Source organism: Sphingobacteriales bacterium (assembly GCA_016699615.1).
Lineage (GTDB): Bacteria > Bacteroidota > Bacteroidia > Chitinophagales > JADIYW01 > JADJSS01.
In genome coordinates, this window is sequence record CP064984.1 from 403,700 (window position 1) to 461,370 (window position 57,671).

At 30.8% G+C, this 57,671-nt stretch carries 54 protein-coding genes and 5 pseudogenes (2 of these 59 running past the window's edge); 26 read left to right on the plus strand and 33 right to left on the minus strand.

Annotated elements, in window-relative coordinates; all coding sequences use genetic code 11:
- The 3 genes in view from IPK18_01990 to IPK18_02000 are tightly spaced (at most 39 nt apart) and all read right to left on the minus strand, a layout consistent with a single transcriptional unit that may run on beyond the window.
- On the minus strand, positions 1-244 hold the 5' portion of the coding sequence (locus IPK18_01990) for a cyclic nucleotide-binding domain-containing protein (GenBank protein ID QQR98327.1). It extends 155 nt beyond the left edge of the window; only the first 244 of its 399 coding nucleotides appear in the window; the start codon lies at positions 242-244; its stop codon lies off the left edge, out of view.
- Positions 245-283: 39 nt separating this feature from the next.
- A complete protein-coding gene (gene hemF, locus IPK18_01995; GenBank protein ID QQR98328.1) occupies positions 284-1,189 on the minus strand; it encodes an oxygen-dependent coproporphyrinogen oxidase in 906 nt (301 codons plus the stop codon).
- A 4-nt stretch (positions 1,190-1,193) separates the two neighbouring features.
- The gene (locus IPK18_02000) at positions 1,194-2,777 is read right to left on the minus strand and encodes a DEAD/DEAH box helicase (protein ID QQR98329.1); all 1,584 of its coding nucleotides are present in this window, start codon (positions 2,775-2,777) and stop codon (positions 1,194-1,196) included.
- 215 nt (positions 2,778-2,992) lie between these two features.
- On the opposite strand from IPK18_02000, the gene IPK18_02005 reads away from it, so the two are divergent.
- Positions 2,993-3,775 carry a UDP-2,3-diacylglucosamine diphosphatase gene (locus tag IPK18_02005; GenBank protein QQR98330.1) on the plus strand — a complete coding sequence of 261 codons (783 nt, stop codon included), beginning with the start codon at positions 2,993-2,995 and terminating at the stop codon, positions 3,773-3,775.
- Between the two features lie 17 nt (positions 3,776-3,792).
- Here the strand turns inward: IPK18_02005 and IPK18_02010 are convergent, their stop codons facing one another.
- On the minus strand, positions 3,793-5,040 hold the full coding sequence (locus IPK18_02010) for a spore maturation protein (protein ID QQR98331.1): 1,248 nt from the start codon (positions 5,038-5,040) through the stop codon (positions 3,793-3,795).
- A gap of 83 nt (positions 5,041-5,123) precedes the next feature.
- Between IPK18_02010 and IPK18_02015 the strand changes: the two genes are divergently transcribed.
- Positions 5,124-5,786 carry a deoxynucleoside kinase gene (locus tag IPK18_02015; GenBank protein ID QQR98332.1) on the plus strand — a complete coding sequence of 221 codons (663 nt, stop codon included), beginning with the start codon at positions 5,124-5,126 and terminating at the stop codon, positions 5,784-5,786.
- Positions 5,787-5,806: 20 nt separating this feature from the next.
- Here the strand turns inward: IPK18_02015 and IPK18_02020 are convergent, their stop codons facing one another.
- From IPK18_02020 to IPK18_02045, 6 genes are all read right to left on the minus strand, one after another.
- Positions 5,807-5,989: a hypothetical protein gene (locus tag IPK18_02020; protein QQR98333.1), complete on the minus strand. Its 183-nt coding sequence runs from the start codon at positions 5,987-5,989 to the stop codon at positions 5,807-5,809.
- A 38-nt stretch (positions 5,990-6,027) separates the two neighbouring features.
- Complete coding sequence (locus IPK18_02025) at positions 6,028-6,315, minus strand: hypothetical protein (protein ID QQR98334.1); 288 nt, start codon at positions 6,313-6,315, stop codon at positions 6,028-6,030.
- A 15-nt stretch (positions 6,316-6,330) separates the two neighbouring features.
- Positions 6,331-6,837 carry a hypothetical protein gene (locus IPK18_02030; GenBank protein QQR98335.1) on the minus strand — a complete coding sequence of 169 codons (507 nt, stop codon included), beginning with the start codon at positions 6,835-6,837 and terminating at the stop codon, positions 6,331-6,333.
- Positions 6,838-6,918: 81 nt separating this feature from the next.
- On the minus strand, positions 6,919-10,041 hold the full coding sequence (locus IPK18_02035; GenBank protein ID QQR98336.1) for a gliding motility-associated C-terminal domain-containing protein: 3,123 nt from the start codon (positions 10,039-10,041) through the stop codon (positions 6,919-6,921).
- A gap of 141 nt (positions 10,042-10,182) precedes the next feature.
- Entirely contained in the window at positions 10,183-10,623 is a 441-nt protein-coding gene (locus IPK18_02040; protein QQR98337.1) for a DMT family transporter, read from the minus strand.
- Positions 10,593-11,030 carry an EamA family transporter gene (locus tag IPK18_02045; GenBank protein ID QQR98338.1) on the minus strand — a complete coding sequence of 146 codons (438 nt, stop codon included), beginning with the start codon at positions 11,028-11,030 and terminating at the stop codon, positions 10,593-10,595. The genes IPK18_02040 and IPK18_02045 overlap by 31 nt, the downstream gene beginning before the upstream one ends.
- 87 nt (positions 11,031-11,117) lie before the next feature.
- On the opposite strand from IPK18_02045, the gene IPK18_02050 reads away from it, so the two are divergent.
- The 6 genes from IPK18_02050 (at position 11,118) to IPK18_02075 (ending at position 17,556) form a co-directional block, all read left to right on the plus strand.
- Entirely contained in the window at positions 11,118-11,462 is a 345-nt protein-coding gene (locus tag IPK18_02050; GenBank protein ID QQR98339.1) for a DUF962 domain-containing protein, read from the plus strand.
- 136 nt (positions 11,463-11,598) lie between these two features.
- Positions 11,599-13,008: a Glu/Leu/Phe/Val dehydrogenase gene (locus IPK18_02055; GenBank protein ID QQR98340.1), complete on the plus strand. Its 1,410-nt coding sequence runs from the start codon at positions 11,599-11,601 to the stop codon at positions 13,006-13,008.
- Between the two features lie 98 nt (positions 13,009-13,106).
- On the plus strand, positions 13,107-14,435 hold the full coding sequence (nhaA, locus tag IPK18_02060; protein ID QQR98341.1) for a Na+/H+ antiporter NhaA: 1,329 nt from the start codon (positions 13,107-13,109) through the stop codon (positions 14,433-14,435).
- A gap of 91 nt (positions 14,436-14,526) precedes the next feature.
- A complete protein-coding gene (locus IPK18_02065; protein ID QQR98342.1) occupies positions 14,527-15,588 on the plus strand; it encodes a branched-chain amino acid aminotransferase in 1,062 nt (353 codons plus the stop codon).
- 12 nt (positions 15,589-15,600) lie between these two features.
- The gene (locus tag IPK18_02070) at positions 15,601-15,933 is read left to right on the plus strand and encodes a HopJ type III effector protein (protein QQR98343.1); all 333 of its coding nucleotides are present in this window, start codon (positions 15,601-15,603) and stop codon (positions 15,931-15,933) included.
- Between the two features lie 87 nt (positions 15,934-16,020).
- The gene (locus IPK18_02075; protein QQR98344.1) at positions 16,021-17,556 is read left to right on the plus strand and encodes a YifB family Mg chelatase-like AAA ATPase; all 1,536 of its coding nucleotides are present in this window, start codon (positions 16,021-16,023) and stop codon (positions 17,554-17,556) included.
- A gap of 146 nt (positions 17,557-17,702) precedes the next feature.
- On the opposite strand, the gene IPK18_02080 is transcribed toward IPK18_02075, so the two are convergent.
- Entirely contained in the window at positions 17,703-18,008 is a 306-nt protein-coding gene (locus tag IPK18_02080) for a type II toxin-antitoxin system RelE/ParE family toxin (protein QQR98345.1), read from the minus strand.
- Positions 18,002-18,229: a hypothetical protein gene (locus IPK18_02085; protein ID QQR98346.1), complete on the minus strand. Its 228-nt coding sequence runs from the start codon at positions 18,227-18,229 to the stop codon at positions 18,002-18,004. The genes IPK18_02080 and IPK18_02085 overlap by 7 nt, the downstream gene beginning before the upstream one ends.
- Before the next feature lie 549 nt (positions 18,230-18,778).
- Here IPK18_02085 and IPK18_02090 point away from each other — a divergent pair.
- Together IPK18_02090 and IPK18_02095 are read left to right on the plus strand one after the other, a co-directional pair.
- Positions 18,779-19,453 carry a hypothetical protein gene (locus IPK18_02090; GenBank protein ID QQR98347.1) on the plus strand — a complete coding sequence of 225 codons (675 nt, stop codon included), beginning with the start codon at positions 18,779-18,781 and terminating at the stop codon, positions 19,451-19,453.
- A 40-nt stretch (positions 19,454-19,493) separates the two neighbouring features.
- Positions 19,494-20,189 (plus strand): hypothetical protein, encoded by a 696-nt coding sequence (locus IPK18_02095; protein QQR98348.1) that lies wholly within the window; start codon positions 19,494-19,496, stop codon positions 20,187-20,189.
- 52 nt (positions 20,190-20,241) lie between these two features.
- On the opposite strand, the gene fumC is transcribed toward IPK18_02095, so the two are convergent.
- The 17 genes and pseudogenes from fumC to IPK18_02180 all read right to left on the minus strand — a co-directional run bounded on the left by fumC (position 20,242) and on the right by IPK18_02180 (position 36,660).
- On the minus strand, positions 20,242-21,642 hold the full coding sequence (gene fumC, locus IPK18_02100) for a class II fumarate hydratase (GenBank protein ID QQR98349.1): 1,401 nt from the start codon (positions 21,640-21,642) through the stop codon (positions 20,242-20,244).
- A gap of 43 nt (positions 21,643-21,685) precedes the next feature.
- Entirely contained in the window at positions 21,686-22,300 is a 615-nt protein-coding gene (locus IPK18_02105; protein ID QQR98350.1) for a hypothetical protein, read from the minus strand.
- Position 22,301: 1 nt separating this feature from the next.
- Positions 22,302-23,081 carry an enoyl-CoA hydratase/isomerase family protein gene (locus IPK18_02110; GenBank protein ID QQR98351.1) on the minus strand — a complete coding sequence of 260 codons (780 nt, stop codon included), beginning with the start codon at positions 23,079-23,081 and terminating at the stop codon, positions 22,302-22,304.
- A gap of 1 nt (position 23,082) precedes the next feature.
- A complete protein-coding gene (locus IPK18_02115) occupies positions 23,083-24,459 on the minus strand; it encodes an NADH-quinone oxidoreductase subunit N (GenBank protein ID QQR98352.1) in 1,377 nt (458 codons plus the stop codon).
- 6 nt (positions 24,460-24,465) lie between these two features.
- Positions 24,466-25,932: an NADH-quinone oxidoreductase subunit M gene (locus IPK18_02120; protein ID QQR98353.1), complete on the minus strand. Its 1,467-nt coding sequence runs from the start codon at positions 25,930-25,932 to the stop codon at positions 24,466-24,468.
- Positions 25,933-25,937: 5 nt separating this feature from the next.
- A complete protein-coding gene (gene nuoL / locus IPK18_02125; protein QQR98354.1) occupies positions 25,938-27,854 on the minus strand; it encodes an NADH-quinone oxidoreductase subunit L in 1,917 nt (638 codons plus the stop codon).
- 18 nt (positions 27,855-27,872) lie between these two features.
- Positions 27,873-28,346, minus strand: coding sequence for an OmpA family protein (locus IPK18_02130; protein ID QQR99282.1), 474 nt, complete (start codon positions 28,344-28,346; stop codon positions 27,873-27,875).
- A gap of 74 nt (positions 28,347-28,420) precedes the next feature.
- Positions 28,421-28,768 (minus strand): hypothetical protein, encoded by a 348-nt coding sequence (locus tag IPK18_02135; GenBank protein QQR98355.1) that lies wholly within the window; start codon positions 28,766-28,768, stop codon positions 28,421-28,423.
- Between the two features lie 4 nt (positions 28,769-28,772).
- Positions 28,773-29,093 (minus strand): NADH-quinone oxidoreductase subunit NuoK, encoded by a 321-nt coding sequence (nuoK, locus tag IPK18_02140; GenBank protein QQR98356.1) that lies wholly within the window; start codon positions 29,091-29,093, stop codon positions 28,773-28,775.
- 1 nt (position 29,094) lies between these two features.
- A pseudogene (locus IPK18_02145) lies at positions 29,095-29,594 on the minus strand (NADH-quinone oxidoreductase subunit J).
- 36 nt (positions 29,595-29,630) lie between these two features.
- Complete coding sequence (locus IPK18_02150; GenBank protein QQR98357.1) at positions 29,631-30,239, minus strand: NADH-quinone oxidoreductase subunit I; 609 nt, start codon at positions 30,237-30,239, stop codon at positions 29,631-29,633.
- Between the two features lie 10 nt (positions 30,240-30,249).
- Positions 30,250-31,277, minus strand: a pseudogene (gene nuoH / locus IPK18_02155) (NADH-quinone oxidoreductase subunit NuoH).
- Positions 31,277-32,299: a (2Fe-2S)-binding protein gene (locus tag IPK18_02160; protein ID QQR98358.1), complete on the minus strand. Its 1,023-nt coding sequence runs from the start codon at positions 32,297-32,299 to the stop codon at positions 31,277-31,279. The pseudogene nuoH and the gene IPK18_02160 overlap by 1 nt, the downstream one beginning before the upstream one ends.
- Positions 32,300-32,409: 110 nt before the next feature.
- On the minus strand, positions 32,410-33,642 hold the full coding sequence (lysA, locus tag IPK18_02165; protein ID QQR98359.1) for a diaminopimelate decarboxylase: 1,233 nt from the start codon (positions 33,640-33,642) through the stop codon (positions 32,410-32,412).
- 83 nt (positions 33,643-33,725) lie between these two features.
- Positions 33,726-34,076, minus strand: a complete 351-nt coding sequence (locus tag IPK18_02170; GenBank protein QQR98360.1) for a hypothetical protein — start codon at positions 34,074-34,076, stop codon at positions 33,726-33,728.
- A 63-nt stretch (positions 34,077-34,139) separates the two neighbouring features.
- Positions 34,140-35,684 carry a peptide MFS transporter gene (locus tag IPK18_02175; protein QQR98361.1) on the minus strand — a complete coding sequence of 515 codons (1,545 nt, stop codon included), beginning with the start codon at positions 35,682-35,684 and terminating at the stop codon, positions 34,140-34,142.
- A gap of 7 nt (positions 35,685-35,691) precedes the next feature.
- On the minus strand, positions 35,692-36,660 hold the full coding sequence (locus tag IPK18_02180; protein ID QQR98362.1) for a flippase-like domain-containing protein: 969 nt from the start codon (positions 36,658-36,660) through the stop codon (positions 35,692-35,694).
- A gap of 60 nt (positions 36,661-36,720) precedes the next feature.
- On the opposite strand from IPK18_02180, the gene ruvC reads away from it, so the two are divergent.
- The 9 genes and pseudogenes from ruvC (at position 36,721) to IPK18_02225 (ending at position 46,449) form a co-directional block, all read left to right on the plus strand.
- A complete protein-coding gene (gene ruvC, locus IPK18_02185) occupies positions 36,721-37,284 on the plus strand; it encodes a crossover junction endodeoxyribonuclease RuvC (protein ID QQR98363.1) in 564 nt (187 codons plus the stop codon).
- Between the two features lie 11 nt (positions 37,285-37,295).
- Entirely contained in the window at positions 37,296-38,534 is a 1,239-nt protein-coding gene (locus IPK18_02190) for a right-handed parallel beta-helix repeat-containing protein (protein QQR98364.1), read from the plus strand.
- A gap of 1,234 nt (positions 38,535-39,768) precedes the next feature.
- Positions 39,769-40,719, plus strand: a complete 951-nt coding sequence (locus tag IPK18_02195) for an isopenicillin N synthase family oxygenase (protein ID QQR98365.1) — start codon at positions 39,769-39,771, stop codon at positions 40,717-40,719.
- Positions 40,720-40,885: 166 nt separating this feature from the next.
- Positions 40,886-41,044, plus strand: a complete 159-nt coding sequence (locus IPK18_02200) for a hypothetical protein (GenBank protein QQR98366.1) — start codon at positions 40,886-40,888, stop codon at positions 41,042-41,044.
- A 116-nt stretch (positions 41,045-41,160) separates the two neighbouring features.
- The gene (locus tag IPK18_02205) at positions 41,161-41,736 is read left to right on the plus strand and encodes a hypothetical protein (protein ID QQR98367.1); all 576 of its coding nucleotides are present in this window, start codon (positions 41,161-41,163) and stop codon (positions 41,734-41,736) included.
- A gap of 95 nt (positions 41,737-41,831) precedes the next feature.
- On the plus strand, positions 41,832-42,410 hold the full coding sequence (locus IPK18_02210; GenBank protein ID QQR98368.1) for a TetR/AcrR family transcriptional regulator: 579 nt from the start codon (positions 41,832-41,834) through the stop codon (positions 42,408-42,410).
- Positions 42,411-42,502: 92 nt separating this feature from the next.
- Positions 42,503-44,832 (plus strand): annotated as a pseudogene (locus IPK18_02215) (3-hydroxyacyl-CoA dehydrogenase/enoyl-CoA hydratase family protein).
- A gap of 21 nt (positions 44,833-44,853) precedes the next feature.
- Complete coding sequence (locus tag IPK18_02220) at positions 44,854-45,222, plus strand: four helix bundle protein (GenBank protein ID QQR98369.1); 369 nt, start codon at positions 44,854-44,856, stop codon at positions 45,220-45,222.
- Positions 45,223-45,267: 45 nt separating this feature from the next.
- Complete coding sequence (locus IPK18_02225) at positions 45,268-46,449, plus strand: acetyl-CoA C-acyltransferase (GenBank protein ID QQR98370.1); 1,182 nt, start codon at positions 45,268-45,270, stop codon at positions 46,447-46,449.
- A 1,314-nt stretch (positions 46,450-47,763) separates the two neighbouring features.
- On the opposite strand, the gene IPK18_02230 is transcribed toward IPK18_02225, so the two are convergent.
- A complete protein-coding gene (locus IPK18_02230) occupies positions 47,764-48,258 on the minus strand; it encodes a hypothetical protein (protein ID QQR98371.1) in 495 nt (164 codons plus the stop codon).
- A 354-nt stretch (positions 48,259-48,612) separates the two neighbouring features.
- On the opposite strand from IPK18_02230, the pseudogene IPK18_02235 reads away from it, so the two are divergent.
- A pseudogene (locus tag IPK18_02235) lies at positions 48,613-49,336 on the plus strand (hypothetical protein).
- Between the two features lie 170 nt (positions 49,337-49,506).
- A complete protein-coding gene (locus tag IPK18_02240) occupies positions 49,507-50,076 on the plus strand; it encodes a hypothetical protein (GenBank protein ID QQR98372.1) in 570 nt (189 codons plus the stop codon).
- A 164-nt stretch (positions 50,077-50,240) separates the two neighbouring features.
- Here IPK18_02240 and IPK18_02245 read toward each other — a convergent pair.
- A pseudogene (locus IPK18_02245) lies at positions 50,241-51,750 on the minus strand (IS1182 family transposase).
- 332 nt (positions 51,751-52,082) lie between these two features.
- On the opposite strand from IPK18_02245, the gene IPK18_02250 reads away from it, so the two are divergent.
- The 3 genes from IPK18_02250 to IPK18_02260 are packed head-to-tail and all read left to right on the plus strand — an operon-like array spanning position 52,083 to position 53,356.
- The gene (locus IPK18_02250; GenBank protein QQR98373.1) at positions 52,083-52,667 is read left to right on the plus strand and encodes a hypothetical protein; all 585 of its coding nucleotides are present in this window, start codon (positions 52,083-52,085) and stop codon (positions 52,665-52,667) included.
- A gap of 37 nt (positions 52,668-52,704) precedes the next feature.
- Positions 52,705-53,052 carry a type II toxin-antitoxin system RelE/ParE family toxin gene (locus IPK18_02255; GenBank protein QQR98374.1) on the plus strand — a complete coding sequence of 116 codons (348 nt, stop codon included), beginning with the start codon at positions 52,705-52,707 and terminating at the stop codon, positions 53,050-53,052.
- A gap of 1 nt (position 53,053) precedes the next feature.
- Complete coding sequence (locus tag IPK18_02260) at positions 53,054-53,356, plus strand: helix-turn-helix transcriptional regulator (GenBank protein ID QQR98375.1); 303 nt, start codon at positions 53,054-53,056, stop codon at positions 53,354-53,356.
- A gap of 160 nt (positions 53,357-53,516) precedes the next feature.
- On the opposite strand, the gene IPK18_02265 is transcribed toward IPK18_02260, so the two are convergent.
- Positions 53,517-55,466, minus strand: a complete 1,950-nt coding sequence (locus IPK18_02265; GenBank protein QQR98376.1) for a tetratricopeptide repeat-containing sensor histidine kinase — start codon at positions 55,464-55,466, stop codon at positions 53,517-53,519.
- A gap of 235 nt (positions 55,467-55,701) precedes the next feature.
- The gene (locus tag IPK18_02270) at positions 55,702-56,952 is read right to left on the minus strand and encodes a M48 family metallopeptidase (GenBank protein QQR98377.1); all 1,251 of its coding nucleotides are present in this window, start codon (positions 56,950-56,952) and stop codon (positions 55,702-55,704) included.
- Between the two features lie 107 nt (positions 56,953-57,059).
- Here IPK18_02270 and IPK18_02275 point away from each other — a divergent pair, with 107 nt between their 5' ends.
- Positions 57,060-57,170, plus strand: coding sequence for a 30S ribosomal protein THX (locus IPK18_02275; protein QQR98378.1), 111 nt, complete (start codon positions 57,060-57,062; stop codon positions 57,168-57,170).
- A gap of 33 nt (positions 57,171-57,203) precedes the next feature.
- Positions 57,204-57,671, plus strand: the 5' portion of a protein-coding gene (locus tag IPK18_02280; GenBank protein ID QQR98379.1) for a glycosyltransferase. It continues 195 nt past the right edge of the window; 468 of the gene's 663 nt are visible here — the first part of the coding sequence; the start codon lies at positions 57,204-57,206; its stop codon lies off the right edge, out of view.

Genomic DNA, 57,671 nt, shown 5'->3' on the forward strand with positions numbered 1-57,671 from the left:
CCAAACGTACTATTTGTTCTTTGCCTTCATCACCAACCATAGATATTTTTATCTTTCCACCATTAATGCAAAAAACACCTGATGCATAAGAACCTTCTTTGAATATATATTCGTTCTTTTTGTAAGTAGAACATATTTTATGTTTATTGATTTCAGCCATTTTATCAAACTCAGTTTTGCAAAAAACAGAGTTAAATCTATTAGAGCAATGCTTACAATCAACATGTTCAAATCCTTTATTCATACTATTCAATATTGGTAAATATAATCAATTTTTTAAATATTAAAACCAATTTTTAGGTTGAAAATATTTTAGTGCCGCTGCTTCTTCTGTGCCAACCTCAGGTTGATAGTTATATTTCCATGTTGCATATGGTGGCAAACTCATCAAAATAGATTCTATTCTTCCATTTGTTTTTAAGCCAAAATGTGTGCCTCTATCGTACACCAAATTAAACTCAGCATACAATCCACGTCTTATATACTGCCATTCTTTCTGTACATCAGTATATGTTTTGTCTTTATTATTATTGACTAATGTTGTATAAATTGGGACAAAGCTATTGCCTACATTTTGCATAAACTGAAATAAAAATGCTCTATGTTGTGCATCTTTTGGTCTTAAATGGTCATAAAATATTCCACCAATGCCACGCATTTGTTTTCTATGTTTTATTGTAAAATAATCATCGCAGTATGCTTTGAAACTTGGATAGAATGTAACATCTGATTTATCGCATTCAGTTTTAAGATATTGATGAAAATATTTTATATCACTATCATTTGGGTATGCTGGCGACACGTCAATGCCTCCACCAAACCACTCATCTACAATATTACCATGTTCTTCATCCAACATACAAAAGTATCTTACATTCATGTGTATGATAGGCACATATGGATTTTGTGTATGTATTACGATAGACACACCAGTTGCGTGAAAATAAGTTGCACCTTTTGTTTCTGTATTTAGAAATAATGGCAATGCACCATAAACATGTGAAAAATTCACTCCACCTTTTTCAAAGATATTACCATCAGCAATTACTCGAGTATCTCCGCCGCCACCTTCTTCTCTATCCCATTTATCTGAAATAAATTTTGATTTACCATCTAATTTTTCTAATGCACTGCATATGTTATTCTGTAAATCAATTAAATATAATTTTATTTCATTCAGATGGTTCATATCATTAGTTTCTATCTCTTGCTTTTGCTACTAGTGGTTTTCTATTGTTCATTTTTTTATATACAGTAAGAATGATGTCGCCATCTTCGCCATTTGTATTAAAGAATGAGAAATTATTAAGTATTCTAATATCGTTTATTTTTCTGCTATCTACGCCAGTATCTTTTTTAAGCATATCTAGAAGATATTTTGGTGTAATGCCTTCGTCTTTTCCTTTAGCAAAAAACAAACGCATGTTTTGTTTTGCAGATCTAGAGAAACTTTCCTTTGTTGTTTCTTTAATTTCTTTATATGCTTTAGGATTTAATTCATCTTGAACGAAATGCTTGATTAATGCAGCAATTGTAGTACTTGGATCACCTTCGCCTAATATTTCTTTTGCAAAAGAAAGATATTCTTCAAAGTGTTCTGTTTCTATAATTGTTTCCACATGATCTTTGATTCTGGTGCGTTTTATTTTTACCATTTCATAAGCATCAGGTAATTTTCCTTTATGAATATCTGCTTTGCTGATGCTTTTTATAAATGCTAATTTTCTTCTTTCAGTTGGGTCAATGATAGACATTGCTTTTCCTGTTTTTCCAGCACGCCCAGTACGTCCAATTCTGTGTACATAAGATTCTGGATCTTGTGGTAAGCCATAATTGATTACGTGTGTTAAATCACTTACGTCCATTCCTCTTGCTGCTACATCTGTGGCAACAAGTACACCATATTTATTTTGTTTAAATTGTTTTACGACTTTCTCTCTTAAATTTTGTTGAATATCGCCATGCAAAGAATCCGCAGAATATCCTTTTTCATTTAAGTGATTGCTAATTTCAATTGTTTCTGCTTTTGTATTACAGAAAATTATTCCATAAAAATCTTCTTCTACATCTAAGATTCTTGATAATGCTGCAAATTTATCACGATCTGGTACTTCAAAATAAGATTGTTCAATATTGTTATTTGTAATCTCTTTTTTCTGAATTTGTACCATATCGTAATCACCCATGTATCTTTTTGCTAATTGCAAAATACGTGATGGCATTGTTGCTGAAAACAATAACATTTTTCTGTCTTCATTACACGATTTCAAAATTAGCTCAATATCTTCAATGAAACCCATGTTAAGCATTTCATCTGCTTCATCAAGCACTACATAGTTTAAGTTTTCAAGTTTTAGCTTTTTTCTTTCAATCAAGTCTATTACTCTACCTGGTGTACCTACAACAATACGTGCTCCTTTTTCTAATTCGCTCATTTGTTTTCCAATTGGTGCGCCACCATATACTGTACTTATCCAAATTCTTTTAGTGCCTTTGTATGCTTTAATTTCGTCTGCAACTTGTATAGCTAATTCTCTTGTTGGTGTAAGTACTAATGCTTGTACTGCTTTACTACTTGGGTCAAATCTTTCAATAATTGGCAAACCAAATGCTGCTGTTTTTCCTGTACCTGTTTGTGCTTGACCAACAATATCTTTCTCTCCATTCAGTAAAAGTGGAATTGTTTGTTCTTGAATAGGTGTTGGTTGTTCAAACCCTTTTTTCTCTAAGGCTATCAACACTTCTTCTGATAATCCTAACGCTCTAAATCCGTCCATATATATTTTTAATTAAAGTGCAAAGATACAACATTGATATTTAGTAATGAAGGCATTGTAACAATGTAATAATGTAATAATATAACAATGAAATGAATAAACATTATGCATTATTTGTATAGTTTGTAGTATTTATATGAAAACTTAGTGATTTTTTTACAAAATATTAGACAAAACTACTAATCATTAGAATAATTCTTATTAATTTCGGAATAGTGCAAAACAAAAAGAGAAATATTGAAATATGTATCGTTTCTGATATCCATTTGGGTACACATGCATCGCATGCTAAAGAACTGAATAGGTATTTGAATAGTATTGAACCAAATATTTTGATTATTAATGGAGATTGGTTAGATATTTGGAATTTTAGTTCTGGCTATTTTCCTCAAGAGCATGTAGAAAATATTTTTATGGTCTTGGATTTTGCCAGAAAAGGAACGCCAGTATATTACATAACTGGAAATCATGATGATTCTATGCGCAATTTTACTGGCTATAATTTTGATGTTTTAGAACTGAGAGACGAAATTGTATTGGAAATTGATGGGAAAAAACATTGGATATTTCATGGTGATAAATATGATTTGTCTGTTGGTGGTAGTGCACGCTGGTTGGCAAAATTAGGTGGTAGATATTATGATAATATTTTTAGACTGAACAGATATATTAATAATATTAGAATGAAATATGGGAAAGAGCAAATCTTTATTTCAAAATACATTAAAGACAAAGTGAAAAGTATTGTAAAATCTAAGGTGCAAGATTTTGAAGATGTGGCTATTGAAATTGCTATTGAAGAAAAATATGATTACGTAATTTGTGGCCATATACACAAACCACAAAATAGAATTGTAAGTAACGAAAATGGTAGTATTACTTACTTAAATTCAGGTGATTGGATAGAAAATTTAACCGCATTAGAATACAATAATGGCAAATGGGATATTTTTTATTACAGACATGATTTAGAATTTAAAGATATTGATAGAAAATAATTTGCGATATAAAATCATCAGGCAAAGAATAAATATCCAACGATGATTGCACCAACCAAACCTACAATATCTGCAAATAAACCACAAGCTACTGCATATCTTGTATTTTTTATACCAACACTACCAAAGTACACAGCCAATACATAAAATGTAGTTTCTGTACTTCCTTGAATAATTGATGCTAATTTACCTTGAAAACTATCAACACCATAGGTAGTCATAACATCTACCATAAATGCACGTGCGCCACTTCCACTCAATGTTTTCATTAAGCCAACTGGCAATACTGGAACAAATCTATCATCCAAACCTATGCTTCTTACAACAAATCCAATTCCATCAGTAATGAAAGTAAGACAGCCAGCTGCATTAAACACAGAAATGGCAACCAAAATGGCAATTAAATAAGGTATTATTTGTACTGCTGTAGAAAATCCATCTTTTGCACCATCTATAAATGCTTCGTAGACATTTATTTTCCGTATTGCTCCAGACAAAATAATCAATACAATTATTGAAAAAATGATGATACTACCTATCAATGCTATTTTTTTACTCATTTCCTCAGCTGGATATTGTTTTAACCACATGTATGTGATAGTAATTAATGCTATAAATCCGCCTACAAAAAACAAGAATGGCAATTTGAATAAATTTATTTTTTGATATAATGCCACAGCTATCATACCTGATAAGAATGAAATAAATGTGCCTATCAAAGTTGGTAAAAAGATATCTGCTGCGTTGAAGCCTACTAAACCTTGTTCTAAAGCCATAGTTTGCCTAATTGCCATCACTGATGTTGGTATTAAAGTAATGCCTGCTGTATTTAGTACTAAAAACATTATCATTGCATTGCTTGCTGTATCTTTTTGTTGATTAAGTTCTTGCAAATCTTTCATGGCTTTTAGTCCTAGTGGTGTTGCAGCATTATCTAAGCCAAGCATATTTGCAGAAAAATTCATCATCATATTTCCATAGGCTGAATGCTCTTTGGGTACACTTGGAAATAGCATACTAAAAAATGGAGACAACAATCTAGAGAATGTAATAATCAATCCACTTCTTTCTGCAATTTTCATAATACCAAGCCAAAAAGACATTAATGCTGTTAGACCTAATGCTATTTCAAATCCAGTTTTTGTACTATCAAACATTTTTGTAGTAAGTGTAGAAAATATTTCTGCATCACCTAATAATAGTTTGATAATTGCTACTATAAATCCTACAACAAAGAATGCAATCCAAATATAATTCAACACCATCTTTACTTATTATTTATTAACACTAAAGTACTTATTTTTTTGATATATTGGCTAATATGAAAAATACTTATCTTTGACGCTGGATGTATAAATTTATTACAATAGAAGGTAATATTGGTGCTGGCAAAACCACATTGGCAAGTTTGCTTTCTGAAGAGTTTGGTGGTCAATTAATTTTAGAATCTTTCAATGATAATCCATATTTGAGTAAGTTTTATAATAATCCTGAAAAATATGCATTACAACTTGAGATGTCTTTTTTAATAGAAAGATATCAGCAATTGACTAAAATATTTTCTGAGCCAAATATCTTTTCTCAGTTTGTAATCACAGATTATATGATAAAAAAATGTTTGTTGTTTGCAAAAGTTAATCTAACTAAAGAAGAATTTAAACTTTATAATAATTTTTTTAATCTAATATATAAAAAACTACCTAAGCCAGAAATTATTTTTTATTTGCATTGCGATACTGAATCATTAATAAGAAATATAAAAAAGCGTGGTAGAGAATATGAGCAAACAATCTCTAAAGTATATTTGAATAAAATAGAACGTATGTATTTTGAATACTTTAGACAAAATCCTGAAAATAAATTTGTAATTGTAGATATAAATGGTGTAGATTGGATTAGCAATGTATTTGCCTATGAACAATTGAAATCTTTATTTTATAAAGAATATAAAATAGGCATGAACTTTGTAAAACTACACAACGAAAATATTTTGGAGTTGCCTCTTGATTAGAAACTAAAAAAATTAGTTCTTTATTTGTCTTTCATAGTAATTCTAATTCCTACTATATAAGTAATACAAGCAGAAACCAACAAAGCTACAAAACCACCAAATTGTGTATCTGTAAGTGGTGCATCTAATTTGAACATAATTGCAGAAATAACTACTGTTGGCACAATCCATGTGATTAATGGTAAAATATATTTCAATTTCATAGTATAGAATTTAATTAATAAATATAAGAATAATTTACTTAGTCTTCTTCTTCATCTAAGAATTCATTAAGTAAGCGTTCTTCTTCTACAATGTATTCTGAAATTAGACTTAAGATTTCTTTTTGCACATCATCAGTTGGTGTAGCATCTAACCATTTTATTTCTTTTATATCTAATAGAAATTGCTCTGGATTTTCATAATAATCATCAGATGGTTCGTATCTAACTAAAACTTTGGGTTCAGATAGTTTTATTACTGCGTATTCTTCTTGGCTTACTGTATTATTTTCTGCCCAATATAAGTCTTTAAATTTATTACTCATCATATATATTTATTTTTATTAATAAAAAACTGGTATTGAATAATATGTGTAGACTGGAATTCCATATTGTTTTGCAGGAATCCATCGTGGCATATCATTAAATATTTTTATGGTAAATGGTACACAAGCATCACAATCGCTATATACAATTTGTGGTGCTAAAACATCTCCTCTATCTGAAATTATAAACTTCACAATATTCAGCCCACTTACTTGTACTGAATCATTTTTGCTTGGCTTGTTTCTTTCTAAGTAATCAATTAATTGATACATACCACCTTCGTATTCTGCTTTTTGTTCCACATCATCAAATACTGGCATAGTATCATTTGGCAATACGTATTCATTCAATGTTTTTTCTTGCAATGTATTGTACCAAAGTGTAGTTAAAGAATCTACGATAATTTTCTCTTTTTTTAGTCTTGTACTTTTACTTACAGAAAGATTGAATAGTGGATCATTAAATTGAGCATATGTTTGCAAAACAAATATTTGTAAGAAGAATAGTATTATATATTTTTTCATATTGTATTTTTATGCATTAGGCTCATATAAAAATATGAGCCTAATTTTTTGTATTTTAATTCTTTCTATTCTTCTAAAATATTACTCCATTAAAGTAACATTACCTTTAATTTCTTGTTTTTCGCCATTTAAGTAACTTACTTTTATGTAATATCCATATGCTTCCACTTGTTGTTTTTTGCCTTTATAAGTTCCGTCCCAACCTAAAGTTTTATTATCTGGAACGATATTACCTGTTTCAAATAATTTATTTCCCCATCTATCATAAATAACAAGTAAGTCAATTCTTACATTTTTAGCATTTCCTCTTACATAGAAAATATCATTCATGCCATCGCCATTTGGTGTAAATGCATTAGGCACCCAAATCTCATTTTTGCAATTTATACCTACATTAATAGAATCTGTGTTTGAACAGCCATTTCCATCAGTTACTTTAACAAAATAAACGCCATCTTCTTCTATAGTAATGCTATTGCTTGTTTCTAGTGTACTCCATACAACTGATGCATATTCTGTTTCGCCAATACTTAATATGATTGGCTCTGTACATAAAGCAGTATCCTTACCTAAACTTACAGTTGGTAATTGATTTTGTGTAATTGTAACGTTACTTTGTTCTTGACCACATTGATTACTTACAGTTGCTGTGTATGTTCCTGCTTCTGTTACTGTAATACTTGTACCAGTTTGACCTGTACTCCATGTTGCGCTTTCGCCAGTACTTGTTGTTAATACTCTAGAAAATACACCACAATATGTTGTATCATCTCCAAGTGTAAATGCAGATGGTGCATCTAATACATCTATAAATCTGCTATCAGTTGCTGTACAACCATCTAAAGTAACAACTACGCTATATGTACCTTCTGTTGACACATCTATTGTTGCTGTTTCAGCTTCTGTATTCCATTCATAAGTTGCATCTGGATATGTTGCATCTAATGTTATGCTTGCACCATTACATATTGTTGTATCTGCTCTTAAATCTACAGTTGGAACTGTTTTTTGAGAAATTGTAACTCTACTTTGTTGCTCTCCACATTGGTTACTTACAGTTGCTGAATATGTTCCTGCTTCTGTTATTGTAATACTTGTACCTGTTTCAGTTGTACTCCATGTTGCACTTTCGCCAGTACTTATTGTTAATACTCTAGAAAATGCACCACAATAAGCTGTATCATTCCCTAAATTGAATGCAGATGGCGCATCTAAAACATCTATAAACTTACTATCAGTAGCTGTGCAACCATCTAAAGTAACAACTACACTATATGTACCTTCTGTTGATACGTTTATTGTTGCTGTTTCCGCACCAGTATTCCACTCATATGTTGCTCCAGAGTTTGTTGCATCTAATGTTATAGTTGCACCATTACATATTGTTGTATCTGCTCTTAAATCTACAGTTGGAACAATTTTTTGTGTAATAATTATTGTATCACTTACAGTACCACAAGTATTGGTAACTGATGCTATGTATGTACCAATTTGTGTTGCTGAAATTGTTGATACATCTGTACCTACATTATTTCCATTTAATGTCCAAGTTGCATTTTGTCCTGCATTTAATACTTTGCTAAATGTACCACACACAGAAGTATCATTACCTAGGTTTGGTTTTGTAGGTAAGTTATTTGATGTTATCACAAGTGTATCACTTACAGTACCACATGTGTTAGTTACTGTTGCAATGTATGTACCTACTTGTGTTGCTGTGAATGTTGGTACATTAGTACCTACATTTGAACCATTTCTTGTCCAGTTTGCAGCTTGTCCTGCACTTAAAACTTTGCTAAATGTACCACACACTGAAGTATCTAATCCTAAGTTTGGTTTTGTAGGTGCTTTTGTAATGATTACTTTAACCTGTATAGTTTTTGTACATCCTTTGTCTGTCGCAGTAATATCATATGTAACACTATCTAAAGTTGCATTTCCAGATAACGTTAATGTTTGATTGATTAAATCTCCACTTCCTGCTGCTTCTCCACTTGTGTTTGTTCCATTTGCAGTTGTCCATGTAAAAGTTGCATTTGGATCTGTACTTGTAATTGAAATATCTGTTTGCTCTCCAGAGCAAATGTTAATTCTAGAATTAGAGTTTGTACTCACATCAACACATGAATAATAGAAGTTCACATTATTTGAAATTACTTGTCCAGTTGTTGTTGTTGGTTTTACTACTGCTTTTATATATGTAGTATCATTACACACTGATGCTGGAATTTTATAGGTAAATTTATAAGTTTGTATTAAAGAATCTGCTACAACACCATTACATCTATTTGATGCGTTATTTTGTATACCACCGTTGGCAACTGATGCTGTATCTGAACCATTTTTTTGACGTATTACATAATTTCCATCACCATCATTTTCATTAGCTGGCGTATATACAAGTAGTCCACATCTATCATATATTAATGTATCTGAACAACCTCTATTTACAATTCTTGTTAGTCTATATTTTTCTGATGCTGTTGCATTTGCATTACACGAGTTTGCAACTGCATTATTAACGAAAGCGCCACTAGATCTAAAACAACTATTCTGAATAATATAAACAGGAACACCTAGTTGACAAAATGAACTAAAGTTGTAAGGAAAAGATGTTCCATTACCTGTTAGAACAACAACAATTGCGCCACCTGGAATTGAATCATTTGCTCCAGCAAATATTAAATTTGATGGGTTACAAAACCCTGTTCTCAAACTGTCTAAATACGTTTGTCTGAATGTTGTAGCAAAAGAGCAAGAACCTAAGTTTATATCTCCGTTTCCTGTTCCTGAACTATTTGGTAAATCTACACCTAGATTAGATACTCTAAATCCATTGCCAGATGAAATAATCATATATTCATGGTCTTGTTCTCTCAATGGTGGTTCATTACATGCATCTATAAAAATGCCTAATATAGTTGGACAACTATTTGCCAAAAAATTTGTTGAAGAACTGTTATTAATATTTATAACGCCTATACTATCTCCTTGATTAGAATAAGGATTAAATGTGCTATCTGAATTTTTATAAAAAACAATCTGAGAATTATTTGGAATTGCTGTCGTATTTACATTAAAACTAACAGAATCATTTCCTGTAGAGCAAATTGTTTGAGTAGCTGGGCTAAGTGTAATTGTTGAATTTGCAAAAAGAAATAAAATACCAAAAATTAAAATAATAGGAAGTGTAATTTTTCTCATAAAACAGAATATATATATTTATTGCATAAAGATACAATAGATTTTTACAAAAAAACCATGTTAGTTTGAATTTTATTTGTATGTTTTATGCATATAATTACAAAAATGTTTATAAGTATTTATAAAATCTACGTTTAAAATCTATGCAAAATACCTTTTTAAGATTGGATGAAGAAAAATTATCAAAAAGATAATACTACTACCTATATAAAACGGCACGCTTAGTTCCTTGTTTTCGTTAAAAAATATTGCTGCAAGTATAATTCCATATACTGGTTCTAAATTATTTATAAGATTAGTTGCAAATGCTGAACTATTTTTTAGTGCAATTAGATATAAAATATAGGGCAAAATGGTACACAATACTACAAGAACAATTAAATAGACGATATCTATTGTGGTAGGAAAAACAAAACTTTCTGGAAAATAATAAATATACAAAGGCAATAAAATAGATAAAAACAATGCTCCAACTGTCAGTTGCAACCAAATTGTAGCTAATGCTGGTACGTGCTGTGTATATTTTTTGTTGTATGATGTAAAAAGCGCTGCTAATAATCCGCAATTAATCCAAAAATCCAACCTAGTACATAACCTGCTGGAATTGCTTTATTAATAAGAAAAATTCCTGGTATAATCATCAAACCTAAAGAAACTTCTAATTTATTAAATTTAGTTTTACTTATAATTGGCTCTAAGAATGATGTAAATAAAGATGTAGTTGCTAAAGCACATAGCGCAACTGATACATTAGCAAATTTTATTGAACCATAAAAAAATACCCAATGCAATGCTACTAAAACACCTATAAATCCTACTTGAGCTATATTTTTTCTACGAACTTGTTTTAAATCTCTATATAATTTTGGTACAAACAATAAAATAATTGCTACCATACTCATTCTATACCAAACCAACATAAATTCTCTTAACTCAATTAATCTACCTAAGATTGCAGTAATGCCCCAAAGCAAAACAGCAATGTGCATATATAAAGTAGATTTTGTTTTTATGTTCAAGTGGAAAAAATATTTTAAAAATTTGGCAAAAATAGTTTAATTTTCAGAAAAAATATCATGGAAAAAAGATATCAAACACTTAAAGAATTTTATCCATATTACCTTACTGAGCATTCTGATGCTACTTGTAGAGTGTTGCATTATATTGGCACCAGTTTAGTAATTGGCATGCTAATATTTGCCATTGTAAGTCCAGCTTGGTGGAAATTTGCATTATTACCAATACTTGGCTACGGATTTGCTTGGCTTGGACATTTTAAGTTTGAGAAAAATAAACCTGCAACCTTTCAATATCCACTTTACAGTTTATCGTCAGATTTTATTATGCTATATCATTTTCTTACAGGACAAATCGATGTTAAATTAATAGAAGCGAAACAAATTATTGCTCAACAAAAATAAATTTCATGAACGTATTATTATTATCAAATGGAAAACTAATTACAGTATTTGTTGTTGTTTTCATAATACTCATTGGATTGATAACTTTTTTATTTTCCATTGATAGAAAACTTACCAAAATAGAAAAAGAAATAAAATGAATATAGGTAACAAATTCTACCAAAATATTGAATATTTTGTAGATGAAGCTGCGAAGTTCACTAAGTTTGATAGTGGACTGATTCAACAAATTAAAGCATGTAATGCCATCTATAAAATACATTTTCCTGTCAAAATAAAAGGCAAGATACAGGTAATTGAAGCATATAGAGTACAACATAGTCAGCATCAATTGCCAACCAAAGGTGGAATTAGGTATAGTGAAATGGTAGACCAAGATGAGGTAATGGCACTTGCTGCACTCATGACTTACAAATGTGCCGTTGTAAATGTACCATTTGGTGGCGCCAAAGGTGGCATAAAAATTAATCCAAAAAACTATACAGAAGAAGAATTAGAAAAAATTACTCGAAGATATACCTTTGAATTAATCAAAAAAGGATTTATTGGACCAGCATTAGATGTACCAGCACCAGACTATGGCACGAGTGAAAGAGAAATGAGTTGGATTGTAGATACCTATATGCAATTTAATTCAAATCAAATTGATGCTTTAGGTTGTGTAACTGGAAAGCCAATTTCTCATGGTGGCGTACATGGAAGATCAGAAGCAACAGGAAGAGGAATTTTTTATGGCTTACAACAAGTATGTTCGTTCGCTGATGATATGAAAAAAATTGGGTTAGGTACAGGCATAGAAGGAAAAACTATTATAGTTCAAGGGTTTGGGAATGTTGGCTATCATGCTGCAAAAGTATTATATGAAAATGGCGCTATCATTACTGGAATTGCAGAGTATGAAGGTGCATTATACAATCCAAAAGGAATAGACATCAATGATTTAAAACAATATCAATTAGCTAACAAAACCATAAGAAACTATCCAAAAGCAAAATTCATCAAAAATAATAGTGCTATTTTAGAATTAGAATGTGACATTCTAGTTCCAGATGCATTAGAAAATCAAATTACAATAGAAAATGCATCTAAAATAAAAGCAAAGATAATTGCAGAAGGCGCAAATGGTCCAATTACACCAAATGCTGAAAAAATATTAAATCAAAATAAAGTATTGATAATTCCTGATATGTACTTGAATGCTGGTGGTGTTACTGTATCATATTTTGAGTGGGTAAAAAACTTATCGAGATTAGATTTTGGTAGATTAGATAACAGATTCCAACAAGCATCATTCAATCAAATTATAGATTTAATTGAAAAAAATACAGGAAAGAAGATCAGCCATGCTGAAAGAGAAAAACTACATGGTGCAAATGAATTGGACTTAGTAAGATCAGGATTAGAAGACACCATGATAAGTTCATATAATGCTTTAAGAGAAATTAAACAATCAAATAAAAAGATTCCTACACTTAGAATGGCTGCATACGTTTCTGCGCTAGATAAAATAGGAAAAAAATATATGGAGATGGGCGTATTTCCATAGTTAATTTTATTGCTCATCTTTTCATTTAAACTAAACTTAAGGTAACTACTGTAGCAAAATGGCTACATATAGTTATATTTATACTAAAATAAATAGATATGATGATACAGAAACCAATAGACAAATGGGTTGTAGAGCCAGTAAGTAAATTTATGAGTAATTCTATTGCAAGTGGATTAGTATTATTTTTAGCAGCAATAGTCGCAATAGTCATATCAAACACATCATTAGCACATGCATTTCACAGTATTTTTGAGCACCATTTCGTCATTGCTTATGATAGTTTCAAATTAGATTACAACCTACATCATTGGATAAATGATGGCTTGATGTCAATCTTCTTTTTTGTGGTTGGCTTAGAACTAAAACGTGAAATGATTGCAGGTGAATTGTCAAAACCAAAACAAGCTATGCTTCCAATATTTGCAGCAATTGGCGGAATGATTGTTCCAGGTGCAATATATTATTTTATCAATTCACATTCTACCACAGAAAGTGCAAATGGTTGGGGAATTCCAATGGCAACAGATATTGCATTTGCATTAGGTGTTTTATATCTTTTGGGTGATAAAGTTCCAAATTCTATTAAAGTATTTCTTACAGCATTAGCCATTATTGATGATTTAGGTGCAGTATTAGTTATCGCATTTTTCTATACGTCAGATATCTCTTTAATAAACTTATTAGTAGGTGGAATTTTTCTTGGTATAATGTACTTGGGCAATAGAATAGGCATCAGAAACACATTATTTTATGGTATTCTAGGCATTGGTGGTGTTTGGTTAGCATTTCTCACATCGGGTGTACATTCAACAATAGCTGCTGTTTTGGTTGCCTTCGTTATTCCAGTTGATGTAAAAATAAAAGAAAAAGAATACATCAATAAGATGAAAGAACTTATTAATGATTTTGACAATTGCACACCAAGTACCGTAACAACTATAACAGATGACCAACAAAAAGTATTAATGGAAATTGAAAAATATACAAATGCTGCAATTACACCATTACAAAGAATTGAGCATCTATTGCACCCAACTGTTGCGTTTGTAATTATGCCAATTTTTGCATTAGCAAATGCTGGCGTTACATTTTCTGGTGAGTTAAGTGCTACATTACATTCTCCAGTTACCATTGGCGTATTTTTAGGATTATTAATTGGAAAATGTGTTGGCGTATTTGGTACAATATTTATTCTTACAAAATTAAAGATAGTTTCTGTTCCAACCAATGCAACATATACACAAATGCTTGGCGTTTCATTCTTAGCAGGTATTGGCTTTACAATGTCATTATTTGTAACTACTTTAGCATTCAAAGAAATGCACTATCAAGTAGAATCAAAAATAGGCATCTTAACAGCATCAACAATTGCTGGAATTATAGGCTATACTATTCTTAGATTTAGTTCTAAAAAAACAGCATAGAATATTATTTTATATTAAAAAACAGATAATTATAAATTATTCTCACAAATATCAAATCGAATTTAACTAATTTGCATTAAAAAATAACTGTATGTCAAAACTCAATATCAATATAATTAAAAACACAGAAAGTAAAATAAAAGATATAGATTTTAATGATATCAAATTTGGAAGAACTTTCTCAGACCATATGTTTATTGCCGAATATTATGATGGCAAATGGCAAACTGCAACCATAAAACCTTATGGAAATATAGAAATCAGTCCTGCGTGCAATGTCTTTCATTATGGACAAGCAATTTTTGAAGGCATGAAAGCATTTTACAAAGCTGATAACTCAGGCATTGTATTATTTAGACCAGAAAAAAATGTAGAAAGACTAAACTATTCTGCAAGTCGTATGTCTATGCCAGAAGTGCCGAAAGAACTATTTTTAGAAGCATTAGAACAATTAATTAATTTAGACAAAGCATTTGTACCAAACGTACCAAACTCTGCATTATACATAAGACCATTCTTAATTGGAACAGAACCTTTTATTGGTGTAAAAACATCAGATAGATATTTGTTTATTATTTTAACTGGACCAGTTGGTGCATATTATGGCGAAGCAATCTCTGTATATGTACATGAAAAATACATAAGAGCAGCAAAAGGTGGATATGGTGATGCAAAAGCAGCAGGCAACTACGCAGGTTCATTATATCCAGTAGAATTGGCAAGAAAAGAAGGTTATAAAGATGTATTATGGTTAGATGGTGAGCATAAAAAATATGTTCAAGAAGTAGGAACTATGAATATATTCTTTGTAATTGGCAATAAGATAATTACACCAATGCTTGATGGTTCTATACTTTCTGGCGTAACTCGAGATAGTATTATTACACTTGCTAAAGAAAATGGCTATGAAGTAGAAGAAAAATTAGTAGATATTCAAGAAATAATTGATGCACATAATGATGGTACCTTAAAAGAAATTTTTGGTACAGGCACAGCAGTGGTTGTAAACGAAGTTAATAGAATAGGATATCAAGGCAAAGATTATCTTTTAGATGGAAATACATTTGTAATTTCTAAAAAACTAAAACAACAATTAGTAGATATCCAAAAAGGAATAAGTGCTGATAAATTTAATTGGGTAAAAGAAGTCTAAAATCCAACCATTATGCTGCTTGATAAAATACAAACATCAATCGATACCATACAATTTGATGAAGTCATTAGTTTTATTGACCAACATTATGATTTTACGCCAACAAAATTCATTAATGGAAAAAATATAAATGAAATCAATCAGAACAATGGTTCATGCAAGATTTTCTATTTTGCAAAAATACATAATCTAAGCAATGAACAAACATTACAACTATTTGGAGATTATTATAGAAAAGATGTATTAGAACATCCTGAAAAAGAAGACCACCAAAACATTAGAAATTTCATACAATTTGGCTGGAATGGCATTTCTTTTGATGGTGTTGCACTATCCAAAAGATAAAAAAGTAATTTATTTTCTATTTTTTTCAAAAAAATTTATGGAAAATCAAAGTTTTTACGTCTTTATTAGGCAAAAACACAATTATATATGTTAGTAAAAACTTTTGGAAGTGCTGTTTTCGGTGTAGATGCTACCACTATTACTGTTGAAGTAAATGTTTGTTCGGGAAAAGATTATTATTTAGTAGGCTTACCAGATTCTGCTGTAAAAGAAAGCCTTTCAAGAATTGAAAGTGCTTTAAGATACAACAAATACAATATGCCAAGAATAAAGATTATTATTAATCTTTCTCCTGCAAATATCAGAAAGGAAGGCTCTGCATACGATTTGCCAATTGCTATTGGTATTCTAGCTGCTTCAGAACAGATTTCTAACGAAAAACTCTCACAGTACATCATTATGGGCGAACTTTCTCTTGATGGGAAAGTTCAGCCCATAAAAGGTGCGCTGCCAATTGCAATTCAAGCAAAAAATGAAGGATTTAAAGGCATTATTCTACCAAAACAAAACGCACGCGAAGCTGCTATCGTTAGCAACCTAGAAGTATATGGTGTAGAAACACTAAGTGAAGTTGTAGAATTTATTGAAAATAAAATTACAATAGAACCAACAGTAGTTCAAACAAGGGATGATTTTTTTGCAAATCTTAATTCAATAGAATTTGATTTCTCAGATGTAAAAGGACAAGAAAATATAAAACGTGCTTTAGAAATTGCAGCTGCAGGCGGACATAATGTTATTCTGATTGGTCCACCAGGCGCAGGAAAAACTATGCTTGCAAAAAGATTGCCTACTATCCTACCACCACTTTCATTGCACGAAGCATTAGAAACAACAAAAATACATTCGGTTGCTGGCAGATTAAAAGCAAATTCAACATTATTATACGAAAGGCCATTTCGTTCGCCACACCACACTGTATCTGATGTTGCACTTGTTGGAGGTGGTGTAAATCCTCAACCTGGAGAAATTTCATTAGCACATAATGGTGTTTTATTTTTAGATGAATTACCAGAATTTAAACGCACAGTTTTGGAAGTAATGCGACAACCTATGGAAGAACGAAAAGTAAATATTTCAAGAGCAAAATTCAGCATAGATTATCCAGCAAACTTTATGCTTGTAGCAAGTATGAATCCATGTCCGTGTGGTTATTACAATCATCCTGAAAAAGAATGCAGTTGTGCGCCAGGTGTGGTTCACAAATATTTGAATAAAATATCTGGTCCACTTTTAGATAGAATTGATTTGCATGTAGAAGTAACACCTGTAAATATTAATGAACTCACATCTATCAAAAAAGGCGAAAATAGTCAGGAAATTAGAAAACGTGTAATTGAAGCAAGAATAATACAAGCAAATAGATATGCTGGAACCAATGTGCATTGCAATGCACAGATGAGCACTAAGCAAACTAGAACCTTGTGTGCAATAAACCAACATGCACAACAGATATTAAATTTAGCTATGAATAAATTGGGTTTATCAGCAAGAGCATATGAGCGAATTTTGAGAGTAGCACGTACCATTGCAGACTTAGCAAAATCAGAAAATATAGAAGTAGAGCACATTGCCGAAGCGATACATTTCAGAAGTTTAGATAGAGAAAACTGGGCAGCATAAAATATTATTTTTTTATTTTGACAGAGCAGGTGACGCTACGCTATAACACCTGCCAATGTGCGAGTTTTTATTCTTTTATATTTTTAAACAAAAAAACTAACTTTCATAAGCCTTGATTTTATTATTCTTTTTCAGTCTTTATTAGTCTAATATTCTAATGGTTCTTGGTCTGTACTTCTTACTCGTAAAATTCGGATTTTAGATTTGTAAATTCTAAATACTATTCTATATCTATATAATTCAAAATATCTATAGCTTCCATTATTATCATTCTTATATTTATCTAGTCCAAACCTTTCTGGATTTATATCTAATTTTTCTGTTGCTTCTATTATTTCATTTATTACTTTCTTTGCGTTTTGTGCTGATTCCTTTTCTATGTATTTGTATATTTTCTTTACTTCTTTTCTTGCAGTAGCATTCCAAAGTACCTCGTATTGCTGTTCTACCATTGCCTTATTTCTTCTTTAAATTCCGCATGTGTTACATAATTTCCTTCTTCGTATTCTTTTTCCGATGCTTCTATTTCTTTGTTGTATTGTTCAATACTAATTCGTATTGGTTCTGATTTTAAATGTATAAAAGATTTTATTACACTTAATAAAGTTTTCTTTTCTTCTTTGCCTAATAATGGTAAATAATCTATTATTTGTTTATCTATTATTTGTGCCATGTTGTTGTATTTTATATCCAAATTTAATGTTTTTATTGCTTAATGGTTGTTAATTTTTATTTATCCTGTAAGCAACAAATTTCTCTAATTCTCATTCATCTAATTTAATATTTATTTTTATACAAAAAACCAAACACTTTTAGCATAAACACTGTAAAGCTTGCTGTGTATCATATAAAAGCTAAAACACCAGTATTTACATTAAATTTTTGATTTCGAGACCTAAATTTTTACGTCTCAATACCTAAAAGTTTAAGTTACTAACCTAAATCTTTGATCTTTTAACCTAAAAATCTACGGTTTTTAAGATAAAACAGCCATTATACAACAATAAAGAATTACTTACCATAAATACCACAAGTGGCATATAAAATAGCGTAGCATTCTGTCAAAATCAAGCAAACAGTTCATAAATCTTGTTTAAGGCAAGAATAACAAAAAGAAAAAAATAAATAATTAATTGGTCTCATATACATTCTCCACAAGGTGTTAATGTCTAAATCTTGGTATGTATTTTGTTTAATGTACATTTATACAAAATAATTTATCATGAAATACATTTTTACGTTGTGTTTGATTTCCTTTTCATTTTTTATGTTTGCACAAGAAGATATTGAAATTGAAACTATTGATTTACAAAAACAAAAAAAAGATTATACATATAATCAACAGAATAATGTTGAGCAAAAGAAGCTAGATACACTAAGAACTTATAATGTTGATTTGTATGAAACTAGCACACCTTTTGGCATTAAATATACTGTAAATGGAAAAGAAATTACCAAACAGAAATATTTAGAATATAGAAAATATTGGAACACTGTAGATGCATGTCAACCATGTTTGTTACACACTTACGATGCTGATGATAACTTGATGTATAAAGCATATCAATATGAAAATTGTTTGTGTGGTGAGTATAAATCTTTTTATAAAGATGGAAGTAAAAAAGTTGAAGGTAATTTTATGAGTAATACTTCTGGTAATTGGGAGAATTATAAAAACGAGCAATTTTGCAATAGAAAAGTTGGCGAATGGAAATATTTTTTACCTAATGGAAATGTAGAAAAAATAGAAGAATATCAAAATGGTGTTTTGGTTAAAACTATTAAAGGAAAACCAGATATGATTCCCGCTGTAAAATTAGACGATGACAATAACAGTGATGATGACAATAGCAAAAAGAAGAAAAATATATTTCAGAAATTAAAAACTAAAGAATAACTTTTTCTATAATTAAATAAGTTCATTCAAATAGAATTACTTGAAGAAGATACAAGCAATAGCATTATTATTTTTAGTATATACTGCTTCATTTGGGCAAAGCTCATATAAAAATCAAATACCAAAAAACTGGAAAATTATTTCTACTATTGAAGGTGACTTAAACAAAGATGCCATAGCAGATTTAGTTTTAATTATCGAAGATACCAATCCAGATAATTATATTCTGAATGATGGATTTGGAGAAGATACATTAAATATTAATGCAAGAGGAATTTTAGTTTTCTTTAAGGATAATAAAAACAATTATACTTTAATCGAAAAAAATCTAAATGGATTTATTCTAAGTCAAAATAGTGAAGAAAGTCCATGTTTGGCAGATCCTTTGATGTGGAATGGCGATGTATCTATTTCAAAAAATATATTAATTATACATTTTAATTATTGGCTAAGTTGTGGTTCTTGGTATGTAAATGATGCAACGTATAAATTTAGATTTCAACACAATACTTTTGAATTAATAGGTTTCGACCATTCAGAATTTCATAGAGCTTCTGGCGAAGAATCGAGTACTAGTATCAACTATTCTACAAAGAAAATGGAAAACACAACAGGATTAAATATGTTTGAAGAAAGCAAACCAGTAACTACTAGAAAGACTTTCAACATCAATAAACTGTACCAACTAAAAGAATGTACAGATGAAACATATTTTGAAATATTAGATATAAAATAAAGAATCCTATACATTTTGTATAGGATTCCTATTTCAATACAATATTGTAGTTTTATTTTAAGCCACCAATCATATCTTCTGGTTTTACCCATTCGTCAAATTGTTTTGCTGTAACATAGCCTAATTTTACTGCCATTTCTTTTAATGTAGTATTTTCTTTATGTGCTTTTTGTGCAATCTCTGCTGATTTATAATAGCCAATTTTTGTGTTTAATGCTGTTACTAACATCAAGCTATTATCTAAATTTTTCTTGATATTAGCATGTAATGGTTCAATACCTACTGCACATTTATCATTAAATGAAACACAAACATCACCAATTAATCTTGCACTATGTAAGAAATTATAAATCATCATTGGTTTAAAAACATTTAATTCAAAATGACCTGTTGCACCACCAATATTTATCGCAACATCGTTACCTAATACTTGCGCTGCAACCATAGTCATAGCTTCGCATTGCGTAGGATTTACTTTTCCTGGCATAATAGAAGAACCTGGCTCATTGTCAGGAATATGAATTTCGCCGATACCACAACGTGTTCCAGATGATAACATTCTAATGTCGTTGCCAATTTTCATCATAGATACAGCAACAGTTTTTAATGCACCATGTGCTTCAACAATTGCATCGTGTGCAGCTAATGATTCGAATTTATTGTGTGCAGTAATAAATGGCAAACCAGTAAGTGTTGCAATTTCTTTCGCTACATTTTTTGCATATCCTTTTGGCGTATTTATTCCAGTACCAACTGCTGTTCCACCTAATGCTAACTCAGATAAATGCTCTAATGTATTTTCAATAGCTTTAATTCCATGGTCTAATTGTGATACATAACCAGAAAACTCTTGTCCTAATGTTAATGGCGTTGCATCCATAAAATGCGTACGACCAATTTTTACAACTTTAGCAAACTCTTTAGATTTTTTTGCTAATGTTGCTCTTAGTTTTTTAATTCCAGGAATAGTTTGTTCTATTAAAATTTTATAGGCAGCAATATGCATTGCCGTTGGAAAAGTATCATTAGATGATTGAGATTTATTTACATCATCATTTGGATTGATTAATTTCTTTTCGTCTGTTAATTGTCCACCTAATAAAACATGACCACGATAAGCTATTACTTCATTCACATTCGTGTTAGATTGTGTACCAGAACCAGTTTGCCAAACTACCAATGGAAATTGGTCGTTTAGCTTGCCTTCTAGAATTTCATCGCATACCTTACCTATCGTTTCACATTTTTGTTTATCTAACACTTTTGCTTTATAGTTGGTAATAGCTGCTGCCTTTTTCAAATAAGCAAATGCCTGAATAATTTCTTTCGGCATTTTATTAATGTCTTGAGCAATTTGGAAATTCTCGATAGAACGTTGCGTTTGCGCACCATAATATGCATCAATTGGCACGTTTACTTTTCCCATTGTGTCTTTTTCAATTCTGTATTTCATTGTTTAAGTATTAAGTATTGAGAAATAAATATTATATATATTTTTATCCAGCATATAAAACTTGATCAAATTTTAGTTGCTTATTTTTATTGAATTTAAAACTATAAATGGCAGCACTTTCAAATGCTTCTTCATTATCATCTGTTGGTGGATATGTAGCATTTACTGATAACTGAATAGTCTTTTTTGCATCATCTATTGAAACATAAACTGAATAATCAGTATTTTCTTTGGCAACATGAAATACTTTTGAAACAGCCATTTTGTTTTGTTTCAACTCATCCAATGAAATTTCAGTTAATGCATTAATTACATTTTTATCAAATATATTTTTGATATTTTTTTCAAAATCATTTTCTAATATAATATTACCATCAATTTTATTTGAACTAGTAAAATTCAATACATCTTCTATTCCTTTGGCTTGATCATCAGTTAAAGGAAAATCAAAAAATACTATAATTTGTTTAGGATTCTGTGAAATTATAGCTAATCTTAATTGATTAAATTGACTTACCAAATCAATATTTTCATCAATATTATTTGATAAAATTGAATCATCTTTTATTTGAGCTTCATTATTTATATTTCCCGACTGATTAGATTTACAGTTAATAAAAAATCCAATTATTAAAAGAATTATAAATAATTTATTCATTTTATTTTCCTTTAAATTCTGGTTTGCGTTTTTCTAAGAATGCTTGTACGCCTTCTTTTACGTCTTCAGTATTAAAAATTGCTCCAAATGCATTTACTTCTGCATCGTAGCCATTTTGTGTTTTATCGTAATATGCATTGATGCATTGTATTGCTTTTGCAATTGCTACTGGTCCTTTTGTTGATGATTTTTGTATAATAGATTTTGCTTTTTCTATCGCAGCATTTTTATCTTGTTCTACATAGTTTACCAAGCCCCAATTTAATGCTGTATTGGCATCTATCATATCTGCTGTAAGGTGCAATTCAATTGAACGTGCTTTGCCTATATAATTGGTTAATCTTTGTGTTCCACCATATCCTGCAATAATACCTAAATTTACTTCTGGTTGTCCAAACTTAGCATTTGGTGTAGCAACTCTAATATGACATGACATACTTAGTTCGCAACCTCCACCCAATGCAAAGCCATTTACAACAGCAATTACTGGCACATTCATATTTTCTATTTCAAAAAATATATCTTGTCCTCTTCTTGCTAATGCTTTAGCTTGTTGTTCATCTAATCCTTGAAATTCTGCAATATCTGCACCAGCAACAAATGCCTTCTCTCCTGCCCCAACTAGAATTATGCCACATATATCTTCTTGCTTAGCTTGTTCAATAGCACTTTTCAAATCTGTCATTAAACCTTGGCTTAATGCGTTTAATTTTTCAGGTCTATTTAGTGTTATTGTTAGAATTCTATTGTCAATCTCAAACAATATATTTTCGTATGCCATATTATGTATATTTTATAATTATATTTGAAAATACTCCTAATAATATTATACTTAGATTAAGTAGAATTAGAAATATTTTAGATAAAATGCTTAGTTGTATTTTTTCTGGGTTTGTTTCTGTATCGCTATTCTGAACACTAGAAATAATTAGTTTGAAGTAATAATATACTGCAACTAATGAACCAAAAATGGCTAATAAAGCTATTGAAATATTCTTTACTGAGAATATTTGTATCAATACATTATATTTTGCAATAAAGCCTGCAAGTGGTGGAATTCCTGCCATTGAAAGCATACTTAGAACAAGTGTAAATGTAAGCAACCCATTTCTTTGTATTAATCCTTTATAATCTGAAATAGTTGCTAATTTTAATTTATTCATTTCTATTACAACCCAAAATAATGCAATACCTGAAAGTGCATATGATGCCATGTAATATAATGTAGCATTTGTAGTTTGTTTATTTACGACACTTATTGCTAAAAACATAAATCCTGCGTGGCTAATACCTGAATATGCAAGCATTCTTTTTACATTAGATTGTCCAACTGCTAATAGATTGCCAAAAACAACTGAAAGAACTCCTAAAAGTAATACGATATCTTTGAATACTGGACTTATCATGCCAAATGCCATTACAAATAGTCTAAAGAATGCTGCAATAGCTGCAACTTTTACAACCGTAGACATATAAGCTGTAATTTGTGTTGGTGTACCTGAATATACATCTGGTGCCCAAAAATGGAATGGTATTACTGCTACTTTAAATGCTAATGCAAATAATATTAGCAATACACCAATCATATATAACTGTACATTCAATTTTGGACTCATAGTACTCATTACAATTTGTCTGATATCGAATGTAGCTGTAGAACCATATATAAATGCAATACCTAGCAATAGAAAACTACTAGCGAATGCACCCATAATTAGATATTTGTATGCTGCCTCGTTTGAATAAATATTTTTACGATTAGAACCAGCAAGAATATACATTGGAATAGAAAGTATTTCTACACCTAGAAACATCATTGTAAAATTAATATATGTACTCAAGATATATGCTCCTGCTAAAGAAAACATAATTAGTGTAGTAAAATCAGGTATTATTTTTTCATTCTGCTTAAATTCTTCTAAATTCATAGCAAACCAGCAGAGTGTTGTAAAGCACAGAATTATTGTAATGATGAGTGCTGAATTGTCTACAAAAAGCATATCATAAACATTCTCAGGATTATTAAAATCAAACAAACAAACAACAATACATGCTATTAGTCCGAGCATAATGATTGGCAAAATTAATTTTCTTAGATTAATAATTTCTAATATTAATGATGCTACGCCTAATCCTGATAGTATTAATAACTCTTTCACTGTATTTTATTTTAAAACACTTTGCACATGTTCTATTAATTTAATTAGTTCTTGTTCTGAAACATTAAGGATTAAATTAGGAAAAATGCCAAAAACAATAATTAGTAATGACATAGTACTTAGTATAAATTTCTCAGAAAAATTTAATGGTTTAAAATTAGTTGTTGTTTCATTAGCAACACCATGCATCATTTTATGATATGCTCTTAGCATGTATGTGACTCCAAAAATTACTGAAAGTCCAGCAACACCAGACAACACATAATTGTATTGGAATATACTATCTAACAATAAAAATTCTCCAACAAATGCATTGGTTAGTGGCATTGCAACATTTGCCAATAAAACTATTAAAAACAATACTGCAAATAAATTATTTTGTGAACGTATTCCTTTTAGCAATTTAAAATCATCCGTATTTGTTCTTTTTTGTATAATATCATAAGTATAAAAAATTGCAACGACATTAATTCCGTGTGCCAACATTTGTACCATTGCACCTTGTAAACCTTGTAGATTGTATGTAAATATACCTGCAGCAATTAAACCAACATGCGACATAGATGCATAAGCTAATAATCGTTTATATTTTTTTTGTACTAATGCTAAACATGCACCATAAATTGTACTAATAACAGCTATTAAAACAAGATAGAATGATAGATATTTCCATGCAAATGGTGCTATTGGAATCAACCAATATAATAATGCAAATGTTCCCATTTTCAACATGATACCAGAGAGCATCATAGTTCCTTGTGTTGGTGCATTCACATATGTATCTGGTTGCCAAGTGTGAAATGGAAATATTGGAATTTTAATTGCAAATGCTATATAAAATGCTAAGAATATGATTATTTGTTGCTGTAAGTTAAATTGTGAAGCAACTAGATATACATTATTAATATTTAAGTTATTGATTTTACCATTTGTAGCAATATAGATAATTGCTAACAACATTAGTAAACTACCAAACAACGTATAAATAAAGAATTTGAATGTAATTTTTTGTCTTCCTTCTGCGCCAAATAGCAATGCAATAAAATAAATTGGAATTAAAGTTAACTCCCAAAATACATAAAATACAAATAGATTTTGTGCTAAGAAAACGCCTATTAATGCTGCCTGCATGCACAATGCTAATACGTAGAATTTCTTATCTGCATAGAATGTTTTTTGTTCATCAACGGAGAAGAAAATAAATGGAAATAACAAATTTGTTAGTGTAACTAATAGAATATTGATTCCATTAAATTGTAAAAAGAAATTTGCGCCAATATTTGGCAACCATTCTGTATGCCATTTCAGCAAGCTAGAAGTAGCATCAAGTTTGAAAGTGTAAAAAACGTAAACATTTATGAATAATACAACTAATGAACTTGCAAGTGCCAACCATTTACTCATATTTTTTCCTGCAATCATTATTAATGAAGAAAAAACTAAAGGCAATATTAATAGTAAGATTGTTAGCATTTGTATTACTTCAGATTGTAAATTAAAAAATAGAATTTATAAATAATAAATATTACCATTGCCAGTACCATAACAATAATATATTTACTTGTAGCTCCAGATTGTGTAATTTTTAGTGCATTTCCAAGTCTTATAATAATGTCTGCAACTGAATTTATGAATCCATTTATGCCTAATTTTTCTACAAATTTTTGCATTAATCTAGAAAAACTAAAAATTGGTTTTACAATAAATATTTGGTACAATTCGTCTACATAAAATTTATTATAAATAACTTCTTTAGCTAAAGGCATTGGATCTTCATCAGACAATGGTACTCTTTGTTTGGTAACAAATAAATGTCTAGCAAAGAAAATCACAATCAATATAAGAACTGTTGTCACAGCCATTAACATCATCTCAGTATTCAAATTAATGTGTAGATGTTTTGGGTGAATGCTATGTTCTAAGAAATGATCTAGAAAATTTGGAATTCCTAATGCTTTTCCTAATTCATGTGGAAATCCAATTAATCCAGAAAATATTGATAAGAATGCTAATTTAATCAATGGTAATGTCATAGAAATTGGAGATTCATGAAGATGATGTTTTTGATCTTCAGTGCCTCTAAACTTCCCTTGAAAAGTAAGAAAATATAATCTAAACATATAAAAACTTGTCATTAATGATGCTACAAGTCCTAATACAAATAATATTTTGTTGCTATCATAGACACTAGCTAACATTTGATCTTTTGAGAAGAAACCAGCTAATGGTGGAATTCCTGAAATGGCGATTGTACCAATTAAAAATGTGATATGTGTTATTGGCATTCCACTTTTCAATCCACCCATTTTTCTAATATCTTGTTCTCCACCCATGCCGTGAATAACGCTACCTGCGCCTAAAAACAACAATGCTTTGAAGAATGCGTGTGTTACTACGTGAAATGCACCAGCTGTGTATGCGCCTACACCTAATGCTAAAAATATTAAGCCTAATTGACTTACAGTAGAATATGCTAATACTTTTTTTATGTCATTTTGTTGCATTGCAATAATTGCTGCTAACAATGATGTGGCAACGCCAATAATTGCTATAAAATTTGAAGTAAATATTGCTGAAGAAAAAAGCACATTACATCTAGCTATTAAATAAATACCTGCGGTAACCATTGTTGCTGCATGAATTAATGCAGAAACTGGTGTTGGTCCTGCCATTGCATCTGGAAGCCATGTATACAATGGTATTTGTGCAGATTTGCCCATTGCACCAATAAATAGTAATAATGTAATTGCTGTAATTAGTGGTCCATTTTGTAAGATTTCATTCGTATTGGTAAAAATATCTGTGAAATTTAATGAACCAAATACGCCAAATGTAAGGAAGATACCTAATAAGAAACCAAGGTCTCCAATTCTATTCATAATAAATGCCTTGTTGGCAGCTTTACTATATTCTTGATTTTTGTACCAAAATCCAATTAACAAATAGGAACATAAACCAACGCCTTCCCAACCAACAAACATTAATAGTAAGTTGTTTGCTAAGACAAGTATTAGCATGAAAAATACAAATAGATTTAGGTATGAAAAGAATCTTGCATAGTCTTCTTCATCATGCATATAGCCAACTGAATATAGATGAATTAAGCTACCTACGCCTGTGATAACACATAAAAATATACTTGTAAGTGGATCTACTAAAAATGCAAATGACACTTTGAAATTGACTACTGTAATCCAATCGAATAGATTGATTTGTACTGTATGTTGGTTTTGTATTTGAGTAAAGAGAATAATGAATGATATGAAAAATGCAATAATTACACTTCCTACTGCAATTGAACTAATTACAATTTTAGGTACTTTTTTTCCTAACAATGCAATTATCAGAAAGCTAATAAGTGGAAATAATGGTATAAAAATCGCTAATTGATCCATTCTGCGTTTATTCTATGTTTATTTTTTTTCAGTTGGAATTTCTAATAATTTAAAAAACTCATCCAACTTAGGCATAATAATAATTTCTGTTCTTCTGTTGATTGCTTTATTATCTACTGAAGTATTTGGAACTTTTGGATAAAACTCAGAACGACCACCAGCAATTATTCTGCTTGGATCTACTGCATATTTTAATTGAAGTTCTCTTGCAATTGCAGTTGCTCTCTTTGCACTCAAATCCCAATTGTCTGCAATGCAACTATTTTTCATTGGAACATTGTCTGTGTTGCCTTCAATTAATACATCAAATGTTTTATAATCATTAATGATGGTTGCAATTTTTGATAATACTACTGATGCACTTGAGTTGATTTCATAACTTCCAGATTTGTATAACATTTTATCAGATAATGAAATTAGAACAACACCTTTTTGAACTTGTACGTCAATATCTTGGTCGTTTACATCATCTAAAGATTTTTTTAGATTCATTACTAATGCTAAATTCAATGAATCTTTAGATCTTATTTGTGAATTTAAATCATTAATTACTTGTGATTGTTTATCTAAAGTTTCCAATGATTTTTTATGCTTTCTGCGCCTTCTTTACTAATTACAGAAAGATTTGTAAGTTGGTCTAGCAATTTTCCATTTGCACCTTTTAGGTAACCTATTTCATTTTCTAATCCACTTATCTTTGTTTTTGCTTGGTTTAGTAAGTCTAATGTTTTTTCGTAATCATTAGATTTATTTCCAAATTTTTTCTCGCATTCAGCCAAATCAGAAGTTGTTTGATTGAGTGCTAATTGAACTTTATCTTTTTCTGTGTTTGCTTCAACAAATTTCTTTTTTGTAACGCATGAAGAAAAAATAACAGCCGTTACAATTAGACATAAAACTTGTATTCTTTTCATATTATTAATGTTTAATATTTTTTAAATTATCAATATTTACGTTTCCAATATTTCTGTACACCATCATTAGTATAGCTAAACCAACTGCAACTTCTGCTGCTGCCACCACCATAATAAAGAAAACCATTACTTGTCCTGAGCTATCGCCCAAATATCTTGAGAATGCTACGAACAGAAGATTTACTGCGTTTAACATCAACTCTATACACATAAAAATAACGATGGCATTTTTTCTAAGCAATACGCCCAATGCTCCAATTGCAAACAAGGTAATACTTAAATATATATACCATTGCATTGAAACACCTGAAATAACTTCTGCCATATTATAGATTTTTTTTACTTAAAAATACTGCTCCTACCATTGCTGATAAAAATAATAACGATGATACCTCAAATGGCAACATGTATTGATTAAACAATAACATTCCTAAATTCTCTACTAAGCCTACTGAAGTATTGAATGTAGGTGCCATCATTTTGGCATCTGCGCCTTTTACTGCATATACTAAACTTAACAACAATAAACCTGAAGTAATTCCAATTACTACTGCTGATATATTTTTCGCTTCTCTGTATTATCTTTATTAAGATTCATCATCATGATAATATATAAGAATAGTACCATGATAGCACCTGCGTATACTATAATATGTACTGCTGCCAAAAATTGCGCATTAAGCATAAAATAATGTCCTGCAATTGCGAAAAAAGTAAGTATCAGAAACAATACACTATATACAGCATTTTTGCTAATTACAACCATAAGTGCACTAAAGATTGCAACAATGGAAAGAAATAGAAATATGTATGATGATATAGGCATGTATTTTACGCTGTTTTTGTACTACTTTTTAGTTAATTAATGTTTGTCTTTTTCTTCCAAGCTAGATGCGTCTGTCCACATCTGATTGTGCTTATGAAATTTATTTTGCTTAAATGTAGCTAGTTCTTTTTGTTGTCTTTTACTTACATCAATGCGTTCATCTACTTTTTCTACTAGCTTATCTTTCCCATAAATCATGTCTTTTCTATCTACATCTACTGGCACTATTCTATCTGTTAGAAAGATGGCTTCTTTTGGACATGCTTCTTCACATAAGCCACAAAATATACATCTCAACATATTTATTTCATAGATTGCTGCATATTTTTCTTCACGATAAAGATGACCTTCTCCTTTTTTGCGTTCTGCTGATTCCATTGTAATGGCTTCTGCTGGACAGGCAACAGCACACAATCCGCATGCAGTGCATCGTTCTGCGCCATTTTCATCTCTTTTTAGTACATGTTCTCCTCTGTAGATTGGCTCTATGGTTCTTTTTTGTTCAGGATACTTTACAGTTGCAGATTTTTTGAAGAAATGCTTTAATGTAATGCCCATACCTTGTGTGATTGCAGGCAAGTACAGTCTTTCTGTAAAAGACATTTCTTTTTTGGATACTACTTTTTTTCTATCTGTAAGCTGCATTTTCTTAAATCTATATTCTTCCTGTAAAATACATAACTAATCCTGTAATAATAATATTTGCTAATGCTAATGGCAACAAGATAGTCCAACCTAATTTCATTAATTGGTCGTATCTAAATCTTGGCAATGTCCATCTTATCCACATGATTACAAAGATAAAGAACAATGTTTTGCCAAAGAATGCTGCTACTTGCAAAATACTCAATATATTTCCTTCTATTGGTAAATATTCTTGAAATGGAATATTATAACCACCAAAAAACAAAGCTGAAATAATTGCAGATGATACAAACATATTTATATATTCTGCGAATAAATAGAATCCTAATTTCATAGATGAATATTCTGTATGGTATCCGCCTACTAATTCTGTTTCGCACTCTGCCAAATCAAAAGGTGCTCTATTCAGTTCTGCTAATGCACATATAAAAAACAATAAGAAACCTAGTGGCTGATAAAATATATTCCAACCTGCTGTTGCTTGTTGTTCTACAATTTCTTTTACACTCAATGTTCCAGTAGTCATTATTAATGCTACTAATGACAATCCCATTGCTAATTCGTAGCTTATCATTTGTGATGATGCTCTTAATGCGCCAAGTAATGAATATTTATTGTTTGATGCCCAGCCACCAATCATTATTCCATAAACACCAAATGATACAACTGCGAAAACATATAGTAATGCAACATTGATATCTGCAATTTGTAATGAGAATGTAGTTCCATTTATTGTCATATCTCCGCCCCAAGGCAACACCACACTTGTCATGCTTGCAGTAAGCATAGCTATACATGGTCCTAATATGAATAAAAATTTATTGGATACATTTGGAATGATTTCTTCCTTCATGAACATCTTTAAGCCATCTGCTAATGGTTGCATTAACCCAAATGTCCAGCTCTATCTGATCCAACTCTATCTTGCATGAATCTTGCTATTTTTCTTTCTGCATATGTAGAGTAGGCAGCTATTCCTAATGAAATTAAGAAAACGATTATTACTAATATAAATTTATAAAGTATGACTATTTCCATTACTTTGATATATTATTTGGATTTAAAGCACCTTCACCTAAGTCTGCCTTAACTCCATTTAAGTTTTTTTGTTTTGTTTGGTGTAATCTTAGTTTTGAATATTCGTAATTTCCTTGTGATATAACTGACTGATGACTTATTTTACTTGGTCCTTCAATTGTCCAATCACTGACAGATTTTTTATCAAATCTACATTCATTACAAATAAATTCTTCTACTTCTCCCCATCTATCTTTTCTCGCTGTTACTCTTAAAATATCTGTGCCTTTTAACCACACTCTCACTTTCCCAGAACATTTTGTACAATTTCTATGTGCATCTACTGGCTTTGTAAACCACACTCTGCTTTTGAATCTAAATGTTTTATCTATAAATGCACCAACTAAACATACATCTATTACATTTCCTGAAAAATCATTATCTATTGCTTGTTCTATATAAGTTGATATTTCTGCATGGTCACCTCTATTGATTACGCCATGTACTCTATTATCTGTGATTTGTTCGCAAGTTTTTACACATCTATAACACAAAATACAACGATTCATGTGTAATTTTACTTTATCACCAATATCTATTTTTTCAAATTCTCTTTTCTTAAATTCGTATCTGGTTTCTTCTTTACCATTGTCATAGCTTAGGTCTTGTAAATGACACTCGCCTGCTTGGTCGCAAACTGGACAATCTAATGGATGATTGATTAATAAAAATTCTACGACGCCATTTCTTGCTTCTATTACTTCTTCTGATGTGGTATTGCTAACAACCATACCATCCATTACTGTAGTTCTGCAACTTGCTACTGGTTTTGGCATAGGTCTTGGGTCTTTTTCAGAACCTTTTTCAACTTTTACAATGCAAGTTCTACAATAACCACCTGTAGTCTTTAATTTAGAGTAATAACACATTGTTGGTGGTGCAATATTTGTACCGTGTTGTTCATCTATTAGCCTAGCAGCTTGCAATATTGTTGTTCCGTCTGGGACATCGATACTAATATTATCTATGGTTACTTTTGGCATTTTCTAGGCACAAATTTACAAATCTTAAACAATATATCTAAAATATTAGTTTAATTATTTGTCATGTTTTAGAAAATAATTAGTAAAACTAGCTTAGTTTTGGGTATAGCTTATATTTCTACGTCAATTTGAGTTTGCAGTAAATCGTCTATATTTTCTCTTCTTCTGATTAATATTGATTTTCCGTCTTTTACTAAAACTTCTGCTGGTCTGTATCTTGAATTGTAATTGGATGACATAGAAAAGCCATAAGCTCCAGCATTGTGGATGCATAGAATGTCACCTTCATGTACTTCACTCAGTTTTCTGTCCCAGCCAAAAGTATCTGTTTCGCAGATATAGCCTACAACTGTGTATATTCTTGTTTTGCCATTTGGATTAGACACATTATTGATTTGATGATAGGCATCATAGAACATTGGTCTGATTAAATGATTTTGTCCAGAATCTACGCCTGCAAATACAGTACTCATAGTTTGTTTGATAACATTTACTTTTACAAATAAATATCCTGATTCTGATACTAAAAATTTACCTGGTTCGAAGATTAGTTTTAATTCTTTTCCGTATTCTTTACAAAACTCATTGAATCTTTCGCTAATTTTTCCGCCTAGTTCTTCAATATTTGTAGCGATATCATTGCTGTAGTATTTTACTTTAAATCCTGAACCAAAATCTAAATAGCTTAAATCTTTGAATGATTTTGCTGCATCTAACAATAATTCTGCGCCACGTAAGAATACATCAACATCTTTTATATCTGAACCTGTGTGCATGTGTAATCCTTCAACTTTTAAGTTTGTAGATTGCACTACTCTTTCTATATGTCTTAATTGATAAACTGAAATACCGAATTTTGAATCTATATGTCCTGTAGAGATTTTGGTATTCCCGCCTGCCATGATGTGTGGATTGATACGAATACAAATTGGGTAGGTATCGCCGTATTTATTTCCGAATTGCTCTAATATTGAAATATTATCAATATTGATTTTTACGCCAAAACCAACTGCTTTGTCTATTTCTTCTATGCCAACACAATTTGGTGTGTACATAATTTCTTGTGGCAAGAAACCTGCTTTTAGTCCAAGCTGCACTTCTTGTATTGATACTGTATCTAAACCAGCACCAATTTTCTTCATTAGTTTTAGAATATTGATGTTTGTTAATGCTTTGCAAGCATAGTGTATTTCTACATTAGAATTGCTGAATGCTTTCATTAATCTTTGATAGTTTCTTTCGATTATTGATGCATCGTACACATACAAAGGTGTTCCATATTCATTACAAATATCCAATACTGGTACTCCACCTATTTCAAATTGATTATTAATTAATTCCATAAAAAAATATGACGTGCAAAGGTAGTATAAAAATTTATACTTCTTATCTTAAAAAGATATAATAAAAAAGATTTGTGCTAATTTTATTCAACAATAATTTCTCTACCATCAGATGAGATAACTGTAGAGTGGTTTCCTTTATTTGATTCAATTCTATCGCTAAAATCAATTGGTTCAAATTCTGATCTGTTACTTGAGTTATAATTGTTTCCTTGTTGAGATTCTGAATTTGAGTTTCTGAAATTTGCTTCTTGTATTTCTTGAGCTGAAGGCAGATTATCCCAGTTTCTACCTAGTGTGTCGTTTCCAACAATTACTATTTCTGGTTGTTTTCCTTTATTCTTGTCTGTAGAAAAGTTGATAATAGAAAAAACTCCTACTACAATAATTAAAAGAAATATGTGAAAGACTGTACGCATTTGATTGTACTTCATAATTATTTAGTTATAACAACTAAGATGCCAAAGAGTTTCAGAAGGTTGCATCTTTGTTTATAATTATTTAACACCATGCATCCATTTCTTTATTATTAATGAGCTTGGTATGATAACGATTGCTGCAATAACAGAAATAATGGCTATTTCCTTACATCCTTCTAAATATATTGGTAATGATTGTACGACAGTAAATGGTGTACCATCTATATTGGTTTCTGGAATTGCCATTTTTGAACCTATCCATCCTGCTAACTCGTGACCAAATGCGGAAGCCAAAAACCATGTACCCATCATAAATCCTACAATTTTTGCTGGTGATAATTTTGTAACCATTGATAAGCCAATTGGAGAAATAAACAACTCGCCAACTGTAATAAAAAAATATCCGATACAAAAATATATTAATGGCATGTATCCTGTTGCTAATCCTTTTGTGCCACCTTCTACAAATGCATAATAACCAATTGCTAAGAATATGAATGAAAGTCCAAATTTTACTGGGTCGTTTGGTTTTAGATTACGTTTGTCTAACCAACTCCACATTAATGCGAATATTGGTGTAAGCACAATGATGTAAAATGGATTTATTGAATTATTGACCATTGCAGAAGAAAGCTTAGTTCCTCCAACATTCATATCTACATTTCGTTCTGCCATCAGATTTAATGAACCACCTGCTTGTTCATAAAATGCCCAAAACAGTGTTGAAAAAATAATCATGGTTAGTGCTGCCCACAGCATCTGCATTGGTTTGTGTTCTTCTATTGATGCAACAAATAAAATGTATGCAATGGTGATAATACCTACAATTCCGAAAATGACTTGTGTAACATTATTATATAGTACAATTTCTACTGCAATAGCAACTGAGAGTAATGCACCAATATAAATTGTTTTCTCCCAATTTATTCCTACAAAAGATTTGGAGTTTAATAATTCTAGGTTTGAACTTTCGCCTTTGCCTTCTAACATTTTTCTATTTAGTAGAAATGTTATCAACCCAATTATCATAAATATTCCTGCTACACCAAAACCCAAATGCCAACTAATTTTTTGTCCTAAATAACCACAGATTGCACTGCCAAGAAATCCACCTACATTAATTCCCATATAAAATATAGCGTAGCCTGCATCTCTCCTTTTATCATTCTCTTCGTAATATTTTCCTAGAAAGCTTGAGATATTTGGTTTGAAAAATCCATTCCCAATGATTAAAAATCCTAAACCTAAGAAGAATGTTTGCTCAATTGGAATAGCTAAAACGAGATGACCTATTGCCATCATTATTCCACCAAAAATGATTGATTTCCTGAAACCCAATATTCTATCTGCAATGATGCCACCAAATAATGGTGTGATGTATACTAACGCATTGTACGCACCATACATTAAATTACTTTCTTTGTCTTTAAATAATAAAACATTTGTCATATACAAAATGAGTAAGGCACGCATTCCATAAAATGAAAAACGCTCCCACATTTCTGTAAAAAACAATAAAAAAAGTTGTTTGGGTTGGATGTCTCTATTTGTAAAATAAACGAAGAATATCATTAAGCTACAAAAAATTGAACCAACTACAATAACAATAACATCTAAACTCATATATAAATTATTTTTCTGTAATAAATTTGAACCTCAATGCTGAGATGCCACCAAAGATAGCAGGAATTATTAAATTAATAAACCATAAAATAATTGTTGCTGCCAAAATATCTAAATTATTTGAAGTGTATTTGCTGAAAATAAAAAGTGCTACGTTGCCTCTGAATCCAAAATCTATCAATGCAATATTTAATGGATTGATAGTTTGCAAAAAAAACATACTTATTGTAGAAATTAATAGTACAGAAAATTTAATTTCAATATCAAAAAAATATATTAGCAACATAAATTGAAAAACATACACTAAATATTTTAGAACTGATAAAAATTCTATTTTGAAAATATCTTTAGCATTGTACAACTTAATTATATCTATGTATTTTAGGTAATTTTTGAGTTTGCTATTATGTGGAAATTTATTTACTAAGTAATCAATATTATACAAGCATAAATGTGCTAATGAGATAAGTAATAAAACCATAAATATTACTCCAAATAGATAGATTATTTCAATTTGTGATTCGTACAATAGAAACAAAACAAAACCAAAGGTACCTAAAGAAATATTGACCACAATCTGAGTTGCACTGCCTAATAATGTAGACACTATTGCTTGCAATCTATCATTTTGCAATGCAAATACACGTCCGCCAAACTCGCCTATTCTACTTGGTGTGAATAATGAAAAAGTTATTCCAAACAATATACCTTCAATTGCGTCCATCCATGAAATGTGATGAAATCTATCAATTAGAAATTTCCATTTAATTGTTTCCAAACTCCAATTTACAATCATAAGAAGAAATACTACGATTAATATATGGTAATTAGATGTTATAGAATTTTTTACGTGTAAGACTGCTTCTGAGAAATTTGCATTCTTATATATTTGATAATAAAGCACCACAAATAAGAATATGATTATGGCACATTTTATTATAAAATTCACATATTTATTGCTTATTATATTCTTCAAGTTTGTAAAAATATCAATTAAACTACAATTTTTATAATTTGTAGTTGTAGATTTGTGATAATGACTTCAAAAAGTACAATTACAATATTAGGCATAGATCCTGGAACAAAAATTACAGGATATGGCATTATTAGTTCTAATACAAGACATGCTGAATTGCTCTTAATTGGAAGTATCTACACAGAAAAATATGATGACCACTATGATAAATTGAGCAGAATATATGATGAAGTTTTACAAATCATCAATATATACAAACCTGATGTTTTGGCAATTGAAGCACCATTTTATGCAAACAACGTACAGTCTATGCTAAAATTAGGCAGAGCACAAGGCATGGCAATTGCTGCTGCATTGTCCAAAAAAATTCCTGTACAAGAATATTCTCCAAAAAAAATAAAACAAAGTATAACTGGAAATGGAAATGCAGCAAAAGAACAAGTGGCTGCCATGCTGTGTCAAATTTTAAAAACTGATGCATTGCCCAAACAATTAGATGCAACTGATGGTTTGGCTGTTGCTATGTGTCATCATTTTTCATTGTATGGTTTACAAAATACAACTACAAAAAAATACTCAGGTTGGCAATCATTTATTAAAGACAATCCAAAAAGAATAATATAAATCTATAAATTATGAAAAAATACATTTTACTTATTATAATAATAAATTTAATATCTTGTAAAAACAATACAAAACAAGACAACAATTTTGTGCATGATGCTGCTTTTGAAAAGAAATTACAAGAACAATTGATTCTTGCTGAAGATGGTGCAACAATTGAGTTACCTGAAGGAAATTATTATTTCACAAAATCTATTTCTATAGAAGGCAAAAACAATATTACTATAAAAGGCAAAGGCAAAGATAAGACTCGATTTTCTTTCATCAACCAAAATGAAGGTGCTGAAGGAATGAATATTACCAATTGCAACAACATCGTTTTGGAAGATTTTACAATACAAGATGCACGTGGCGATAATTTTAAACTAAAATCTTGTGATGGTATTGAACTAAGAAACTTAAATGCCACTTGGACTACTGGCGCAGATTCATCGAATGGAAATTATGGATATTATCCTGTTGAATGCAAAAATGTATTGATAGAAAAATGTGATGTGTCTTATTGTGCTGATGCTGGTGTGTATGTAGGACAATCTATTAATGTAATAGTTAGAAATTGCACAGCATTTAGGAATGTTTGTGGTATTGAAATTGAAAACTGCATTAACTCAGAAGTACATGATAATTATAGTTATGATAATGCTGGTGGTATTGTTGTGTACGATTTACCAGGATTGCCACTAAAACATGGAAAAAACTGTAAAGTATACAACAATAAAATAGAAAAGAATAACTTTAAAAACTTTGCAAAGCCTGGAAGTTATGTTTCAGATATTCCATCTGGAAGTGGATTAATCATTATGGCGTATGATAGTGTTGAAGTATACAACAATACATTTGTAGACAACAAAACATTGGGTTGTTGTGCAGTTAGTTATTATGCAACAGGAAGGTCATTTAATGATTCGCTGTATACAGCATATGCAACAGCAATATACATTCACAATAATACTTTTAAAAGAAAAATTACATTGATTCCAGATTTAAGTTCAGATTTAGGTAAATTGGTTTTAGCCATATCACAAACACCAGCAGATATTATTTATGATGGCAACTACAATACTAGTATGAGTAATCCTGATGGTAGTTTACAACCAAAGTATAAGTCTTGCTTTACAAACAATGGAAATATTAAATTCTTTAATTTGAATGCTAATAAGTCACCAGACATTATGAATGTACTTAAAACTTACGATACCAATTTAGCGTCATTCAATTGTGAAATCAATGGCATTAAAGGAAATAAGTAGAGTTTTGTTTATTGATTAGAAATAGAGTTGAACGAATATCAGCATCATGATCATCACAAACAAATAGCTCCACACAAAATATTTATGAATATCGACTTCCATATATTAACAAATTTGAATATATAATTTGAATTTGTCAATAAGCTGAATTTAAGTTATAAATACAACTTTATCTAGATTACAATTTTAGTATTAAGTTGTAAAAAAGAACTACAGCTAAATGCATTTATCTTTAGTTATATTACAGAAATTAGTACAGAAAGTACATCAAAATCAGGAACAACAACACCAGGAGGATATACATGAAGTGAAGTATTCGCATTCTTTTTGGGATTTTAAAGCTAATATTAATGAGTATATTCTTGTAGATGATTTTGTAATACCTCTGTGTAAAATAGAATATTTAAATATTTATTTTATTCATATCGAACTAATTTTTCAGGATCTATATTTTCTGAAATGAATTTTATTTTGAAATATATAGCTCAAATCCTTCTCTAGCAAGAGCAATAAACGTGTATAGTGGCTTAAACACTAACCACTTTGTTTCTTCAGAAGAAACAAAGTGGTATAAAATTGCAGAATGTACAGCAAGTACATTTACAAGAATATATATATAATAAAAATTTAGGCAATAGATTTAAATCTTAGCACTGGAACATGTTGGATAAAATAAGGATCAAAAAGTTTCTCAGGAGTTCATTTTTATCCTCAATCTCCTTACGATTCCGAAAAAAATAATAAGGAAAAATCTATAGAAATTGAAACTAAAACATGGACTCTTGTATCTAATGGAGAGAAAAACTTATGTATTCGGACACGGAGGTATGATGAAAGACGATGAGATACATAATACATATACAACAGAGTATAGCAATAAACGTAGATTTAATATTTAGCTATTTTTATACTTCATATTAAAATATGAAGTATTTTTTATTATATACCATATATTAGAATTTTAATTACTTGCCATTTAACAATTATGTAGCTTGTTCTTAGATAGTAGACGGATAAGAATTATCTATCAAATAATAAACAATCATAAAATAGAATTCTATGTTCTTTTCAATGAAGAGATATTTTATTTTAAATTAAAAAAGCTGTTATCATTAGACCGAAACTATGGAATGTATTATGTCTCGTGCATTAAGCTTAATAACTAGGCTAAATTTTCAAGCAAGCAGTTCGCCAATACATAAGTATTTCTTATATTCGCAAAAAAAATACAACAATGAGTATTATTCCAGTATTAGACTTAAGCGATTATCTTTCTGATAATCCTGAAAGAAAACAAAAATTTATCCAAGGTTTTGGAAAAGCATACGAAGAAATAGGATTTGCTGCAATTGAAAATCATGGCATACCAGCAGAACTTACAGAAAACTTTTATGATGCCATTCAAAAATTCTTTGCACTACCAACAGAAGATAAATTAAAATACGAAATTGTAGAATTGGCTGGGCAACGTGGCTACACATCATTCGGAAGAGAAAAAGCAAAACAAAGCGAAGTTGCAGACCTTAAAGAGTTTTGGCAATTTGGGCAATATATTGAAGATGGCGAGCAAATGCCAGCAGAAGACTATCCAGACAATATAGAAGTAAAAGAAATAGAAGCCTTTAATAAAGTAGGCAAAGAACTTTACAAAAGTTTTGAAACATCAGGCAGACATTTGTTGCGTGCCATTGCAGAATATCTACAACTGGATGTCAATTATTTTGATAGCAAAATACACAATGGAAATAGTATTTTAAGAGCAATCTACTATCCACCAATTACCCAAGAACCAAAAAATGCCATAAGAGCAGAAGAGCATGAAGATATTAATCTAATTACACTATTAGTAGGTGCAAGTGCAGATGGCTTACAAGTTTTAGATAGAAATAATGTATGGCACGATGCTAAAGCAGAACCACACCAAATAATGGTAAATGTTGGAGATATGCTACAAAGATTGTGCAACAACAAATTGCGTTCTACAACACATAGAGTAGTCAATCCACCAAAAGAAAAGTGGCACACACCAAGATACTCTATACCATTTTTCTTACATCCACGTAGCGAAATGCGCTTAGATTGTTTAGAAGATTGTGTAACAGCAGAAAATCCAATAGCTTTCGAGCCAATATCTGCTGGCGAATATCTAAACCAAAGATTAAGAGAAATAGGACTTAAAAAATAAATTTCCTAACCACTTGTTGTTATTACATCATCAAGAATAAGTAATTATGTAATAAGTCTTTGATGTAAAGTTTCATTGATTACTTGAACTTTGAATATTACAAATTCATGAAATAAAATAATCTTTTGTATATTTTATAATTAAATACTTTTTGTATTTTTGACACATGTACAAGTCAATAGAATTAAAATCATTACCAAATGCTTTGGAAGTATATCCAAGAATTGCTACAACCTTACTAAAACAACCAAAAAGTTTTTTACCAAGCATAGAAATCAAAGTACCTAATGTTTCTATTACTGAAGCAGACACAAAAAATACTTAGAGGTATGTGGTTTCAGTCCAAGTAAATTTATACCATCAACATATTTATTTGTACATACATTCTCATTAAAAACTTACTTACTAAGTAGTTTAGAAATTCCATTTCCAGTTTTAGGTATGGTACATTTTGCCAATAGAATAAAACAAATAGAACCAATACAATACAACCAACCTTTTGATATCACATGCAAAACAGGCAATCTAATTGCACACCAAAAAGGTCAAGCATTTGAAGTAGAAGTATATATAGATATTGCAGGCAAAAGAGTCTATGAAGAAACAATGGTCAATCTTTGCAAATCAAAACAAGAAGGGATAGGACAAGTATTTGATTGGGAAATAGATAATATTACGGATAAGTTTGCTAGCCAAACTTGGGATTTAAAAGAAAACTTAGGCATACAATACGCACAAGCATCAGGCGATTTCAATCCAATACATTTGCATCCACTAAGCGCAAAATTATTTGGTTTTAAAAGACATATCATACACGGTATGTATTCAGCAAGCAGAATTTTAGCACAATTTCCAAAGAAAATAGAAGAAGCACATCAATTTGATGTAGCATTCAAAACACCAATATTCTTACCTAGTCAAGTTATATGCAGACACCAACAAGTAGATAATAAGATAGTTGTAGATGTAGTTGATAAAACACAAACGCAACCACACTTAAAAGGAATACTTATATAGTATTAACTACTAATTTATTAAATAATCATTAATTACCAAACAAACGTTTGATGCAATGCATGCATTGATTATTTTTATACTACAATTCTAATGCATTGCCAAAACAGAAAGTAACAGAAGTAGAAATCATCAAACATTCTTTCAGATTATTTAGAGAGAAGAGTTACCACAATACTTCTATGGCTGATATTGCTCAAGAATGTGGCATACTCAAAGGAAGTTTATACCATTATTTCCCTTCAAAAGAAGCACTAATGAGTGCAGTAATCATATACGCACATGCATACTTTAAAGAAAAAGTATTCTCAATAGCCTACGACGAAGCACTCACGCCACAAGAAAGAATAGAAAAAATGTTCCAAAAATCAGAAAAAACACTATTGTCTGATGGAAATATAATGGGCAACATTGGCGTAGAAACAGCAAGGATAATTCCTGAATTTGCAAATCACATCAGAGATTTTTATGAAGAATGGATAAATGCTGTAGCACATATATTTTCAAATATTACAAATGAAAATGATGCACAAAATTTAGCAGAACAAACAGTAGCAGAATTTGAAGGTGCAGTAATGATGAGTAGAATTTTCAAAGACACAAAATTTATGAAAAACGCATATATAAGACTAAAATCAAGATTTGCTGCAATAACATTGTCAGATTTAAAACATTAATTAATATATTTCAAACTTAAACTAGTTATTAACACATCATGGAGACAAAAAACAGAACAATTAAAAAAGTGGCAGTACTCGGTTCTGGAGTGATGGGTTCTGGTATCGCACTACACCTTGCAGGCATTGGCTGCGAAGTGTTATTGTTAGACATCGTTCCTTTCGACTTAAAAGATGAAGAAAAAGCCAATCCTAAAATGCGTAACAAGATTGTGAATGATGCATTCACTTTCGCTTTAAAATCTAAGCCAGCTCAAGCATATACAGCAGACGTTGCAAAGAGAGTAACACTCGGAAACTTCGACGATGATATGCCTAAAATCAAAGATTGCGATTGGATTATTGAAGTTGTTATCGAAAGATTAGACATTAAAAAACAAGTATTTGAAAAAGTGGACAACTTCAGAAAAAAGGATCACTAGTTACATCAAATACATCAGGAATTCCGATCCATCTAATGTCTGAAGGCAGAAGCGAAGATTTTCAAAAAAACTTCTGTGGAACACACTTCTTCAATCCACCAAGATATTTAAGATTATTGGAAATCATTCCTACACCACAAACAGACCAAAGTGTAGTAGATTTCTTTATGCAATATGGCGATTTAATCTTAGGAAAAGAAACAGTGTTATGTAAAGACACACCAGCATTTATTGCAAATAGAGTAGGTGTTTATACAATGGCAAAAATATTCCAACTTACAGATGAGTTAGGACTAAAAATCGAAGAAACAGATAAATTGACTGGAGCAGCAATTGGTCGTCCAAATACAGGCACATTCAAATTAAGCGATTTAGTAGGTAATGACACAGGAACAAAAGTAATGTTGGGCATTAAAGACAATTGTCCAAATGATGAACAAGCAGCTACATTTACAACACCACCTTACGTAAATTTCTTATTAGAAAATAAATTCTTTGGAAATAAAACTAAAAAAGGATATTACTACAAAGATGAAAATAGAAACTCATTTGCATTAAGATTAGATACTTTGCAATATGAGCCAGTAATCAAACCAAAATTTGCATCATTAGATGCAGCATCAAAAGCAGAAAAATTAGCAGATAAAATAAATGCATTTATAAAAGCTGATGACAAAGGCGCACAATTAGTAAAACGTTCTTTAGCTGGTTTATTTGCTTATGTTTCTAATAGAGTACCAGAAATATCAGATACATTATATGCAATCGATGATGCATTACGTGGTGGCTTTGCATGGCAAATTGGACCATTCGAATATTGGGATATCGTAGGCATAGAAAAAGGTATAGAACTTGCAAAAGCTGATGGACTTACTATCGGAACTTGGGTTACAGATATGATAGCTGCTGGAAATACATCATTTTATAAAACAGAAAATGGCGTAAAAAAATATTACGATCAAGCATCAAAATCATATAAAGCAATTCCAGGTGCTGACGCATTCATCATCTTAGATAATTTAAGAAATAACAAACCAGTATGGAAAAATTCAGGTGGAATCTTACACGACATAGGCGATGATGTTGTTTGTTTAGAATTTACCTCAAAAATGAATTCATTAGGTGGCGATGTATTACAAGCTATCAATAAATCAATAGAAATAGCAGAACAAGGCTACAAAGGATTAGTAATAGGCAACGATGCTACAAACTTCTCAGTAGGTGCAAACCTTATGATGATTGCTATGATGGCACTGGATCAAGAATACGATGAGTTAGATATTGCAATACGTCAGTTCCAAAAAACTACTATGCGTTGTAGATACTCAGGCATTCCAGTTGTTTCTGCACCACATGGTATGACATTAGGTGGCGGATGCGAAGTAACTATGCATTCAGACGCAGTTGTAGCAGCAGCAGAAACATACATGGGCTTAGTAGAAGTTGGTGTTGGTTTAATTCCTGGTGGTGGTGGTACCAAAGAAATGGCATTACGCACCTCAGATTCATTAAAAGCTGGCGATCCAATTCTACCAACATTGCAAGAAAACTTCTTAACTGTAGCAATGGCAAAAACTTCATTCTCTGGTTATGAAACATTTGGACTAAACCTTATGAGAAAAGAAAGAGATAGGGTAGTAGTCAATTCAAAGAGAGTGATTGCAGAAGCAAAAAGACAAGTATTATTTTTGGCAGATCAAGGCTATACACAACCAGCGCCAAGAAATGACATTCAAATATTGGGCAGAACAGGATTAGGAACACTTACAATTGGTGTAGAATCTTTTGTTGCAGGTGGTTATATCTCTGAGCATGATGCCAAAATTGCAAAAAAAGTAGCTTATGTTATGTGTGGTGGTGATCTTTCTGCAGCAAGAGAAGTATCAGAACAATACTTATTAGATTTAGAAAGAGAAGCATTCCTTAGCTTATGTGGCGAAAAGAAAACATTAGAAAGAATTCAACACATGCTACAAACAGGAAAACCATTACGTAACTAGTATAGAAATGAGATTTGAGCTATGAGACATGAGTATAGAAAACTGAAAGTATGGCAGAAATCAATGGATTTATCAGTTTTGATTTATCAAACAACTGGACATTTTCCAAAAGATGAAGCTTATGCATTAGTTAGCCAACTTAAAAGAGCTGTCGTTTCTATACCATCCAATATTGCAGAAGGTTCGGGCAGAAATACAGATAAAGAATTTATACAATTTTTATTTATTGCCTACGGATCTTCTTGCGAATTAGATACTCAAATTGAACTATCAAAGAAGTTAGGATTTATTTCAGACGAAGAATTTAATTCTATATCTTCAGAAATAAATGAAATTCAAAAAATGATTTTTAAACTAAGAGATAAATTATTAAGTAACCTTGAGAAGTGATATCTCATATCTCACTTCTCAAATCTAAAAAATACTCAAAAAAATATGCAAGAAGCTTATATAGTAGCCGGATATCGCTCCGCAATTGGGAAAGCCAAAAAAGGTGGCTTCCGCTTTTATCGTCCTGATGATTTAGCAGCTGATGTTGTAAAACATCTTGTTGCATCAGTTCCAGGATTAGACCAAACACGAATTGATGATTTGATTTGTGGCAATGCCATACCAGAAGCAGAACAAGGTATGCAAATAGGTAGAATGATTGTACTACGTGCAGGTTTGTCTCAAACTATTGGTGGTGTTACAGTCAATCGATATTGTGCTTCAGGTTTAGAAACCATAGCTATGGCAACAGCTAAAATACGTTCAGGTATGGCAGAATGTATCATTGCTGGTGGTGTAGAATCTATGTCATTATTACCAATGACTGGTTGGCGCACAGTATTGAATTATGAGATTGCCAAATCTAATTGGGATTACTATTCATCAATGGGCTTAACAGCAGAAGCAGTAGCCACTCAATACAATGTGACAAGAGAAGAACAAGATATATTTTCTTTCAACTCACACCAAAAAGCAATAAAAGCCATTGAAGAAGGTAGATTCAAAGATGAGATTGTTCCTGTTACAATAGAAGAAATTTTTATAGATGAAAAGAACAAACGTAAATCTAAAAAATACACTATAGATACAGATGAAGGTCCAAGAAAAGATACTACAGTAGAAGGTTTAGGAAAACTAAAGCCAGTATTTGCTGCTAAAGGTTCTGTAACAGCAGGAAACTCATCACAAACATCAGATGGCGCAGCATTTGTACTTGTAATGAGCGAAAGAATGGTTAAAGAATTAAACATAGAACCAATAGCACGTTTAGTAACATCAGCAGTAGTAGGCTGCGAGCCAAGAATTATGGGAATAGGACCAGTAGTAGCAATACCACAAGCTCTAAAACAAGCAGGCATGAAACTAGCTGATATTGAAATGATAGAATTAAATGAAGCATTTGCTGCACAATCTTTAGCAGTTATCAAAACAGCAGGTTTAAATCCAGATATCATCAATCCAAATGGAGGCGCTATTGCATTAGGTCATCCACTTGGCTGTTCTGGAGCAAAACTTACAGTACAATTAATCAATGAAATGCGCCGTCAAAATCAAAAATACGGTATGGTAAGTGCTTGTATTGGTGGCGGACAAGGTATTGCAGGTATCATTGAAAGATTAAAATAGTTCATAGCTTATTGTAAATAATAACAACAATTCTAATCAGATTAAAACGCCAACACCAGTTGGCGTTTTTTATTTAGTGCAAATAAGATTTTCATCATTACACAGCTCCTTTTAATCACAGAATAAATTAGCATCAGAAAAATAGCGTAAAAAAGTTTCGTCATTGCGAACGAAGTGAAGCAATCTTTTAAAGTATAAAACATTCAAACGTCAATAAATGGCTGTCTGTCAACAGTCGACCGTCATGGCATCAGAAAAATAGCGAAAGAAAATAAAAAGAACGTTCAAGTGCCAATCCACGGCTGACTGTCGACCGTCGACTGCCGACCAACACGGCATCAGAAAAATAGCGTTAAGAAAATAAAGAATAAAAAGAAGATTCAAGCGTCAATCAACGGCTGACTGTCGACTGTCGACTGACGACTGCCATGCGTTCAAGCGTCAGCACGTGGCGAAGAAAAATCAAAACGACTGAAATCATAATCTGATATAAGAAATAAAAAAAGCATTAGAAAAATAGCGTTAAGAAAATAAACGTTGAGCGTAAAGAAAGTTTTGCTGTTTGAAGTTCTGCTTTGTAGAAGCAGAACAAGTTTAAAAACTTTTAGCGAAGACGAATATTTTTAGCGTCATTTTTCGTAAGCCTTGATTTTTCTTTGTTACTTTCTTTGTATCAAGACAAAGAAAGTAAATGCACTATTTTATCAAAAAAAGTAAGTATTACACTCTTGTATCAAGACAAAGAAAGTAAATGCACTGTTTTATCAAGAAAAAAATAGCTTTACTGTCATTACCACGAAAGTGGTAATCTCCTAATCACTTAGAAATATGAGATTGCCTTTTTCAAGGCAATGACATTAAACAATTTCAATAAAAATCAATAAAAACTGCCATAATGGCACAAAATTAACGCTTACCCCCACTTCCGAAGTGGGTACCCCACCTATGGAAGTGGGGGTACCACCCAATTTGTCAGTCCACGCAGTTTTTAAGTACCCCAGACCACTTCAAACCTAAGCCAGCTCAGTTCCGAACTCGGCCAGCTCACTTATTAAGTACCCCCAGCCACTTAAAACCTTAGTGACACTCAGTTTTTGTACCCCCTTGGCTAAGTTTTTACCTAAGCCAGCCTAGGTTTTAAGTACCCCAGGCCACTTCAAACCTTAGTGATACCCACTTATTAACTAAGCCAGCTCAGTTTTTAAGTGGGTAAACGCAGTAAAACACGAGTCAGTCCACATAAAAAGTAAAAAGCCCGTCTAAAAAGACAGGCTAGGTAGGCTTTGAGCTAGATTGAGCCACTAAAAAAGTAAGCTAGCTAGGTGTATTATTATTTGTTGAATTGCTTGAGCTAGACTGCGTAGCAAAGCGAGTTTTTAGTGTATCGTACACGCTATCTGCACCAGGAATGCCCGCAGTAGCTGCTGCCGCAAAATTTCTATAAGCAGCCAATGCAGTAACATAAGCCTCAGAGCCAGCCAACATTTTAGTATCGTCTATAAGCTCGTGCAGTTTGGCAATTTCTTGCAAAAGAGGCTCTAATTGCTGAAAAAGTTCTAAGTCTTTTTTCAGTTCTGCGGTGTTAAAATAAGCAGGCAATAGCGTAGGATTATTTTCCATGACGTTGATGGTATCCTCAACAAAAACTTTGTTGTTCACATCAATTTTAGGAATACTTTGTCGCTCTTCGGTAGTCAGTCCTATGAGCATAGGCAAGTTAGATTTAATGGTGTTGATGGCAGTTTTTACTGCCGAAATTTGCGCTGCTGTAAGCGTAGCAGAGAGTTTGTTGTTGGTAATGTTTGACATAATAATAAAATTTTTAAATTAAAAAATAAGCCAGCTTAGGTTTGAAGTACCCCCAGCTATAATAATGACGCAAAAGCAGAAAAATTCCATAAATATTTATGTTAATTATTTGAAGAAAAAGCAAAAAACAACTTGCGCATTTTGGGTATATACAAATGAAATATGGATAAAATATTACGACAGGATATTTAAAATACGCAAAAACATATTTAACATACAATATTGATAATAAGAAGATTATAAGGAAAAAATATTTTTAACAAAAAAATATACGCAACTCCATTTATTGCGTATATTTGTGTGTTAGTGGCAAGCATAGGACGACCGCGACGCAAAGAAAAATACGACAGGAAAATGAAATTAGATATTACGTTTAATGTATACACAGACGCAAACGGTGGCGACCCAGACAGCACAAGTCCGACACTTCGTTCGTATCATAAATTGTTATGGAGTAAACCATTGCCAAACGGACAAACTTTTGAATTAGACAATAAAAAAAGCGGAACGTATTTATATCACAAATCGGAACTTGGCGAGTTCAATTTGGGAAGTGATGCCATAACTCACTCGTACAGAAATCAGACGAGAAAACAATGGTTGATAAAACAAATTCCAAACGAAGTAAACGAACTTTTTGACATTGGTTCGACAATTGGTGCCTACACACTTTTTCCGAAAAATAAAATAGACAACAAGTTTACAATCAATCAAGCTCGTGGAGTAAATAGTTTAATTGACGACCGATTTGACTTGACTTTGGAATGTATCAGACTTTTTTACGAAGGACAACAAAGTCCGCTTTACGACACATTTCTAAGGTATAAAAACTTTTTTTGACCTGTTTCGGAACTTTAAAGGTTACATTGACTTCTTTTTACTAAATGACCTTGTTGACGAGAGTGAAAATATTCGGTTTTACTTGCCATTTGACAACTTTAAAACAAAGCCGACATTTACAGACGTTGACGAATATTTAGTTTATAAGAAAAAAGTAACTGACTTCATAAATGCACGAAATAAGCGAATTGACAACTATGCTAACAAACAGACGACAGAACAGAATGCCAGCCACTAACAGCCGTTTTGCAAAAGCGGGGGTTTCGTGCTTCTATGACAGTGAAGTGCTAAATTCAAGCTTTGTGCATCTAATGAAGTTTAGTGCTAAAAATCCCCGCCTTCGCAAAGCGGCAAAACGTTATGCACAATTTTAGGACGACAGACCACAACAAAAAATGAATTCATTAAATGAATGGTAAGACTATTACAAAAAGACAAAAAATTTCTGCAATTATTATAACACTACCATTTATATGTGCTGTTACTTTATTAATTATTGGACTTTTCACATTAGACGACATTTATCTTGACAAAGGCTTCAGTGTAAATTTTACTGCTATAACGACATTAGCTATTACCCACATAATTTCAATCATAATTCTCAAAAGACTTGACAAAATTGACATAGACTTACCAATATCTAAATTTAAGAAAGCATTTTCAATCATTGGACTTGTAATGCTGACATTTATTTTTAGTTTTTTATTAGAAATGGGTTTACGAATGAACCTCAATTATTGGTTAAAAGGCAATACTGTAGAAAAGATTGAGATGATAGTCATAGATAAGAATATTTCACACGGAAAAGCAACTGATTATTATATCGTCTTTAACTCAAATTATGGTAGATTAAAAAACAAAGTAAGACGAAGAAAATACGAATCATTTTCGATTGGAGAAAAATATAAAGCTTCAGTGAACAAAGGCTATTTTGAAGGATATTTTTTGACAGAACCATTGAATAAAATAAATGACTAATGAGAAAAACTGTGCATAACACGGGTGGCAGTTGCGCAACGCGGTTTTTTTTGTGGTCGTTTTACATAATTTATATATCATATATTATTTGCATTAATATATTATTGCTTTCTTTCTTTTTGTTCTCTGGTATCTGGTGGCGCTTCTTGTAAAAATATAGGTTTCTATTTGCTTTTTAGCCTGTTTCTTGCCTTTTTATTGCTTTTAATAAGGCTTAATGCTTCTATTTTTCGCTTTGGCTTATTAAAGAACAGGTATTTCTGTAAATTATAACTTATTGTCGCCATCAATAACGTATTTGTTTGCTCCTTGTATGCCTCGTGTATTTACTCGCTTCATGTTTCTGTAGTTTATCAGCGTGCCTAATACTGGCTCTACTGTGCTACTCCGTTTCCGTACCATACGCTTTGCATACGCTTCATTACTTGTTAAACGTTCATGCATTCTATCATAATATGGTTTATCTATGCTGTCTTCTATCTTTTTGTATTTGGTAACCTTACCACAGCATTGTGCTCTCAATGCACAATTTTTGCAATCACTTTCACTACTTCTGTATTGTTTCTTTTCATAACCTTTGCTATCTGTTTTTATCCCTTTGTAGCTCAGTACTGCTTTGTTGCCACGCTGGCATTCATACTGATTATCTATCCTATTGAAAACAAAACCTGCTCTTTCACTTTTGTATTGTCCAAAATTAGGAATGTAGGCTGTTATATTTTTCTGCTCTAAATACTTTAGTGCCTTGCCACTACTATAACCAGCATCGGCAATTACTTCTTTTATTTTTATATCATTTTCTAATAAATTAACACTTGTTTCTCAATAATTAAAGCTAAACTATCACTATCTTTCTTGCTGGCAAAATCTGCCAAAGCACCAGTAATAACATGATATTTATCGTCTACACTTACTTGAGCAGCATAGTTGAGTTGTCTTGCTTTGCCTGGCTTTACTGCTATTCTAGCATCAGGGTCTGTTGTATTGATGTGTGTATGGTTGCTGGTAAATTTAGGACGAATAAGATTGCCATGCTCATCTGTCTGTTTAGGATTTACTGCATTGCCAGGCATATCTTTGTATGCTTTAGCTTTCCATGCATGGTGTTTGTCTACAGCTTTTTCATAGAAGCTTTTACTTTAAAGTCGCTATGTTCGTTCAGTTCATTAGCATACAATACAGCATCATCAACAACTTGTTTTTCTATCAAAGCATCCATAGAAGCATTGGCTTTTACATAAGCACTATCTACACATTGACGCTTACCACTAACCATGCCTTTGTCTACGCATAGCTTTAGTACTTGTTGAAAAGTGTAAGGAATAGTTCTTCGCCATATAATTGTCTAGTTCTAGAAATAGTAGAATGCCAAGGAAGAGGCTCGTCAATATCATAACCAATAAACAAACGAATGGCAAGTGAATCAGCACAGAAAGCGATGAGTTTTCTATCGGAATTTATGTTGTTGAGATAACCAACAAGCAGAATTTTGAAAAACACAACTGGGTCTATACTTTCGTTGCCATCATTGCCATAATACACAGCAGTAGCCTTATAAATCCAATGAAGCGAAATGGCACTATTCAGCTTTCTATAGAAATTATCTTGAGGTACGAGCTCAGGCAGAGAAGTAAAGAAAATAGTTTTAGGTTGAAATGATTTGCGTCCTTGCATGTGCGAATATACGAAGAATAAGCAAACATATGTTATATAAAAGTATTCTAAGTATATTAATATATAGTTATTTATACAGAAGATATAAAATATCAAAAAAGTCATTATTTTTACGTTGTGCAACAAACACAGCAGTTTGGCAAAATGGCGGGTTTAGTGCTAAATTCAACGGCACTTCTTCGATTGAACTTTTGTGCAAAACTGAACATTTGTGCTTCGATTTCCGCCACTTCGCCAAGCCGCAAACCGTTATGGGCAAGTTTAAAAATATTGTGCCTGCTTTGAAGTGCCGCAGGACTAACGGAAAATTCGCACTTTTACTATTTATTAGTATGTTTTCAATTCATTATTCTTATTCACAGAATGTTGTTACAAATTCAAATGGTGAAAAAATTATTCTAAATACTGATGGAACATGGTATAAAATTACTGAACAAAACCCAAAAGTAGTTGCAAATATTGAAAAAAGTGAATTAGTTCTACCAGGTGTTGTAGGTTGTAATGGCGAAAAAAGTGAACCATTATTTGTTAGTAAAATAATAGAAATAGATGGAGACAAGTTTCCATATATTGTTACAAATAAGAAAACAATATTTATGATGCAAAAGAATCCATTATTTAAAATATATCCGATTCAAGGTATTACTATCGCAAAAAATGAAACAGACATAAAAATAATTAATGATTATGAAAAAAAGCTTCTAAAAAATGAAATCAAAAACGAAATCAATATTAGTTGTTCTGATGTATTGCCATCTTCATATTCTAACTTAGAATGGTCTTTTGAAATAGATTATGTGTTATATAAAATCTACTATAGTGTTGATAAAAATAATGATGTATTTACCTTTGTATATACTCAAAATGGTGTATTCCAATTAAAAAAAGTCTGTAAAGTAATAGATTGGTCAAAATAAATTTTGCTTTTGTTCCATTATTCGTTAACTTTGTTTCGTGGAAGAAATAAGACAAATCATATTTTACAAAAACTTTTTCTATGAGTTCTTTAACGAACAAACAGAAAAAGTAAGAACTAAAATAGATGAAGTCTTGTTTATTATTTCAGTAGTTGAACGCATTCCAATTAAGTTTTTCAAGAAAATTGAAGGTGTTAAAGATTTATATGAAATTCGTATCGAGTACGAAAGTAATATCTACAGAATATTTTGCTGCTTTGACAAAGGAAAAGTAGTTGTTTTATTTAACGGTTTTCAAAAGAAATCTCAAAAAACACCAACTAAAGAAATAGACAAAGCAATTAAAATAATGAATGAATATTTTAACGAAATAAAAACAGAATAAAATGAAAACAAAAAATAAAAATATCACGACATTTTCAGAACATCTTGAAAAACAATACGGAAAAATTGGAACTGCAAAAAGAACCGAATTTGAAATTAAAGCTAAAGCTTTTGCAATTGGCGAAGTTATCAAAGAAGAAAGACATTTAGCAAAGTTGACTCAAGAACAATTAGCCGAAAAAACAGGAACAAAAAAAAGTTTTATTTCAAGAATTGAAAATGGACACAGCGACATTCAACTTTCAACTTTGTATCGACTTTTAGAAAACGGACTTGGAAGAAAAATTTCGTTGACGATTTCATAAAAAACCAGCCCATAACATCGGTGGCAGTTGCACAACGTTGTATTTTTGGGTGGCAGTTTTACATAATTTATATATCATTAAACTAATGCAATTAGAAGTTGAACAAAAAAGTTCTGCATACATATATGTAGTATTAATGCAATATCTTAGCTTGGACTTATTACAAATAAAGCTTAAAGATAGTACCATTAGGTATATTGTTTTCATGAACAATTTTGCATTGTATGGCATTTGCTAAATCTCGTATAATGTGTAAGCCAAACCCTGTTTTGGTGTTGGCTGTCGTTTTTTCTGTAAATAAATTTTCTACCTGTTCGCTTTTTATTCCACTACCATTGTCTGTTATTGACAATACAATTTGGTTGTGCTCTCTTTTTGCATTCCAAATAATTTCCGCATTTTCTGTATTCTTTAATGCTTTTACGGCATTCGCTGTAAGATTATACATAATAGTTTGCAGATAATTTTCGTCTGTATTTACTGTGAGATTTTCTATATTTATATAATGTATTTTTATATTATTTATATTGCTTTCTGAATAAAATTTTTGAATGTATGCATACAAATCATCTACCGAAACTTGCTTTTTTTGTGGATTGAAATTTTGCATCTGCGATTTACTCCACGTGAGCAATGATTCCATATTGTTGAGCAAATCATTGGCAGAGTTTTTTATTTGTAGATTACATTCGTTTCTAATTTCAGCAGGCAAATTTTCTGTACTATTTTCTTGTAGTTGCAAATAATTGACTAAGCTTGCAATCGGACTTCGCAAATCGTGACTGAGGATACCAAAGAATCTTGCTTTTAGTTGGTTAGCTTTATCTAATTCGGCATTCAACTTTCGCAAAGTATCGTTTGTTTTTTTTCTGGTTCTATTTTGATAATACAATAGAGTTCCAATAATTAATAAGGCAGCAAGTCCACAAAAAAGTATAATGCGTTCACTTCTATTTTTATCTAATTGTAGTTGATTAATTTGTAATTGTTTATCGCGTGTTTCTATTTCTCTTTTACTTTCTAAGCCAGCAATTTGGTTTTTTAAATCTTGAGAATAAACAGAATCATTCAACGTAACAAATGCTTCATAATATTCAATAGCTTTTGCATACTTTTTTTGGTCTGCCAACAATTGCGCATAAGGTTTTAGAAATTGTATTTCAAGGTCTGAGTATTTTAGTTCTCTTGATTTATTGATAGCATAGTTTAAATAATAATCTGCTTTAGTAGCAAATTCTGATTTTGACAGTTGTAGGCTATCTGGCAATGTTTTAATTAATTCTGGATGAAAGTATAGATTTTTATAAACCAGGCCACGATTACCATCATTGTATATTTTATAAAGATTATCACCATATGCTTCAAAAATTTTGGTTGCTTCTTCTGTGTATTGTAGTTGTATTTTTGGATTGTTTTCATAAGCTGATGTAAGTTGTACATTCAATCTACCAATACCTTCCACAAAATTTGCAGCTTTATTTTTCTCAAGTGATTTATTAAAATAATAAATTGCAGAATCGTTTTTTTTCTCTTTTAAATATACAGTTCCTAATATTTCATAGGCTTGTGCCTGCCAATATACATAATCAGCATCTTGTTTCCTATTGAAAATAGCTAATGCTCTGTTTACATATTCTTTAGATTTATTCAAATCAAATTGTATAAAAAGAATGACAGATATTGAATAATAGCCCATAGCCATTTGATCATCACTATTTATTTGCTTTGACAAATCTATTCCCTTTAAAAAATATTCAGTCGCTTTAGGCAAATTACTTTCTCGTTGATAAATGGCACCTATGCTATAATTACTTAGAATCACACCAAGTGAGTCTTTATTTTTTTCACTTTCTTTTAATGACAATTTAAAAAACTTTAATGCATTTACATTATCACCTTTTGCCGTATACATATTTGCTTTGTATCTATGCGCAGTAGTAATCCCTATATTCCATTTTGCTTTTTTAGCAATGTTTTCTGCAGTATCTACAATTAGTAGACCTTTATCTATATCACCATTCATTAGAGCTTGATAACTCATCTCCAAATAGGTTTCTGCCTTGACAGTATCTACTTTAGTTTTTTTTAAAGCAATATTTAAAGAGTCCATTATTAATTTATAATCTACCAGCTGTGCTTTTAGATTACAATGAAAGAATAATAGCAAAATGCAGATGAATAAAGTTTTATACATTAGATGGTTTTTATCTAAAATAAGTATATTTTCTGAATTATAAAAATGTATTATATAAAGTATAAAGTGAAGATATAAATATATTATATGTGCGAGTTATGAAATTCTAATAAAAGATAAATGAAATGCTCAAAAATCTAAATACGATTACTTATTTCAATAGTGCTGTAATTCTTTCTTTTAATGGTGGATGTGAGTAGTTGAAAAAGACATACCATTTATCAGGATTTAAGTTACTCAAATTATTGCTGCTCAGTTTTTTTAATGCATCTATTAAAAATTGTCCAGTTCCTGTTTTTTCTTTAGCATAGTTGTCTGCTTCAAATTCATTTTTGCGAGAAAATACATTCATAAATATTTCTACAACAGTAGAAATTGGACTATACAATAAACTAAAAGCTATTAAGCCTAATACAAAAACTGGCTTGTCTGATGCGTAGCCTAATGATTGTGTTAATTGTGGTAGGCTAATTGCCAAAGATAAAATGTATAAAATGATGCCCATTTGTACAACACTTATAATTATGCTTTTTTGTATGTGTTTTAGTTTATAATGACCAACTTCGTGTGCTAAAATAGCTACAAGTTCTTCTACTGTGTGGTCTTTAATTAATGTATCGTACAATACAATTGTTTTTTTACTACCTAAACCACTAAAATAGGCATTTGCTTTTGTGCTTCTTTTACTGCCATCAATTACCATAATATTAGTCAAAGGAAAATCTACTGTTTTTGCAAAAGCTTCAATTTTTTCTCTTAAACTTCCAGCTTCCAATGGTTGTAGTTTGTTGAAGATAGGAACTATCCAGCTGGTGTAAAACATTACCATAAAAATACTGAATGCAGAAAATAATATCCAAGCATATAGCCAAAATAGCTTTCCAGCATATTGATAAAATAATACAAATAAGCTAAGTAAAATACCACCAATTATTGCTGAGATAAAATAACCTTTTAGCTTATCAATAATAAATGTTTTAAGCGACATTTTGTTAAAGCCATATTTTTCTTCAATTACGAATGTGCTGTATAGTTGAAAAGGCAAACTAATAAAATCTGATGCTATCATAAACACACCAAAAAATAATAATACTTGTAATATTTCGTTACTTGTTTGTGCCTCTACCCAAAGTTGTACATGTGCAAATCCTTTTATAAATAAAAACACAAGTGTAAGTACTATACTAAAAACCGTAGATATACTACTCAGTTTTTCTCTTTCTGCATGGTAGTTTTGTGCTTTTTTATATTTTTCAACATCATACACATCATCTAAAATAGTTGGAATAGGTTGTAGCCAAGATTTGCTATTTCTTTTGTCTAAAATAAAATCAATAATAGCCTCAATGGCAATGATTGTAATAATTATCCAAAAAAGAATGTTGTATCCAGATGTAATCATAGTGCAAATCTAATATAATTGTGTTTTTTTTACCATTTAATATTTTGAAGTTTAATTTGATTTTACATAAAATAACTATATTTGCGGAAAATAAAATTTAATTTCAAATGGGAAAAGGCGATAAAAGAACAAAAAGAGGAAAAATAGTTAATGGTAGCTTTGGTAATTCACGTCCTCATAAAGTAAAAAAACAAAAAGAAGAAGCAAAAAAAGACTAAATAGTTTTTTTGTTTATATATTGAATTTTAGGTATGCAAGATTCGATAGACAAGCCAGTTCGGATTGCCATGGTTTTGGATACATATGATGACGCCAGAAATGGTGCTGTGATATCTACACAAAGATTTACAAAATTACTAAGAAGTAATGGTAATAAGGTAATCATCGTATCAACAGGAAAACCTGTAGAAGATAAAGTCTTATTAAAAGAATTTTACCCACCATTTTTATTTATACGCAACATTATGAAGCGTATGAAATTTACATTTGCGTGGCCAAATAATGAAAAATTAATAGATGTAATAGATAAAGTAGATATTGTACACAATCATTTTCCATTTTATCTAGGCTACAAAGCAATTAAAATTGCAAAGCAAAAAAACAAACCAATAGTTTCTACATTTCACGTTCAAGCAGAGCAAATTGCCAACAATATTGGAATTTATAATAAACAAATTATAAAGTTTATATACAAAATTTTTATACATACAATTTATTCA

Excerpts from the sequence above, each read along its gene's own strand:
- hemF (QQR98328.1), bottom strand. The coding sequence starts at position 1,189 with ATGAACCATCTGAATGAAATAAAATTATATTTAATTGATTTACAGAAT.
- IPK18_02000 (QQR98329.1), bottom strand. The coding sequence starts at position 2,777 with ATGGACGGATTTAGAGCGTTAGGATTATCAGAAGAAGTGTTGATAGCC.
- IPK18_02010 (QQR98331.1), bottom strand. The coding sequence starts at position 5,040 with ATGGTGTTGAATTATATTTGGATTGCATTCTTTGTTGTAGGATTTATA.
- IPK18_02015 (QQR98332.1), top strand. The coding sequence starts at position 5,124 with ATGTATAAATTTATTACAATAGAAGGTAATATTGGTGCTGGCAAAACC.
- IPK18_02020 (QQR98333.1), bottom strand. The coding sequence starts at position 5,989 with ATGAAATTGAAATATATTTTACCATTAATCACATGGATTGTGCCAACA.
- IPK18_02025 (QQR98334.1), bottom strand. The coding sequence starts at position 6,315 with ATGATGAGTAATAAATTTAAAGACTTATATTGGGCAGAAAATAATACA.
- IPK18_02030 (QQR98335.1), bottom strand. The coding sequence starts at position 6,837 with ATGAAAAAATATATAATACTATTCTTCTTACAAATATTTGTTTTGCAA.
- IPK18_02035 (QQR98336.1), bottom strand. The coding sequence starts at position 10,041 with ATGAGAAAAATTACACTTCCTATTATTTTAATTTTTGGTATTTTATTT.
- IPK18_02045 (QQR98338.1), bottom strand. The coding sequence starts at position 11,030 with ATGCACATTGCTGTTTTGCTTTGGGGCATTACTGCAATCTTAGGTAGA.
- IPK18_02050 (QQR98339.1), top strand. The coding sequence starts at position 11,118 with ATGGAAAAAAGATATCAAACACTTAAAGAATTTTATCCATATTACCTT.
- IPK18_02055 (QQR98340.1), top strand. The coding sequence starts at position 11,599 with ATGAATATAGGTAACAAATTCTACCAAAATATTGAATATTTTGTAGAT.
- nhaA (QQR98341.1), top strand. The coding sequence starts at position 13,107 with ATGATGATACAGAAACCAATAGACAAATGGGTTGTAGAGCCAGTAAGT.
- IPK18_02065 (QQR98342.1), top strand. The coding sequence starts at position 14,527 with ATGTCAAAACTCAATATCAATATAATTAAAAACACAGAAAGTAAAATA.
- IPK18_02070 (QQR98343.1), top strand. The coding sequence starts at position 15,601 with ATGCTGCTTGATAAAATACAAACATCAATCGATACCATACAATTTGAT.
- IPK18_02075 (QQR98344.1), top strand. The coding sequence starts at position 16,021 with ATGTTAGTAAAAACTTTTGGAAGTGCTGTTTTCGGTGTAGATGCTACC.
- IPK18_02080 (QQR98345.1), bottom strand. The coding sequence starts at position 18,008 with ATGGTAGAACAGCAATACGAGGTACTTTGGAATGCTACTGCAAGAAAA.
- IPK18_02085 (QQR98346.1), bottom strand. The coding sequence starts at position 18,229 with ATGGCACAAATAATAGATAAACAAATAATAGATTATTTACCATTATTA.
- IPK18_02090 (QQR98347.1), top strand. The coding sequence starts at position 18,779 with ATGAAATACATTTTTACGTTGTGTTTGATTTCCTTTTCATTTTTTATG.
- fumC (QQR98349.1), bottom strand. The coding sequence starts at position 21,642 with ATGAAATACAGAATTGAAAAAGACACAATGGGAAAAGTAAACGTGCCA.
- IPK18_02105 (QQR98350.1), bottom strand. The coding sequence starts at position 22,300 with ATGAATAAATTATTTATAATTCTTTTAATAATTGGATTTTTTATTAAC.
- IPK18_02110 (QQR98351.1), bottom strand. The coding sequence starts at position 23,081 with ATGGCATACGAAAATATATTGTTTGAGATTGACAATAGAATTCTAACA.
- IPK18_02120 (QQR98353.1), bottom strand. The coding sequence starts at position 25,932 with ATGCTAACAATCTTACTATTAATATTGCCTTTAGTTTTTTCTTCATTA.
- nuoL (QQR98354.1), bottom strand. The coding sequence starts at position 27,854 with ATGGATCAATTAGCGATTTTTATACCATTATTTCCACTTATTAGCTTT.
- IPK18_02130 (QQR99282.1), bottom strand. The coding sequence starts at position 28,346 with ATGAATCTAAAAAAATCTTTAGATGATGTAAACGACCAAGATATTGAC.
- IPK18_02135 (QQR98355.1), bottom strand. The coding sequence starts at position 28,768 with ATGAAAAGAATACAAGTTTTATGTCTAATTGTAACGGCTGTTATTTTT.
- nuoK (QQR98356.1), bottom strand. The coding sequence starts at position 29,093 with ATGGCAGAAGTTATTTCAGGTGTTTCAATGCAATGGTATATATATTTA.
- IPK18_02150 (QQR98357.1), bottom strand. The coding sequence starts at position 30,239 with ATGCAGCTTACAGATAGAAAAAAAGTAGTATCCAAAAAAGAAATGTCT.
- IPK18_02160 (QQR98358.1), bottom strand. The coding sequence starts at position 32,299 with ATGCCAAAAGTAACCATAGATAATATTAGTATCGATGTCCCAGACGGA.
- lysA (QQR98359.1), bottom strand. The coding sequence starts at position 33,642 with ATGGAATTAATTAATAATCAATTTGAAATAGGTGGAGTACCAGTATTG.
- IPK18_02170 (QQR98360.1), bottom strand. The coding sequence starts at position 34,076 with ATGAAGTACAATCAAATGCGTACAGTCTTTCACATATTTCTTTTAATT.
- IPK18_02175 (QQR98361.1), bottom strand. The coding sequence starts at position 35,684 with ATGAGTTTAGATGTTATTGTTATTGTAGTTGGTTCAATTTTTTGTAGC.
- ruvC (QQR98363.1), top strand. The coding sequence starts at position 36,721 with ATGACTTCAAAAAGTACAATTACAATATTAGGCATAGATCCTGGAACA.
- IPK18_02190 (QQR98364.1), top strand. The coding sequence starts at position 37,296 with ATGAAAAAATACATTTTACTTATTATAATAATAAATTTAATATCTTGT.
- IPK18_02195 (QQR98365.1), top strand. The coding sequence starts at position 39,769 with ATGAGTATTATTCCAGTATTAGACTTAAGCGATTATCTTTCTGATAAT.
- IPK18_02200 (QQR98366.1), top strand. The coding sequence starts at position 40,886 with ATGTACAAGTCAATAGAATTAAAATCATTACCAAATGCTTTGGAAGTA.
- IPK18_02205 (QQR98367.1), top strand. The coding sequence starts at position 41,161 with ATGGTACATTTTGCCAATAGAATAAAACAAATAGAACCAATACAATAC.
- IPK18_02220 (QQR98369.1), top strand. The coding sequence starts at position 44,854 with ATGAGACATGAGTATAGAAAACTGAAAGTATGGCAGAAATCAATGGAT.
- IPK18_02225 (QQR98370.1), top strand. The coding sequence starts at position 45,268 with ATGCAAGAAGCTTATATAGTAGCCGGATATCGCTCCGCAATTGGGAAA.
- IPK18_02230 (QQR98371.1), bottom strand. The coding sequence starts at position 48,258 with ATGTCAAACATTACCAACAACAAACTCTCTGCTACGCTTACAGCAGCG.
- IPK18_02240 (QQR98372.1), top strand. The coding sequence starts at position 49,507 with ATGAATGGTAAGACTATTACAAAAAGACAAAAAATTTCTGCAATTATT.
- IPK18_02250 (QQR98373.1), top strand. The coding sequence starts at position 52,083 with ATGTTTTCAATTCATTATTCTTATTCACAGAATGTTGTTACAAATTCA.
- IPK18_02260 (QQR98375.1), top strand. The coding sequence starts at position 53,054 with ATGAAAACAAAAAATAAAAATATCACGACATTTTCAGAACATCTTGAA.
- IPK18_02265 (QQR98376.1), bottom strand. The coding sequence starts at position 55,466 with ATGGACTCTTTAAATATTGCTTTAAAAAAAACTAAAGTAGATACTGTC.
- IPK18_02270 (QQR98377.1), bottom strand. The coding sequence starts at position 56,952 with ATGATTACATCTGGATACAACATTCTTTTTTGGATAATTATTACAATC.
- IPK18_02275 (QQR98378.1), top strand. The coding sequence starts at position 57,060 with ATGGGAAAAGGCGATAAAAGAACAAAAAGAGGAAAAATAGTTAATGGT.